This window comes from Streptococcus sanguinis, from assembly GCF_019928825.1.
GTDB classification, from domain to species: domain Bacteria; phylum Bacillota; class Bacilli; order Lactobacillales; family Streptococcaceae; genus Streptococcus; species Streptococcus sanguinis_L.
On the sequence record NZ_JAHZOP010000004.1, the window covers coordinates 115,344 to 173,014 of the forward strand.

Sequence of the window (57,671 nt, forward strand, 5' to 3'; positions counted from 1 at the left end):
TGATACGGAAAACAGCTCTAGTAAATGCACTTCGTGAAGCATTCCCAGAAGACCTTGGCAATATGTATACCGAAGATGACGGCGGGGAGACTTTTGACCGTATTAAAGATGTCACACCGCAAGAAAGCCGCGAAGAAGTGCTAGCTCGCAAGCAGCAGCAAATCGAACAGATGAAACAGGAAGTTGCAGAGCGAGAAGCAAAGCAGCAAGCAGAAGCTACACCATCAGTCGATCCTGAAACTAGCGAAGTGCTAGGCCAAGAAATGGATCTGTTGGAGGGAGAGGAGTTTTAGATGGCCACAAAAACAAAAGATGTGACAGATAGCTTGGAGCTGATTCCGGTGACTGACTTAAATTTTGACTTTAAACTGACGCCGGCCAAAATTGAAATTGAAGGCAAGGAAGTTCTGGAGCAGGCCCTGGCAGCCTACCAGAAGAAATATGCAGGCTATGTCGTAACTGAAGATACCATTGTCGGCGACACTGCTGTCAAGAACGAGCTAGGACGAGTAGAGCGCCAACTCACAGCAGCAGTCAAGGAAAAGCTAGACGAATACAGCAATCCGCTTGACGAGGTTAAGGCATGGGTCAAAGACATTCTTGGCCCGGTAAAAGCGCTAAAGGAAGATATTGCAGAGCAAATCAAGAACTTTGAAGCTAAAGAAACCGAAAATCGCAAACAGACAGTCAAGGAAGCTTTTGAGGCTGCAATCGCAGAGAAAGAGACGGACCTTGATATCAACCTCTTTGCCATCCACTTTGACGACCTGGCTAAGAAAAAATGCTTTATGGCCGACAACGTGCGCATTAATCAAGCGACGCTTAAGATTATCAGCGACCTGGTAGCAGAAGAAGCGACTAAAAAGCAGCAACGCGAGACTGGTCTTATACAAATCTCAGAAGCAGCCGGAAAGGCTGGCTTTGGCCCGGCTGTCTATATCAGACGTTACGAGCAAGGCGCGGCATTAGGAGATGTTCTGCAGGCCATTCTTGATGATAAGGAACTAGCTGACCGATCTAAGGAAAAGGCAGAACTAGCAAAGCGCATTGAGGAAATAACGTCTATTGCAGAAGCTAAGAACCTAGCTCCCCAGAAATACGTTGACATGCTCAAGGCTGGCAAGTCTGCCCTGGATGTCATCAACATCCTGCATGCAGACGCAGCGGAAATGAGGCGGGCTCAAGCTGAAACTAGGCGAAATACGCAATCAGAAGCGGATGAATTACTTTACAATCAATTTTATGGCGCCTCAGAAGCTACTGACAGCGATTTAAACCAAGAAGACGTCGGTAAAAAATATGGTTTTAAATTTACCGTTGATTTGATTTTCCCAGCGGAGAACGCAAAGGAAACCAAAGATCAATTTAAAGAATGGCTCAACGATCACGGAGTGCAGTTTGAACCAAAATCAAAATCAGTAAAGGTGGAAATGTGAAATGATTAAATTTATCAAAGAAGCAGGAATGGCTCTGCTATGGGTATTTTTAGGATACCTAGTCGGAGAACGCAATAGCAAAAAGTAATAAAACAAGTCGGGCATCCTTGTAAAACTGCGAACTAGAAAGCGTCAATCGGTTATGTGACCAATGGACGAGCGACTGCCCGTATTTAGCCAAACTCACACAAAGGCAGTCGCATTTTTTTAGAAATGATATGACTGAAATCAAAGAAAAAGCCCTAGCGAAGATGCTGGAGGAGTTAAACAAACCGCATGATATCGCAATGGACCGCATTCATAACTGGATATGCGACCAAGAAGACGAGAATTTGTTCCAGGGGATCTTGAAAGATGGGTACTCAATTAAATGCTCTCTTGACTACGCAAAGAACAAGGCACGCAAGTTTGCAGAGAATGGTGTCGCCTGCATTGATGACGAAACGGTCTATGGCTGGGTCAAGGAATACTTCCTGAGCAATTCCAGTGTATCTACACTGCGCCAAGTACCGGTCGAAGCTAGGAAGAAACAAGTTAACACTAATCCTAAACCACAACAAACAGCTGTCAAGGTTCAAGAGCCTGAGCAACTCAAGAAGAAGATTAAGAAAGAGAAAGGAGTAGTCGAAGGGCAGTTGGACCTTTTCGCAGATTTGGCATGAGCAAGATCAACGAACAATGCAAGCGAGAAGCTGACAGACGATTGAAACCACCTGCAGACTTCTGGAGCTGGTGCTACTCGCAAATCACAACATACAAGTGGAGTAATAAGGACAAGACCATAATCGCTTCAGATTTGGGCCTTGGCTATTGTATCGAAAAGCGACTCACAAAGTCGTCTCGGCTTACTTTTTACGATAAGACCTACTTTTTCTCTATCATTCTCAGCACCTCGAAGCGCATCGAGATCCAATCTTATGAATTTCGATCAAAATTAGTCGACGGAAAGCAGTTCATTGATTGGAATTTTACAAATTTAGAGCGATTTGAAAATGATAAGCATGTGAAAATCGGCCAAGATTACACCGGACAATATTATCCGTATCTATTTGCCAATTATTTTGGAGGCGGATATTATACAGGCAATAAATTCTATCCGAACAACTGGATTGAAAAGCTGAAAAAAGTATCCGAACTTAAATATTTGAAATTTGGGGATATTGCCTACTGGGAAATCGAACGTCTCTACAAATACAAATTTGAAATTGAATTTGTCCAGAAAATTCATGCTTACAAATTAGCCAATGAAATCATGGGTTATGTGTACAACTGGTCACCATCTACCGGTTATACAAAAGGCGTGGATATGCGAACCTTAAACCGCAGATGGCTCCAGAAGAATAAACAATTTTTCAAAAATTCAAATCGCAGTTTCACTGAGTTCGAGCTTAGTCGCCGGATTAAAGAACGAAACGGCAAACTTGCGCCAGGTATTGAGTCTTATCTTACTTACCATGATATCAAGCATATACCGAAAGGTGTCGGGATCAATAAATTCCAAAATTGGGTCATTAAGCAAAAACTTGATTTTAAAGAGTATATGGACTACTTAAAAATGCTGGACGCAATGGGAATTGAGCCTGAGGGTGATGCCATGCTTGTTCCTAAAGACTTTAATGCTATGCACCAACACACAGTAGAGCTTTATAATCAATTCTTAGAGGACGAGCGCAAGCGGAAGAAAGCCGAGGAAGACAAGAAGCTGGAGACTGAGTTTAAACGACGTAAGAAACTGGACAAGGTCGTCAGTGGGTACAGGTTCCATGTGCCGGACAAGGTCGCAGAGCTTATCTACGAAGGCAAGAAACTTCACCACTGCGTCAGCTCATATACCGATAAGCACTTTAAAGGCCAGACAACAATCGTTTTTGTCAGGGCTGAGAACGCCCCAGAATGCCCACTATACACTCTAGAAGTAAAAGCGGGTCATATAGTCCAGTTCAGAGGGAAATATAACCACAGCGTCCCTGACGAGGTCTGGGATATAGCCAGAGACTGGATGCAGCAAGTCAAATTAATTAAAACCACTACAGCAGCGTAAGGAGAAAATATGCACAAGATAAAAGTTACAGAAAATATTGAAGCGCTGATTGAGCGTCAAAATCGCACAATCGAAGTTACTACAAGCCTGCCTTGGGATATTGGAGTGGAATTTGCACATCAAGACCAAGACGTTAGCCTTGACGAGAGCGGTGACATCTTTGAGCCTGTCTTTGAACTGGCATTATATGCAAAACCTAAGCAAAAATTGTCTCTTACATCATCTGGCCAAGCAAACACGCACAAAAAAGAAGTTGCAGAAATCATGAAGTTTTTTGACTTCGTAAATGACAACAAGAAAAACCTGTTTGAAATGACAGGTGTGATGGGAGTTGTGGAATGAGTCTAATACTATCCATTGACGCAAGCACGAGCGCTACAGGTTGGGCCGTTTTTGACGGCTCACAGCTTGTAGAAAGCGGGGTGATCAAGGCCAAGGGCAGCTTTTTAGAGCGAGCTCTAGTTATGGCCTCAGAGTTGCGAAAAGTCCAGCTGCGGACAATTAAAGAGCGAGGAAAACCCTTTGAGTCAATTGCCATTGAAAAGAACAATGTCGGAGGTGTCAATCAGCAATCAGTCATTAAGATTGGTATTGCAACAGGAATCATTCTAGGGAAACTGATAGCTGATGATGTTTATTTTGTCAATGTCTCAACCTGGCGCAAGTACAGTGCTATCAAGGGCCGAGGGAAGAAAGAGCTGAAACAGCAGGCCATCAGCTTAGTTAGCCAACTCTATCAGAAACAAGTCAAGGACGACGAAGCAGACGCAATCATGATTGGTCGCTACTTCGTTGAAATGATTGATTTTAAGGACGGACTAGAAAGTCATAGATTGAGCAGGTGACAGTATGACGAAGTCAGATTTAGAGGCTTACAAAATAAGTCTTGAGCGCTGCAGAAATCGACTAGCAGACAAACAGGCGGAAAAAGAAGTTATATCCTCTTTTGGCCATGGAGCAGCAACTAGACGCAGGGAACGGATGCGTGAGAATATCCGCAATTTAGAAGAGAAAATCAAGGAGTTGGAACATGCAGCAATCAAGAATTGAGAGACTTGAGCACGAAGTGGCCAGGCTGCGGATATTGACAACGTTGGCCATGGCAGTTCTCATTGCAACACTACTAGTCTTTGTTTATGCGGCTCAAGGACAACTTAATCAAATCAAAGAACTAACAACAAGGCTGGAGCAAGTGGAAGGAGCGATAAGGAAATGATAGATAAACTTCACGAAATGATTGACGCAATTTATGGCTGGTCTGTAGAAAACGAGGAAATCAAGGCGCCTGAACCGGACTTGCCAAAAGCAGTTACGGAACGTGTGGATTATTTTTTGGAAATGATAGACGACGGATTGACATTTCTCGGATTGCTTGATTTCATCTTTTCCGATAAAAAGCCCGCAGATTATGACTTTGGAGCTTCCAAAGATTGGCTGCCGAAATCAAAAGAATTTGATGAATGGGTAGGAATTTTTCCAAGCTTAGCTCAGATGGCTATTGCAACCTATATCATTTTCAGGAACGCAAAAAAGGAGAAAACAGATGACACCAAAATTACTTAAATAAAAAAGGCCGACACACTGCAGCCCTTCGGTATATTTTCGATAAACCTATTATACCACAAAAGGGAGGCAAAAAGTGAGTAAGGCTAAAGAATTATTAAACGAGCTGCAAAGTCTAGATTTAGATATTCAGAGCAGGATAGATGAAATCAACGAGCTTGAAGCTGGTTTGCTTTCGAGCCCTAAGTTTAAGTCTGATAAAATCAAAGGAGGGCCAACTCGGAAAATTGATGATGTCTACTGCCAGCTTATCGTGATGAAGGAAGCCATAGAACAGGACACAAGCAAAATCATCATGCGAAAGATTGAACTTGGACGAATGATCAATAAGCTGAAAAATCCAAGACATAGGACGGTGCTTAGGATGACTTATATCATCAAGCAAGATGTCTTCGATATATGCGATAAGCTAGACATTAGTCAGAGTTCTTACTATTCGCAGCGGAAGACTGCCATTGAAGAACTGGATAAAATTCTGGAATAATTTGGAATAACTTAGATAAATCTAGTGTGCACTGTGGCTCTGATGTGCTAGAATGGTAGTATCAAGATTTGAAGTTAAGACACCTTAGGTAAAAAGCCTAGAAAAGCTTCGACAAAAACTGCCAGCTTGGGTTACTGGTGGCGATAGAGTAGGATGTTTTAATATCGCAAGGCAAGGCATTTATTGCCTTGCTTTTTTATTCCACAAGAAAGCGAGGTAGTCCAGTGAGTGGGTAATCTTACGGTTAAGCAAGAGAAGTTCGTCCAAGGTATAATCTCCGGACTATCTCAGAGACAGGCATATAGAGAGGCTTATCCATCAGCCAAAAAGTGGTTAGATAGTAGCGTGGATAGCAAGGCAGTAGTCCTCTTGCAAAATGCAAAGGTTATGAAAAGGTATAGAGAGCTTCTAAAGGAGTTCTCTAACATGTCCTTGTGGTCCAGGGAGCAAGCTTTCAATGAATATGAGTGGTTAAAAAACAAAGCTCGAGCAAGCATTGAACAAGACGGAATCAGACAAGCCAATTCCAATGCTTTTCTCTCTGCTCTGGATGGCATGAATGAAATGGCATGGAAGGATCTAGAGCTGACAGACGAGAAGCTGAGGAAAGAAATCGAGCTGCTTAAGATTAAGATTGAGAGTGGCCAAGGCTCTAAGTCTGATACAAGTCTCATGACGGCCCTTTTGGAAGCCGTGAAAGGCGGTGACTAGCTTTGGATATAACCTTTTCTAAGAAGCAGCTAGATATCATCAAGCGGCCTTTTAATTATGAGCTAGAGGTCAACGAAGGCACCCCCCGAAGTGGCAAGACTACGGCTGGCCACTTTCGATACGCCAGGTACCTGATTGAGTCTCCGGACGAAAATCACCTTATAGCAGCCTATAACCAAGAGCAAGCTTACCGTCTATTTATCGATGGTGATGGCACAGGTCTAATGCACATCTTCGACGGCGCTTGTAAAATCAAGCACGACGAGCATGGCGATCACTTGCTTATCGACACGCCAAACGGGCAGAAACGGGTCTATTACAAAGGCGGCGGCAAGGTAAACAGCGTTGGAGCTATTACTGGTATGTCACTAGGATCTGTGGTTTTTTGTGAGATCAATCTCTTGCACATGGATTTTATTCAGGAAGCGCTGCGGCGTACCTGGGCGGCTAAGCTACGCTATCATCTAGCAGACCTCAACCCTCCAGCACCTCAGCACCCGGTCATCAAGGATGTTTTCGACGTGCAAAACACACGCTGGACGCATTGGACTATGGATGACAATCCTATTCTTTCTGATGAGCGGAAGCAGTCCATCATTCAATCGCTGAAGAAAAACCCTTATCTCTATAAGCGGGATGTACTCGGCCAACGTGTCATGCCTCAAGGCGTCATATATGGCCTGTTTGACCTCGAGAAGAATATCAGCGATATATTGACCGGACAGCCTGTAGAGATGTATTTCTGCGGTGATGGTGGCCAATCAGATGCGACATCCATGAGCTGCAATATCGTAACAAGACACAGAGAAGATGACAAGACTTTCTTCCGTCTCAACCGTGTTGCTCATTACTACCATAGCGGAGCGGATACAGGACAGGTTAAAGCAATGTCCACTTATGCAGTCGAGCTCAAAGCATTTATTCAGTGGTGTGTTAGCAAGTACCAGATGCGCTATACAGATGTCTGGATTGACCCGGCTTGTAGGTCTCTGAGAGAAGAGCTACATAAACTTGGAATACAGACCAGAGGAGCCATGAACAACGCTCATGACGTCAGCAGCAAAGCGAAAGGTATTGAGGTAGGGATTGAACGTGGTCAAAATATTATCTCATCTGGCCAGTTCTTGCTTATCAATCACTCTGAAGAGGAGTACGATCATTATCACTTTTTGAAAGAAATCGGTCTTTACAGCCGAGATGATAACGGCAGGCCCATTGATAAAGATAACCACGCAATGGATGAATGTAGATATAGCGTGAACGTGTTCTATACACGATACGCCAATTTTTAGCAACAAGGAGCCAGTAAATGGGCATCATACAGACTATTAGAAATCTATTTAAGAGAGGACAGTACGCAATGACGACAGACAGTCTGACAAGCATTACAGACCACCCAAAAATCGCTGTCACTAGCGCAGAATATCGACGCATTAACGATAATCTGAGGTATTTTCAAAGCAAGTGGCCTAAGGTTGAATATCTAAATACAGATGGAATCAGGAAGCGTAGGAAAGCCAATCATTTACCGATTGCACGAACAGCAGCTAAGAAGATTGCGAGCCTGGTATTTAACGAGCAGGCAGAAATCAAACTAGATGACGATATTGCTAACAAATTCGTCCAGAAGACACTGACAAATGACCGCTTTAACAAGAACTTTGAACGGTACCTTGAGAGTTGTTTAGCTCTTGGAGGTCTTGCTATGCGGCCTTATGTGGATAACGAACGAGTGCGGGTGTCATTCGTGCAAGCGCCGGTGTTCTTGCCTTTACAATCCAATACTCAGGATGTATCAAGCGCCGCTATCGTGACCAAGACGGTAAAGTCTGAAGACAAGAGAAATGTGTATTACACGTTGATTGAGTTTCACGAATGGGCAAAGGATGGAAAGTATATTGTCACGAACGAACTTTACAAGTCAAAGGATGTTGATAAGGTTGGCGATCGTGTGGCTTTGGCCGAACTTTACGAGGACCTTGAAGAAACGGTAGAACTTGACGGGTTATCTCGCCCGCTCTTTACTTACCTAAAACCACCAGGGATGAATAACAAGGACATCAATTCGCCCCTCGGTCTGTCTATCTTTGACAATGCTAAGAGCACCATCGACTTTATCAATACCACTTACGATGAATTTAAATGGGAAGTCAAGATGGGGCAACGCAGGGTAGCAGTGCCTGAAAATCTAACTGAGACAAGGATGGTTTCAACAGATGGTGACGTTCGTACTGTCCAAAGATTTGACAGCGAACAGAATGTCTATCTGAGACTTTCGACAAGCGATATGGATGGAGGTCAGCTCACAGATCTAACGACTCCTATCAGAGCTGAAGACTATATCAAGACTATTAACGAGGGGCTGAGCCTTTTTGAGATGCTTCTAGGAGTATCTGCAGGGATGTTTACCTTTGACGGCCAGAGCTTGAAGACGGCCACAGAAGTAGTCTCAGAGAACTCGGATACTTATCAAATGCGCAACAGTATTGTGAGCCTGGTAGAGCAATCAATCAAAGAGTTAATCATCTCAATATGTGAAATAGGCAAGCTTTATAACCTCTATCATGGAGAAGTCCCGGAGATGGCCAATATTACAGTCAATCTTGACGACGGCGTATTTACGGACAAAAACAATGAGCTGGAATACTACACCAAGGCGCTGGCAAGCGGACTTGTAAGCCGTGAATATGCTATCCAGAAAGCGCTGGGAGTATCGGAAGAAGAAGCTAAGAAGATGATTGTAGCTATCCAAAACGAAGCTCTGGCGGCCAGTAGTCAGGCCAGAACTCAAGAAGACATTGACATTTACGGAGAATAAACAACATGGCCAAAAGCAAGAAGAAGCCAATCAAACTGAATGATGAACAGCTCTTGCTAGAGGCTAGTCAAGCAGCGGACATCTACCACCAGCTAACCTTAGACCTCTTTGACCAGGTCATTGATCGATTAAAAGAGAGGGGGACGGTCAGTCTTGAGGAGAACCCCTACATCTGGCAGCTTGAGAAGATGTCAGAGATGGGCTTGCTCAATGATGACAATGTCAAGCTCATTGCTGAGCGGTCAGGGATAGCTGAGCAACAGCTTAGACATGTCATAGAGGGCGAGGGATACAGGGTCTACCAAGACACCAAGCAACAACTCTTAGATACGCTGGGAAAGTCAGGGAGTGTTGTAAATAGTGAACTTCAAGATCTCCTTGCTTCGTATGTCAGCCAGACCATGAGCGACATCAGCAACCTTACAAATTCAACCCTGCCGGCCAGTGTCCGAAGTGTCTATCAATCCATAGTTGAGGAGTCCGCGGCGGCTGTTATAACAGGTTTAAAGACCGCTGACAAGGCCATATCAGACACTGTCATGAAATGGGCTGACAAAGGCTTTTATGGCTTTACAGATAGCTCAGGGAAACGCTGGAAAGCAGATACTTATGCCAGGAACCTGATTAAATCCACCGCCTGGAGGACATACAACGAGGCCAGAACAGCACCAGCTGAGGAACTCGGGATAGATACTTTTTACTACTCACAAAAGCCAGCGGCCCGAGAAATGTGTGCTCCTCTACAGCACAGGATAGTTACCACTGGAAAAGCTCGGACGGAGCATGGTGAGAAAATTTTGGCTCTGGATGACTACGGTTACGGAAGTCCAGGAGGATGCCGAGGCGTCAACTGTAGCCATGTCATGACACCTTTTGTAGTTGGAGCTAACTACAAGCCTGAACTTGGGCCAGATGTAAAGGATATCACGCCTGAGCAGGCGATAGAAAACGCCAATGCAGAAGCAAAGCAGAGAGCCCTAGAGCGTTCTATTCGGAACAACAAGGAAAAGCTGCACGTCGCCGAAAAGCTGGGTGACCCGGAGCTTATAAATCGCTACAAAAACAAAGTACAAATCCAGCAGGGAGCCATGAGGCAATACCTGAAAGATAAGCCATTCTTACATCGGGATTACAGTCGGGAAAAGTACTACAGCGACCCCTACACACAGGCCAAGAAAGAGGTTAAGCTTAGGGAAAATCTAGCCAAGCTCGAAAAGCGCAGATCAGAGCAAAAAGAAATGCAGAAAAAGTTCAATTTTGCTGTTGAAAGTGGTATAATTAAGACAGAAATTAACAACGAGCATTTTGAGCGGCATGTTAAAGGGACTAGAGGGTATGAAGATTATCTAAATTCTAACCTGGCCAAAGGAAAGAACATGCCAAGTTATCTGACAATCACAAAAGAAGAATGCCAGAAATTAGTGGATCGCTATGCTGGAACTGGACAATTTAAGTACAATCCAAAAACAGATAAAATGCAGGAAATCATCTCACAAAACAAACCTATCGGAACTTATATAGACCCTAAAACTGGGCAAGTTATCGAAGATGTTACTGATTTCCGCATTCATTACAGTAAAACCGGTGCGCATATCGTACCAACTATCAAAGGGAAAGGGAAACGAAAATGAGTAAGAAGTTATGGAATTATCTACGCTCAAAAGTTCGCGTAGTTGATATTAATGGCAATGTCATTAGCGGACTTGTTACGGATTTTGTCGATGAAATAGATAACGACGAGCAAGATGAAATCACTATCCTCATTGACGGATTAAATCCTGACAGCCCGACCGAGGTTTCTCTATATGAGAGAGATATCTCGTCAATCCAAGTAATAACTGGCGCATAGTTAAATCTAGGCGCTTTTCTAACGTTTAAAAATTAAGACTGGCTTTGCCGGTCTTTTTTCTTGCCCTGGAGCATGGCGTAAAACTGTCTGAATTCGTCCATGTGACGTAAAAAAGGAGGAGTTTTAGACATGAGTTTAAAACGAGAAATGTTAGTCGAAGCCGGTATTGAGGACAAAGAGCAGCTTGATAAAATCATGGCAGCGTACGGGTCAGGGATTGAGTCAGCGAAGTCCGGATTGCAGGCAGAGATTGACAGTTACAAACAGCAACTTGAGCAACGAGACCAAGCTATCAAGGACTTACAGGACAAAGAGGGAGCGAGTGAGGAAGCTAAGAAGCAGCTAGCAGACCTACAGGCTCAATTTGAAACCTACAAGACGGACAGCGAGGCTAATCTTGCACAGTTGCAAAAGACCAATGCTGTAGCCCTTGCTTTGAAAGATGTAGGAGCTTACAACTCTGAGGACCTCATGAAGTTTATTGACCTAGACAAGATTGAACTAGGCGAGGACGGGAAACCAGTCCTAGAAGAAACTATCAACGGTCTTAAAGAGTCTAGCCCTTACTTGTTCCAACAAGGACAAGAGCAAGCAAAGCCGCAACCGCGCTTTTCAGCTGGTGGAAATCCACCTGCAGATCCTGGCGCAGAATTATCGGCAGAAGATAAAGCCTTATTCGCTGGCTTCGATAGCGTATAAAACCAAAATAAAGAAAAGAGGAAAAACTAAATGGCAGTAAATTATGCAGCTAAATTTGACAGCAAAGTTGATGAGCGCTTTGCTAAAGAAGCCCTATCTACAGGTATCATCAACCAAGATTTTGAATTCACAGGGGTTGATACGGTAAAAGTATACTCAGTACCAACATCTAAGATGAACGATTACAAGACAACTGGTCAAAATCGTTACGGAGAAGCCGAAGAACTTGGTAACACAGTACAAACAATGGTGTTGACAAAAGACCGTTCATTCACTTTCACTATCGACAAGAAATCAGAGCAGGATACAAATGGCGTAATGGAAGCCGGCAAGGCTCTAGCTCGTCAGTTGTCAGAAGTTGTGATCCCTGAAATCGATACTTACCGATTTGCAACTATCGTGGCTGGAGCTGACGCTGAACATGTTGCAACTGGAGCGGTGACCAAGACTAATGCCTATGAACTCGTTCTTGATGGACAAGTGAAATTGACAGATGCTTTCATCCCAACAGCTGGACGCGTTCTTCATGTCTCTCCTAAATTCTACAAGCTAATCAAACTCGACCCAACTTTTGTGAAAAATTCTGACCTTGGTCAAGAAATCACAATCAAGGGCCAAGTTGGTATGATTGACGGTTTGCCAGTAGTCTTGACGCCTACATCACGTTTGCCTCAAAATGTAGAGTTTGTTATCGCTCACCCTGTGGCCACTACATCTCCTGTTAAGTTAGAAGACTACAAGATCCACGACAACCCGCCAGGAATTAACGGCAAGCTCGTCGAGGGTCGTATCCGTTACGACGCTTTCGTTCTTGACAACAAGAAGAAAGCTATCTATGTTCACAAAACTGCTTAAAGGAGATAGGTAATGGCTAATACCGAAATCGATAAAACTGTATTGGAAGAGTCTAAAGACGCCAATGCCATTTCCGAAAGAGTCAACGTCACTTTAACTAAAGACGGGGTATCTTTTACTCTGTCTGATCCTTTTGTGATTTCGGCTTTTGAAAAACAAGGCTACAAAAAGGAGGTTTGACTAAATGGCTAGTTATATAGCAACTAAGAACTTCTACATGGAAAAGTCTGACCGTCAATTTGACGAAGGAAAGGTCTATGACCTGCAGACATACGAAGCGGACGAAATCAACAAGCAAATCACAGCTGTTTATGGCGAGGAATGGCTGAAATATCGTGAAGAAAGAATCGGAGAGGTTGAATCAACCTCTTAAGGAGGTGTTAAATGCCCTATTTGACCAAACAAGAGTATAAAGACCTCGGTTTTGGCGAGACGACAGACTTTGATAGTTTGCTTAAGCGTGCTGAAATGGCTGTAGATCTCTACACTCGGGATTTCTACTCTTACAATGACTTTGAGCGTGATTTTGAGCCAAGGCGGCGGGCTGTAAAGCGAGCCACGGCCTTTCAGGTTGCTTATCTGGATAGCACGGGCATCATGACGGCCGAGGACAAGCAGGCAGTGGCCAGCATGTCAGTAGGTCGAACATCTGTAAGCTATCAAAACAGTTCTCAGAGCTCATCTCAGGGGCTTTCTTTAGCTGCTCGCTATAATCTATCTCGGGATGCAGAAAACTGGTTGAAATCGGCCGGATTTGGATTTGTGAGGGTAGAATATGATAGATAAGAGAATGCTTCCTGACTCTGTTAAAATCCAGAAACCAGCAGGAAAGGATGACTGGGGCAAAGAAACCTATTCAGAGCCCTTGTTACTATCCCCTTGCAAGTTTGACCGAGTCTTATCTCACACAGGAGCCGGAAGCAACAGAAGCGAGACGAAACCATCAACGGTGATTGTTTACCCTCAATTCTGTCCGGTTGAATTGGACAAGTCTTACTTGGGTGGTGTCATCGATGATGACGGCACCCTTTATCTTGTACGCAGTATCATCCCGCAGTATCATCCGCTAACCAGAAAGCTTCTAGCTTATGAAATCGAGGTGATTTGATGTCTGGAGGTGTCAAGGTGTCTTTTAATCTCAATGGGATTGAGAGAAAGGTTTCTCCTCAGGCTCTGGCTAAAGGAAAGCTAGCCATAGCTAACCAGATGCTCTTGGATATGGATCAATTTGTCCCTCGTAAAGGAGGAGACTTGAGAGGGAGCGGAAGCGTCCAGAGAGACCGAATCACTTACTCAAAGCCATATGCTAGAGCTCAATACTATGGCAGTTCTTACAACAAGAACAGAAGCTTTAAATTTAGGAGGTATTCAACTCCAGGAACTGGCCCAAGGTGGGACAAGAAGGCATCAGCTATCCATGCGAAAGACTGGTCCAAGGTCGGCCTTAGAGCCATGGGAGTACGAACATGATCAATAACAACGACTTTTCGACGGTTCTGCTAAATCATATCAAGAAACTGAATCTGGCTATACCAGCTAGACTTGACTACTTGGGAGAACATGAGGACTTGGTTATCTATCCGCTGCCAGGTGGCAAGGTAGAGGCAGAAGATATGGCAGGCACGCAGACAGTGAGCCTGCCTTTTGAAATTGCTATCAAGTCGCAGGATCAGTCACTAACCAACGCCACATTGTGGCTTATTAATACTTCTCTATCGCAGCTTGATTTGGACTTACCTAGTCTGAATCAGTCATACGAATTTTTAGGTCTTGAAGTAGCTAAGCCGTTTTTGAATGACTTAGACGAACAAGGCTTCTACATTTATCAGCTGGATATCACAGCCAGCCTCGAAATAGAAAGGAAATAACAAAAACATGGCAAAACGCAAAAACGCCCTACGGAAACACTACATCGCTCCGTTTGATCCGGCAACACAAGATACAGAGCCAGCTAAAGAAAAATACAAATGGCTTGCAAAGGACATCACATCGTCTTCTCCGGAAGTTGACGAACAGACAGACGACTCTGCAGACTTCGCAGGTGATGGAACGCCTGTAGAAACAATCACATCAGTCAAGCGCGGACGCTCTTTTGAAGGCAAGCGTAATGACACTGACGAAGCTCAGAATATGATTGCAGATATGCAGGACGAAGTGGGAGACGGCCGTAAAGTATGGTACAAGGAAGTGGATGCTGACGGCAAAAACCAGCGGGTAGGAGTAGCCACTGTCTCTGAAATTGAAATTGGAGATGGCGAAGCGACTGAACATGAAGGCTTTAAAGCTAAAATCATGTGGGATCAGAAACCGAAAAAATCTGCTGTAGTCCCTGGTTAAATTTGAGTGAGGGCGTACAATATGCGCCCTCTTATTTTGTGTAAAGGAGAAAAAATCAAATGGTAGTAATCAATTTACGGAACAAGGTAATCCCGATCGACTTTGGAGAGTTTCAGTTTGAATTTTCAAAGAGTGACGAAAACATCGAGAAGATGCAGTCATTTGCTCAAGATCTGCAGTTAGAGGCTCAGAAAATTGTGGACGAGGACGGCAAAGGAGATGTAACCAAAGCAAGAGAAATTCTTAAACTTGCCTACAATGGTATCTTTGGCGATGGTTCTTTTGACAAGGTCTATAATCTCTCTGGACAGTCCACTGTCGACTGTATTAATTATTTCATTGAGATTATGCAGGGTGTTGAACAGGAGCAAATCTCGAAAGAAAGTCAAGAATTGCTTGATCGATATCTTGGTAAGTAGCCATGTTTGATTTATCAAGGAGATTTAGAGATGAACTAGTCCTTGATGATAAGAGCTACCCGCTTGACCTGTCTTTTGACAATGTTTTGAGGCTCTTCGACATGATACATGATGACTACATCCCTGTTATAGCCAAGCCTATCTTTGCCTTGAAAATATTGCTGAAGACCAGCACTGATAGCGAGAAGCGGGCGGCTGATAGTCTTTTGGAACACCTGGATATTGAAACGACCTTAGAAATCTATAAACGGATTTCCGAGGAACACGTCGTCATCAAAAGTTCCAGAGGCGAGGTTAAAGAGTATGACTTGGCTGGCAACCTTATTGAACGTACACCAATAGATGATGACGAGGAAGAAGATGAAAAAGAACCGCTTTTTTCTTTGAAATATGACGGTGTTTACATCTATTCCTCATTTCTGCAGGCGTACAATATAGATTTAATTGAGGTCCAGGGTAAACTTCACTGGCAGAAGTTTAATGCTCTTTTAAATGGACTTCCAAGCAATACGAAGTTCGCAGAAGTCCTGAAAATACGCTCGTGGGAGCCTCAAAAAGACGACACTCAGGAATACATCAGCAGCATGCGAAAGCTACAAACAGAATATGCATTGCCAGAAGAAATTGATTACTAACGAAAGGAGGAACTAAATGGCGGACGGAAGAGTCGTTATTCAAGTTGATATGGACGGCGACAGAGCGCAGAGCGGCATTAGTAAGCTAAGGGGCTTGCTAGGCGGATTGAGCGATACCGGAACAAAGGTCGGATCAGTTTTCAAGTCTGTCTTAGGAGCGAATCTAATAAGTGGAGCTCTAATGAGTGGTATCGAAGCTTTGACTGGCTCCATAAAGGGTGCTTTTTCAACAGTCATTTCAGAAGGCGCTGCCCTTCAACAATCGCTGGGAGGAGTCGAGACGCTTTTTAAGGGTTCAGCAGATAAAGTCAAAGCATATGCTGACGAGGCTTTCAGGACTGCTGGGTTATCCGCTAATGCCTACATGGAAAACGTGACAAGCTTTTCTGCTAGTTTGTTGCAGTCTTTGGGCGGTGACACAGAGAAAGCTGCAGATGTAGCTAACAGAGCCATGATTGACATGTCCGACAACGCAAACAAGATGGGTACTAACATGGAATTGATCCAAAACGCCTATCAAGGTTTTGCAAAAGACAATTTCACTATGTTGGACAATCTCAAATTGGGCTATGGTGGCACCAAGACGGAAATGCAGCGATTGATTAAAGATGCGGCGGCGATGAAAGACATCCAAGACGAGTTGAATGTCTCTGTAGAAGATGGCAATATGTCCTTTGGGAATATCGTGAACGCTATTTCAGTTATGCAGAAGAAACTTGAAATAACAGGGACGACAGCTAAGGAAGCTAGCTCAACCCTGAGTGGTTCTTTTGCATCAATGAAAGCTGCTTGGCAAAGCTTGGCCGGGAAGTTAGCTCTGGGTATGGATATAGGTCCATCGCTCAAAAACTTAGTTTCTACAACGTCCACTTTCTTGCTTGGGAATTTTATTCCTATGGTCGGTAATATTATGCGGCAACTTCCTGGTGCTATTTCCAGTGCAATATCTGAAGCAGGGCCACAGATACAGCAGGCTTTTAAAACCATGATGTCTGGGTTTGGGATAGATGCAAACTTAACAATAGCTAAGCTATCGATTGCTATAGATAATGTAAAAGCGGCTATTTCTGCAGTCGGAAACGCATTCGCAAGTGCCGGAAGCAAGACAGCGTGGCTAAATACTATCAGTAACATCGTAGGTGCTGTTATCAACACATTTTCAGCGGGAGCGAAAATTGTAGAGAACTTCGTCAACGCATTTGCGCAGACTGGAGCAATAAAGGCAGCAAAAGGAGCCATAGACAGCTTAATTTATGCTTACAACAATGTAATCACTAGCATAGGAGATGCATCTATCTGGTCGACGCTTGGGTCTGTTATCGGGAATGTGGTAACAGTCATATCAAACGTTGTAAAAGCCATCGGAGACTTCATTGCAGGGTTAGATCCGTCTATCGTTCAAGGGATAACAACAGCTCTAGTTGGTCTTGTCGTAGGTTTTAAAGCATTCAACTTCCTAAAATCATTCAATCCGTTTAGTATTTTCAGACGGAATGCAGCAGATGCATCTAACGGGGCAGCTGAAGCTGTGACACAAGGGAAATCTAAAATCTCTCAAATATTGAATAGCCTAAGTTCAGTTATCAAATCTATCGGCGGTGCGATTAAATCTGCTGCAGTTGGTATCGGAGTAGGTATTAAAGCAGCTTTAGGCGGTGTATCACAAGTTATCATGGCTTTTGGTGCAGCGCTTAAAACAGCAGGAGTGGCTAACATCCTAGCCTTTGGTGCTGCGGTTGGTATTGCTGCAGTCGGTATTGGAGCAGGAGTAGCTATTATCGCCGCTGGCTTTGCTCTTTTGGCAACTCAAAGCCAAGGAATAAGCGCAATCATTGGAGCGGTAGGCCAAGCCTTTTCTGCCTTTGCAACAGCTATTATCGGCGCATTCGCACAAGCGATTGTAACGGTAGCGGGAGTACTTCCGACAGTTACATCGGCACTTGCTGGGCTATCTCCGTTAGTCGTAGCAGTAGGGCAAGCAATAGCGGCAGCATCTCCATTCGTTACAGCCCTAGGAGAAGCATTTACATCTATCATCTCTGTGCTTCCGCCAGTTATCACAGCTTTGACTGAGGGCGCAGCGGCTATCGTAACAGCATTAACACCTATCGTTGAGATTGTAGGGAATGTGTTTACTAATATAGCTCAAATCGTAGCAGACGCTATCGTTAAGATTGTTCAAGCTTTAGCGCCGTTTATGCCCGCTGTTTCGGAAATGGTACAAGCATTAGCTCCTGTACTGCAGTCAATTGTCGAAGCATTTACGACGCTAGTTAGTCAGATAAGCCCAATCATCGACAGTATAGCTAACCTCTTTAAGAGCTTAGGAGAGTCTATCAAGACTGTTCTTGACGGCGCTAAAGGCGTGATTGAAAGCTTTGGCGGAGCGGTAAGAAATATACTAGACGGAATTTCTGGGATATTCGACGCAATCGGAAACGCTGCTTTAAATGCCGGAAAAGGCTTTAAACTGATGGCCGAGGGCGTGGTCATGATTACCAAGACAAACCTTGGCGATATGGCCGCTAGTCTAGCCGCAGTAGCCACTGGGATTGGTGCGATTGCTGCAAATGGCGCAGGAATAGCAACTGCAGGGAATGGCATGAAAGCACTAGGCCAAGGAATGGCAATGGTACAAGCATATAGCGCAAGCGCTTCTGCTTCGCTTATGTCAGTATCAGCAGCGCTTCCTGCTTTAGCTTCTGGATTTTCAGCATTAGCACCAGTTATTGCCAGTGCTATGGCTAGAGCTGTAACAAGCGTACAGTCTGGCATGACCTTGATAGTGACGGTCATTGTTTCAAGCGCAGCTCGTATGACTGCAGCAGGACTACAAGCAGGCCAAGGTGTATCTCGTGGAGTTACCAATGGTATCCGGTCTGGTGTAGGTCAAGCTACAAGCGCCATGAATACTCTTATATTGTCTGTCCAACGTGTCGGAAATATCGGCGCCAGGAACATGGTTAATATCGGCACTCAAATCGGAAACGGCCTAGCTCGTGGCATGATTGCCGCTTTGCCAGCGGTCACATCAGCGGCTAATGCGCTCGTGGACCAGGCAGAGAGAGCGGCAAAAGCTAGAGCAGATATCCATTCGCCATCCAGGCTCTTTAGAGACCAAGTTGGTCGGTATATCGCTCAAGGTATAGCTGTAGGTATTGAGCAGAATACCTCAGATGTGGTAGACAGTCTTGACAAAGTCCAGAGAGAAATGATGCGCTACAGCTTCCATCCAGAGAAAATGATCAGTCAATCTGCAGGATCTATCACAAGTCAAGTGCAGCTTAAATCAGCCAGTGATCGATTGCAGGGTGGCCAAAATAAGAGCGTCAAGGATAAAGCGGATGAATTTCTTCGCAAGGCGTTAGAAGTGGCAGAGGAAGCCGTGAAGAGACCTGTCTATACTGTTCTGGATGACGGCACACTAGTAGCTAAGACAGGAGAAAAATTCAAAAACTGGCAGGATAATCAAAACTTTATTCGCAACAGGATGAGAGGGGTGGAAATTTGACAAAAATCATGACTTTCAACGGAGTTGATATGTCCAAGTATTTTAAGGTCTTGGATGTTATTATCCCGATAGGAAACACAAGGAGTATCGCAACAAGCGACGCTCCTTTTTTGGGCGTAAACGTTCAAAATGTCAAAATCGGACCCAAGAGAATTAAAGTTAAGATCAAGATGCAAACCAGGACTCCGGAAGAGATGGAAGAGCTGAAAGATGAACTTGCTGGTGTACTGAATGTATCTGAAGCAAAGCGTATCACTTTCAACTTCAAGCCAGGTAAGTACTACATGGGCTTTGCTTACGATGACATTACTCCAGACAATATTACTCGCTGGCTACAAAAAGCAGAAATTGATTTTTTGATCCCAGACGGCGTGGCACACTCTACAACTTACAAGCGTGTAGTGGACTACGAGGAGCGCCAAGGCAAGATGGTCTTTGCGATTGATAACAAGGGAACGGCAGACGCTTATCCGATTATCACGTTTAAGGCTAACGACGAGAACGGCTATTATGGCCTTGTAAGCGACCGATTTGCTTTTGAAGCAGGAAGTATCGAGGAAGCCGATATCGTGCCATATAAGCATTCTGAAATCCTCTGGGACTATGTTTCAGACAATGGCATCATCAAAGGGCTTGCTGACGGCCAGAAGAACGTGGCAATCTTGAATGATAACTCTCAAAATTTGAACGGCACATTGGCCATTCAAAGCGCTTGGGGAAGACCTCACTTGTTCCTTGCCAATCCTGGAGGTGGCCCTCTTGGAAATCACGCTGGATCAGTCACTTGGGAAATTCCCGCTGATAGCGTAGGAGAAAAGGGAGCGCTTCATGAGTATATCTGGTGGAGACAGATTTTCTGGGTAAATCCTGCTAATCAGTACGGTTTCATCAAGATTTCATTCACTGGCGAAAATGGTGAGTTCCTCTATGGAGTTGAAACTATTAAGCGAGGAAACGGCCTAAATACAGAGTATAACTTCCTAGCTGCTAATGGAAGTGGAAGCTATAAATTGGTAAAACAATGGACGTTCTGGCCGACTCACAATCCAAACGAAAATCCGTTCAACAAAGATAGCGGTCAATCCGACATCTTACGCAGAGATGACGAAGTACAACTGTTTTGGAATGGTTCGTATCAGAAATTCACTGTCCCTGAAATCAAAGGCAAGAAGTCTATCAAAGTCCATGTTGCTATGGGAGCTTTTGGCGACAAACCCATACCAACACGCATGTATCTTGATAGCATTGTCTACCGAAAAGACTTTGTCAACGGTACAAAGGATATCCCTAATCGCTATGCTGCAGGGAGTACGCTTATCATCAATAGCGAAAATGACACTGTTTTTCTGAATAATCTCCCAGACCTTGACCAAGTAGTGGACGGTTCTTTATGGCCAGTTATTCCTCCAGGGAAATCAGAAATCGAAATCTTGCAGTCAAATTGGGCGAAGAAAAAACCGACTGTATCTATCGAATTTGAAGAAAGGTGGCTCTAATGCTTTTAACAATTCACGATAGCGCCTTGAAAAAGGTTGCTTTTATCGATAATAACAAGCAGACCACCTTGAACTTCTTCAATGATAAGTGGACACGCTCGCTTGAAAGTGCGACATCAGTCTTTGAGTTCTCAGTCTTTAAGAAGAAAATTCGGTCTGACACATACGTTCAACAAGCCTATAAGCACCTCAACGAACGTGCTTTTGTAAGCTTTAAGTACAAAGGCCGGTCTTATCTCTTTAACGTGATGAAGACTGAAGAAAACGAGCAAATTATCAAGTGTTACTGCGAAAACCTCAGTCTCGAGTTGTTGCTCGAATATAACGAAGCATATAAAGCACCAAAAGCAATGAGTTTTGAAGAATACCTCAAAACTTGGGGGACTTTAGGAGTATCTAAGCTAGAGATAGGCATCAATGAGATAGCAGACCAGCGCAGAGCGTTGCAGTGGGAGGGGCAAGAGACAATGCTTGCACGTTTAATCTCTCTTGCTCGCAACTTTGACGCAGAAATTGAGTTTGAAACTCACTTGAAATCCAATAGTCAGCTCGACCGCTTTGTAATGAATGTCTACAAGGCACATGGTGCTGAAAATCAAGGCGTCGGACGCAAGCGAAATGATGTTGTCTTAAAGTACGGCAAGAATGTGCGTAGTATCAAACGAAGCGTTGACAAGACGCAACTATACAACGCTATCAAGCCAGTTGGGCGCAAGGAAGAAACCAAAGAGACATCAACAAAGGTTGCCAATCCGTCAGCTACACAGGCTGCAAGTGGTAAGAAATACACTGGTGGCGGATTAAACTATGCAGGACACACTATGAGTGCAGGGATAGTCCAAACTATTTTAAATCTCTGTGTGCAATACAACATTTTGCCGTCCGGTATGATTTGTCAGCTATACCTAGAAAGCTTCTGGGGGGCTTCTAACGTTGCCAGAGTTGATAATAACTGGTCTGGTATGTCTGGCTCTGCTCAGACTCGCCCAAGTGGCGTCAAGGTCACGACAGGGAGCGCTAGACCTGCTAACGAGGGCGGAACATACTTCCACTATGCTAGCGTAGACGACTTTATGAAAGACTATGCTTATCTGCTGGCTGAACAGACTAGCGGAGGGCGGAAATTCTACGGTGTCAAAGGCAAGCAGAACATTGAAGACTACACTCGTGGCCTTTTTCGTATTGGCGGTGCGCTGTATGACTATGCAGCTGCTGGATATGGCCACTATATCGCTCTAATGAGGGATATAAGGGGCGGCGTTAATCGCTCTAATGGGAACATCCTGGACAAGCTAGACGACCTTTGGAGACAGCCTAACAATCAATTAAGCAGCCCTAGCCAGCCGGTAACAAGAGTAGTCAAAGCCGACAAGGTGATAGCAGTTATTAACGAGATGAAAGGCTTACAAGGTCGGACGGTCGGAAGTGGTCAATGTTACGGTTTAGCGGCTTGGTACTCTATGAAATTAGGCGGCCCTGGTCTTGGCGGTGGTGTAACTGGCTTTTCTGGAAAAGTCGGCGCCGGCATGGCTGCTGCCTACATCGGAACTGACTACGCTTGGGCTAATTTTGGTTGGTCTGTAGTGCGACCAAGAGGAACGAATGAGCTGAAAGCTGGAGCTTTAGCAAATATTAAAGCTCATAATGGCTATCAAGGAACAGGGCCTTATGGTCACGTCTCTATCATCATCGCTAATAATGGCAGTACCGTGACGGTACTTGAGCAGAACTATGCAGGCCGACAGTATGTGACACTTGGAACATATAATGCTCAAGCATATCTAGGAGCGATTGAGACGCTTTGCTATCCACCAGAACTAAAAGCAGGTAAGACCGTAGAGGGTAGCACAGTGACCGGAGGAACGGTGGATGTTTCAGTTCCAGACATCGACCTTAAAGAAATATCTGTCAGCACTACAGAAGTGGTCATTGATCCAAAGAAGAAACAAGAATGGAAAAACGAAAAGGGCGAGGTTGAGTTTTATCTCAAAGACAGTTTGCTATTCGCACCATTATCGAAGCAACTTTATCCGTCAGTTTTGACTGGTACTGAGACAAGCGATAACTGGATACGAAAGGACATGGAAGTCGATACAGATAGCGAAGAAGTGCTTATCTCCACAGCCTTGCGGAATCTTAGGAAATATTGCTATCCAGCTATCACATACGAAGCAGACGGATATTTTGATTTGGATATTGGTGACACTGTCAAAATCCAAGACACAGGCTTTAGTCCTATGTTGGTGCTGGAAGCTCGTGTCAGTGAGCAACAAATCAGCTTTACTAATCCAAGCGAAAACAAGACGGTCTTTGCAAACTTTCAAGCTCTTCAAAACAAGGTATCAGATAGCTTGCTAACTCGCATGGCTAAACTTGCAGAGCAGGCTATACCGTACGAGCTAAAACTATCTACAGACCAAGGAACGACCTTTAAGAACAGCACGGGGCAGAGCCTGCTCATGGCTACACTAGAAAAGAATGGCAAGGTATATGAGCCTATCATCTTTTACAAAAAAGGTGATTCGATTATCGGCAGCGGTAGCCAAATGCTAGTCCGTGCGACAGACTTTGAGGGAACTCTGCAAGTGACTGTAGAAGCCTATCTCAACGACGAGAAAGTGGCAACCGCAGAGGTGACTTTCAGCAACGTGGCTGACGGTCAAGCTGGGGCGAAAGGTGACAAAGGCGATCCAGGCGCACAAGGTCCTCCAGGACCTAAAGGCGATAAAGGTGCGCTCGACGAGGAGCAACTAAAACAAGTTAATGACAAGATTGATAGCAAGGCTGACCAAAAGCTGACAGCAGAGCAGCTGAACGCTTTAACGGAAGCTATGCAGCTAGCCAAGGCTGAACTTGAAGCCAAAGCCAGCATTGATACAGTCAATGAATGGGTTAAATCCTATCAAGACTATGTAAAAGCAGATGAAGCTGGACGAGCTGCAGCAGAAGCTAAGCTTGTATCGGCAAGTCAGAGATTAACCAAGGTCGAAAATAATATAGGCGACATGGCTGAAAGATGGAGTTTCCTAGACCTCTACATGAGCGCCAGCAATGACGGTTTGAATATCGGTAAGAAAGATGGGTCATCTTCTGTCCGTATTGACCACGACCGTATCAGCTTTTACTCCGCCGGCTCTGAGGTGGCCTATATCTCTCAAGGTGTCCTCAAGATTGAAAACGGGGTGTTTACACGGACGCTTCAAATTGGGCGTTTCCGTGAGGAACAGTATCAGCTCAATCCAGACATGAACGTCATCAGATATGTGGGAGGTATTTAATGGTCAGAGCTAATTTTAGTGGCGCATACGGGCACAATCTACAACTCGAAGTTGTTTCAGAGGGATACAGACAAGATATTGCTGGTAATTTTTCGGTCATCAACGTGCAAGTAAGGCTCATATCGAACGGCTATGCAGCAATTTATGACGGAGCAAACAAATCACTGGCTATTACTGTCGGCGGAGAGACCCGGAACATCACAGCGGACGCAACTATCGGTCAAAATCAAAACAAGCTGATTTTCGACAACGAATTTAGAGTCCCACACGACCAGAACGGAACAAAGACCGTCAATATCAATGCGCGACTAGATATCAATGTCAGTGGTTACGGAAGCGCCTCTGTCGGGTTTAATAGACGATTACCAGACATACCAAGAGCAAGCTCTGGGAATGGTGTGACAGCCGTTATCGGTCAACCAGTGACGATTAACATCAATCGCAAGAATGACGCCTTTAAACACGCTATATGGGCGACATACGGCAGTTTTAATAAGCAGATAACGACTGCTAATGTTGATACCAGCTTTTCTTGGACGCCCCCCCTAGAACTCTGCGAACAGACGCCAAATAGCGCTAGTGGTTTCGGAAATATAACCATTATCACTTATGACGGGAGCAGAGAGATTGGCCGTGATGTTAAAAGGCTTAATCTCTCTATACCGGATAGCGTCAAGCCGACTTTGACAGGCTTTACCCTAACAGACGGCAATGCGATAGCTGCTAACATCGTTTCTGGCGGCGAGCACTTCATCAAGATTTTATCTGACATCAGAGTTAATTTTGGGGCTGCGTCAGGAGCTTATGGCTCGACTATCACAGGCTACTATGCGGAAATCGTTGGCAAGAACCAGTCCACGATAACCAACGGCGGTGGCCTTGGACTGATGAACTATGATGGCCAAGTAGTAATCAGAGCGAGAGTGACAGACAGTCGAGGGCGAACGAGCAACGCCATAGAACGTACAGTAACTATTCTTGACTACTTCCCGCCAATCCTAAAATTCGATGTCGCAAGAACTGGTTTGAACGGTGGAACGCTGACCATTACAAGGACGGCAAAAGTCGCCCCTCTCGTGGTCAATGGATCGCAAAAGAACAAGATGACGTTGACATTTAAGGTCAAACCTCTTGCGGATAAAAGCTACACATCGGACACTGGTCCTGCTGCCGGCTCTTGGACAAGCATATCAGAGCTTGTTAATAGCCCAGCAAACCTATCCGGACAGTATCCGGCTGATAAGACTTGGGAGGTTGTTGGCAGACTTGAGGATAAAGTCACAAGCGCAGAATTTGTCGCAATCATTACGACAGAGGGCGCAGTCATTTCTTACAGTCGTTTCGGGGTTGGCATTAATAAAATATGGGAACGTGGGGCGCTTGATGTTAAAGGCGACATCTACGCCAACGACAAGCTTATCCAGATGCACGCTTTGACGCAGAAGAACGGCACTGCCATCTATGCCTACGGAAAAGACTTTGACCAGGAACGGACGACTGGTGTCTATTTCAAAAATGGTACGGAAAACAACAATCCAGCTCGTCAGTATGGCTGGCTGTTGGTTCTCAATAGTAACAATGAGTGCTTTCAGATGTTCTTTCCGTCAATAGCAACCGCAGAGCCAGCTAAGCGTGTTCTGCTCGCCGGTAAATGGAGCGCATGGTCAACCAATGCAAGGAGCGACCACGCCAACCTAAAACGCACTGAGTGGACATCAACGGGTGTTTCAGGCGTACGATACAAGCGACAGGGAGACATCGTTACACTTGAAATAAGAATCAAAGGAACAAGGGGAGATATCTTCCTTGGACGTATCCCTGATGAATTAGTTCCGCATCGGGAGGGAGCGATGTTCAATGTGCCTACTTTCGAAACCCAATCAACCAATGACCGACATTTGCAAATAAATGGCAATGGCAGCATGACCTTGCTTGCTACGACCGATGCATATATTGGAACACAAGTCACTTGGTCTATTTAATAAACAGAAAGGACACATATGTCTAAACTAAATTTTAATCGCAAGAGTTGGATTTACTCTTCATCCAACAACGAAGTAGAGGGTACTCATGTCATTCTGACGAATGCAGAGGGCGCTTTCTATCCAGTATTGCTTCCAAAAGAAGCCATTGACCTACCAGTCGAGGAACTGGAAAAGAAAGCCCTAGAAGTCGTCTATCAAGAGAATTTCCCAGACCGTGCTAAGAAAGAGCAGGACGAGGAAATCAAGAAGAAATTCCAGGAAGCAGACAAGAAAGAGCAAGAAGCTACTCTGCAGCGTGCAGAGCTTAAAGAACTGCTCGAGCTTGTCACTTACATCGCTCTTGGTATTTCTGGTGGGCTTGACATCAATAGTTACACAGCACTAGCGCAGAAGATTGATGCACCAGTCAACGGCAAGAGATACACAGGGCCAACGTTTGTCACTATTAACTATCCTTACGATACCAATCCAAAGTGGCAAAAGGGAACACGGACGATTGTCAAATATACTGGCATGACCGGCTACAACTACACAGGCCAGTCTGCAGAGGACATGCTGAAATCTGGGGCATGGACTATCGTACTGCCAAATATCAGCAATTAGCTAGAAAGGGGGTGATTATTATTTGAAACCAGAGTACCAGCTGTTAATGACCGTGGGCGGTTTTATCATCACAGTCTACGGTTTTTATAATATTCTGCGTGCTAAAGGCATTGAGCAAGCAACCAAAATCAACTCACTGGAATTGCGCTTAGGCTTTTTGGAGCAGCAGACGAAAGACCACACTCGGCGCTTGGACGACCACGACAAGCAGAACCAAGCTCTTGTCGCCATGACAGAGCAAATCAAGAATTTGACAGAAGATGTCAAAGAACTAAAAATCATGATCGAAAAGAAAGGAAGTTAAATCATGAACAAAATCAACTGGAAAGTACGGTTTAATTCTAAAAACCGTCAATTTTACCTACGTCTTATCCTAGCTTTGGCACTGCCTGTATTGGCGTATTTCGGCATCAAGTTTGAAGATTTGACAAGTTGGAACGCTGTAGGCTCTCTGCTTGTAAAATTCGTCAATAACCCTTACCTTGTAGGGCTGACTATCGTTAATATCCTAAACATCATTCCAGACCCTACAACTAAAGGTTTTGGTGACAGTGCTGATGCGCTGAACTATACAGAACCTAAACAAGACTAATAAGGGGGTGGTCTTTTGACGACTCAAAAACAACTGCTTGATAAGCTGGAAAGTGTAGTCAATCAGCGCATGGAAGCTCCTACAAATCCATACGGAGGGCAATGCGTTAGTCTTATTGACAACATTTTGCAATATCAAGGGCTATACAAGCTTAATTTTAGCTATGTCAACGCTATTGATTGCTTAGACCGGGCTGCAAATCTCGGTCTTAAAGTAACACGCTTTAACGGCTCTAATAACCCGCCTGTAGGCGCTGTGTTTGTATCAAACTGCTTGCCATATCACGAGTTCGGACATATCGGATTCGTGGTGGCAAACAATCCGGACGGCACAATCACGACGATTGAGCAGAACATCGATAGTAATGCCGATGCTCTTTACAATGGCGGATGGACACGCAAGGTTATTCGCAATCTATCTAGCGACGGCACATTTAGCTATGTCAACTGGCAAGCACCAGCACAGCAAATGCTCGGCTGGTTTGAATTGCCATTTGATGCGCCAAAAGCAGATATCGTAATCAAAAATTTGGAGGATTTAAAACTAATGAAAGAATTTATCGTAACTAGCAAAAAATATGGATACGGAGTTTTCGTAGGCGGGAAATACGTTGGATTGTCCGACATCAAGTCAGTAAACAGCATGAAAGATAGATTAGGTTTCGCTATCGTTGAGCTGGGAGATGATGACTTCCTTCGCTTTTCAAAAGCTCACGGATAAGAACAGAAAGGAGTTAGCTCCTTTATAAGACACTTTTAAATAATACACTGCCCTGGCCGATTGGTCGGGGCTTTTTTGTTTGCTCAAGGGGCAAAAAGGGGGCATAAGTTTAAAACTTTTGTATTTTTATGACAAAAAACATAGATAGTTTTATCTCTTTATACGCTTATTTAATGCGTTTTAACGCTATTCTATCTTTTTAGGCGAATAGCGAGACACACCCGTACAGTACGTTAATCTAAGATAATAAAAAAGAACCGTTGATTGAAAAATCATCGGTTTTTTCTCTTGTCGAAGTGATGATCATTATCTTGTGTGGGAAGAAGGACACGTCAGCGTTTTGATTTTTGAAATAAGATTGTCCCTTTGTCTATTTTGTCTAAAAATGATATAATGGTATAAAAGAGATGGGAGAGACAGATGTTAAAGAGAGATTTATTAAGAAATGTCATTATTTTTTCAGTTCTAGCAGCTATCATTATAGGGTTGAGAGTTTTTATTTATACGCCTTATCGGGTGACTGAACAAGACAGCAATGCTTATGTGGCAAAGAATGACTTGGTCTTGGCGACGAGAAAGCAAGACATCAAGCGTGGAGACTTTGTCCTCTATGAAGTGGACGGTAAAGACTATGTCGGCCGGGTCATTGCCCAAGAAAAAGATCAGGTAACCTATATGGATGATCTCCTTTACCTGAACGGCCAGGTCATGTCGGAAGAATACATTGAGAAAATGCGCGAGAAATATTTGGCTTCAGCAGGAAGTTCGGGTTACTATACTCATGATTTCTCTATTATGGATTTAAAAGACTCAAAGTCTGATAAAATTACTAAAGATTCTTATCTGATTCTTAATGACCGACGTGAAAATACCAAGGACAGCCGAGAATTTGGACTCATCAAAGCCAGTCAAATCAAGGGAGTGGTGGAGTTCCGACTCTCACCTCTTAATGAATTTGGTTTTATTAAAAATAAGTAAATTGAAGTCTATTTTCAACCAAGGCAGGGCAAGTCTTGGTTTTTTTCTTTGAAAATCAACTTTAAAGTTACAAGTAAACATAAAGATACTTGTCCTGATGTGGTATACTAATATCAAAAGACCGTTAAAGGAGACTGCTCTTGAAGTCAAGAAAGAAAAAATTATTATTTTTGGCTATACTTGCACTGATTTTTCTGACTGCATGTAGCAGCATAATAAATAGAGATGGTGAAAAAATATGGATGTCAGATACAGAAATGACTGAGCTTCATAAGAAAGAGCAAAAGCTTGCACTTTATATCATTAATCATTATGAAGATGTTCAAAAAATTGAATTTGATGAATTTTCCAAGGGAAATTTATGGAAAGAGGATTCCGTTAGTCTCATAGTAAATGACACCAGTTATATCCCACATGTTTCTTTGGACTCAAAAGATGAAAACTATAATATAAATGATAGCTCTCACACTGATTCGACAGAATTGACTTTTCGTCTGAAAAAGAAAGAGAAGGTCACAAATTTTAAAGATACGGGTGAGACGGATGTTATTTATTCTGGAGAAAATGCTTGGCTGACGACTGAGGAAGAAGTAAAGGTGCGCAATCAGGAAGAGGGTCTGGCTTTATTTTTACTGAATCACTATGAAAATGTTGAAAAAATTGAATTTACAAAGATTTCAAGAAAGCCTTTTGGACAGGCAAGATATGCTGCTTTACTTGTTAATGATAAGATAAAGATTTATACCGACCTAGATGATATCTATGACAACTATTATTTGTCTGACAATCCTGAAAAAGACGGCCTGAAAGCTAAAGAGAAACCAACAAATTTGCAAAGTCTAGATTGCATTACTGTTATTTATTATACGGGGAAATGAAGGATGTGTTGCAAAGAAAAAGCCAGACTGACTTAATCATCAGACTGGTTTTTTCGTGTCTCTTGGTGAAAGATGTTTTGCCATACTTCGTGGCGGCGCCAGAGGCTGGTATGGATAACACCGTCCATTTCATAGCGGATGAGTTTGGTTTTCTGGCTGACAGAGAGGAGTTCAAAGTTTTTGATAGGTGTTTTTGAGGCTCTTTCTACCTGAAATTCAGCCTTGTTCAGCTGTCGGCCATCTTGGGAAATATAGAGAAATTCTGCTGACAGAAGTGTATCCAGTTGGCTGCCTTGCTCCACGAGCTGCTCACGCATGAGCAAGGTTGGGTAAAGATTGTCCAACATCTCATCTTCGGGAATAGGAGCAGGCTCAATATGAATGTCAATGTCAAAGACTCCGAAGCGCTCCATAAGCATATCCTCAACTTGATCCGCAATCTCATGGCTTTCAAAAACAGATAAATCTGGGTTCATTTCCAAGATAATATCTAAATAGATATTACTGCCATAGGTCCGGCCGCGCTGTGACTTGACCTGAGTGATTTTAGGAATTTCCAGGATAGCTTGCTTATAGTCTTGGAGCAGGCTTTCATCAAATCCGTCGGACAGGCTGAAGGAAGATTCCATAAAGATATCATAGGCTGTCTTGAGAATGAAGAAGGTAATGACAATGGCTGCCAGCTTATCAACGATTGGGAATTTAAAGGCGCTGGCAATGATAGCGATTGAAGTCCCGATAGAAGTTACAGCGTCTGACAGGTTGTCCTTGGCTGCAGCATCCAGAGCCTTGGAGTGAGCTTTTTTAGCCAGTGTTTTATTGTAAAAATAAACAACCAACATAATGATTGCCGAGATGATTCCGACCACGGCACCAACTGGGTCAATCTTGGCTTCTTGGTTGGAGATGATCTTCTGAATGGTTTCTATCAAGACATCAAATCCAACGAAAAACATGATGAAAGATGTGATGAGACTGGCCAGATCTTCTATTTTCCAGTGGCCGAAGCGATGGTCACGGTCGGCTGGTTTTCTGGCCATACGCAGGCCGATTAGAACGGCGATATTAGCCACGATATCAGAGACATTATTGAAGCCATCGGCCGTCAGACTGGAGGACTGGAGGGTCGAGCCTGCGATAATCTTGACCGCTGAGAGAATCAGATAAGTAGCGATGGACAGGATGGCTCCTCTCTCCGCTAGTTTCAGATTGTTACTAGGATTTTTCATGACAGCCTTTCTTTCTAAGTGGGGCAGCAGAATGGAAAAGAGACTTGAGAAAAAATGTCATCTATGGACAGATGCTTTAAGTCTCATATGGGCATATTATAGCAAAAATAGACCTGGTTTTCAATTTCCGTCGGGCTTAGGGCGACTTAAATGACTTTGCCTAAAATCTAATCTAAAATCAGAAATTCCTCTTCTTTCTGGTTTAGCTTCATCAGGATTTTTGGTATAATAGTAGCATTGACTTTGAAAGAGGAAGAAAAATGCATCCTTTATTAAACGGTATGAATGACCGTCAGGCTGAGGCGGTTCAGACAACAGAAGGACCTTTGCTGATAATGGCGGGAGCTGGTTCGGGTAAGACCCGTGTCCTGACCCACCGTATTGCCTATTTGATTGATGAGAAGATGGTTAATCCTTGGAATATCCTTGCCATTACCTTTACCAATAAGGCGGCGCGGGAGATGAGAGAACGGGCTGAAAAACTTAAAACGGAAGCTCAAGATTGCTTAATTGCTACCTTCCACTCCATGTGTGTGCGAATCCTGCGGAGAGAAGCAGATCATATTGGCTACAACCGCAACTTCACCATCGTTGATCCGGGTGAGCAGCGGACTCTGATGAAGCGAATTCTTAAAAATCTCAATCTGGACCCTAAAAAGTGGAATGAGCGCGCCATTCTGGGGACCATTTCCAATGCTAAAAATGACCTGATTGATGAGGTGGCCTATGCGAATCTAGCTGGTGATATGTATACAGAGATTGTGGCCAAGTGCTACACGGCTTATCAAAAGGAATTGCGCCAGTCCGAGGCCATGGACTTTGACGATTTGATTATGCTGACCTTGCGCCTTTTTGACCAAAATCCAGATGTCCTGACCTACTACCAGAAGCGTTATCAATATATCCATGTAGACGAGTATCAGGATACCAACCATGCCCAGTACCAGCTAGTCAAGCTCTTGGCTTCGCGCTTTAAGAATATCTGCGTGGTCGGAGATGCTGACCAGTCTATCTATGGCTGGCGGGGAGCAGATATGCAGAATATCCTGGACTTTGAAAAGGATTATCCAGAAGCTAAGGTAGTCCTGCTTGAGGAAAACTATCGCTCGACTAAGACCATTCTTCAGGCGGCTAATGAAGTCATCCGAAACAACCGCAACCGCCGTCCTAAAAATCTCTGGACTCAAAACGAAGACGGTGAGGAAATTGTCTACTATCGGGCTAATGATGAGCAGGACGAAGCTCTCTTTGTCGCTCGAACTATTGATCAGTTGAGCCGAGAAGGCTATAGCCATAAGGATTTTGCAGTTCTTTACCGGACCAATGCCCAGTCCCGGACGGTGGAGGAAGCCCTGCTCAAGTCCAATATTCCCTATACCATGGTCGGTGGAACCAAGTTCTACAGCCGCAAGGAAATCCGGGATGTTATTTCTTATCTCAATCTCATCGCCAATCCTAGCGACAATATCAGCTATGAGCGCGTGGTCAATGAGCCCAAGCGTGGTGTCGGACCAGGAACAGTGGAGAAAATTCGGGATTTTGCGTCCAGTCAGGAAATCTCTTTACTGGATGCATCGGCCAATATCCTGCTGTCACCGGTCAAGGGCAAGGCGGCTCAGGCGGTCTATGATTTTGCCAATATGCTTCTCGATTTGCGGGAGCGCCTGGATGATTATACAGTGACTGAGCTAGTAGAAGCCGTATTGGAAAAGACAGGCTATTCTGCGGCCTTGGCAGCCCAGGCAACCTTGGAAAGCCAAGCACGGATTGAAAATATCGAAGAATTCCTGTCTGTAACCAAGAACTTTGACGAAAGTCCAGACAATCCTGCTGATGAGTCTGGTCTTGACAAGCTCAGCCGTTTTCTTAATGACTTAGCCTTGATTGCAGACACAGATGACGGAGATCAGGAGAGTTCCGAAGTGACTCTGATGACCCTCCATGCAGCCAAGGGATTGGAATTTCCGGTCGTCTTTCTGGTTGGTATGGAGGAAAATGTCTTCCCTCTAAGTCGGGCATCTGAAGATGAGGATGAGTTAGAAGAAGAGCGGCGTCTGGCCTATGTCGGCATTACCCGAGCAGAAAAGGTTCTCTATCTGACTAATGCCAATTCCCGTATGCTTTATGGTAAAACCAACTATAATCAGCCGACCCGCTTCTTGAGAGAAATCAGCTCAGACTTGCTTGACTATCAGGGACTGGCTCGACCGGCAAATAGCTCCTTTAAGGTCAGCTATACCAATAGCGATACTAGCAAATTCGGTCAGGGCATGAGTCTGGCTCAAGCCCTGCAGGAGCGGAAGCGTCAGGCGGCTCCCAGTTCGATTTCTACAGGCAGTCTGCCTTTTGGAAAGGGCGGTCAAAGCCAGCCATCTAAGCCAGAAGTTGCTTGGGCTATCGGAGATATTGCCCACCATAAGAAATGGGGCGATGGGACGGTTCTGGCAGTCTCTGGCAGCGGAAATAGTCAAGAGCTTAAGATCAATTTCCCAGAAGTTGGTCTGAAGAAAGTGCTGGCCAGCATAGCGCCGATTGAGAAAAAATCATGATAAGACAGTCAATTGAAGCCTGGATCTATCATCCAGAGGAACGAGAAATCTTGCTCTTGAAAGTTGAGAATGAGAAAGTTTCCTTTTGGCAGCCCATTACTGGTGGGATTGAGAGTGGTGAGAGCCCAGAAGAGGCCTGCCTTCGTGAAATAAAAGAAGAGACCGGCTTGGTCTTAGCTTGTTCAAGTCTGACAGGTCTTGGAAATTTCACAGTAAAGATTGATGAACATCTGACCATCCACAAAAATCTCTTTCTAGTTCTGACAGAACAGAAGGAAATCCAGATTTCTGATGAGCATGTAGGAGCTCAGTGGGTAGCTTTAGACAAAGTTTCGTCGCAGCTGTACTGGCCCAGCAATCAAGCGACTTTTGAGATTATAACCGAGAAGCTATAAGATATAGCTTCTCTTTATTTCTTTTGATAAGGAAATTCTATTAGTCAAGCGGGGCGTTTAGTGGTAGACTTATCACATAACTATAGTGAGGTGACCTTATGACACGTGAATTTAAATTTGAAACTCTGCAGCTTCATGCTGGACAGACAGTGGACCCGACAACCAAGTCGCGGGCTCTGCCTATTTACCAGACAACTTCCTATGTGTTTGACGATACTCAGGAGGGAGAAGATCTTTTTGCCCTACGCAAGCCTGGCAATATCTACACTCGGATTACCAATCCGACCCTGTCTGCTTTTGAGGAGCGGATTGCGGCTTTGGAGGGTGGAGTCGGAGCTCTAGCAACAGCTTCTGGTATGGCAGCCCTTACCTATACAATTTTAGCTTTGGCGCATGCTGGCGACCATGTAGTGGCAGCCTCTACCATCTACGGTGGTACTTTTAATCTGCTCAAGGAAACCCTGCCTCGCTATGGCATTACCACGACTTTTGTTGATATTGAAAATCTGGCTGAAGTAGAAGCAGCCATTCAGGACAATACCAAACTGGTTCTGATTGAAAGTTTGGGCAATCCTCTGATTAATATTCCTGACTTTGAAGCTTTGGCAGAGCTGGTTCATGCTCATAAGATTCCGCTGATTTCCGACAATACTTTTGCCACTCCTTATCTGATCAATGTTTTTTCTCATGGAGTGGACATTGCGGTACATTCTGCGACCAAGTTTATCGGAGGTCACGGAACCAGCATCGGTGGTGTAATTGTGGATAGCGGTCGTTTCGACTGGGAAGCTTCTGGCAAGTTTCCACAGTTTGTGGATCCAGATCCTAGCTATCATGATATCAGTTATACGCGCGATGTCGGAGCAGCAGCCTTTGTTACTGCTGTCCGGACTCAGCTCTTGCGAGATACGGGCGCAGCCATGTCCCCCTTCAATGCCTTTCTCTTCTTGCAGGGCTTGGAAACTCTCTCTTTGCGCGTAGAGCGCCATGTGTCCAATGCGGAGAAGATTGTAGATTTCCTAGCAGGGCATCCTAAGGTCGAGCAGGTCAATTATCCCAAGCTTGCTGACAGTCCATATCATGCTTTGGCAGAAAAATATTTCCCTAAAGGCGTGGGCTCTATCTTCACCTTTAATGTCAAAGGTGGGGAGAAAGAAGCTCGTAAGGTTATTGACAGCCTGGAGATTTTCTCTGACTTGGCCAATGTAGCAGATGCTAAGTCCTTGGTTGTCCATCCAGCTACGACGACTCATGGTCAGATGTCGCCAGAAGATCAGCTGGCAGCAGGCATTACACCAAATCAAATCCGTCTCTCTATCGGTCTTGAAAATGTGGATGACTTGATAGAAGATTTGAGAATCGCCTTGGAATCTATATAATTTTCAAGGCCTCTAGACTAAGCAATAAGAATAAAACTAGGTTGGAAATAAGCTGCACCCCCAAAAGCTAGATTTTTTTGTGTCTAACTTTTGGGGTGCAGTGCATTTCGCCTAGTTTTTTGTTATAATAGGATGAAATATATAAAATAGTAGGAGATTAAAATGACAATTTCGGTGATTGTTCCGTGTTTCAATGAAGAAGAGTCTATTCCTCTGTTTCATAAAGCCATGGAAGCGGTCAAATATCAAATCCGTGACCAGTTCGAATATATTTTTGTCAATGACGGATCGACGGACCGGACCTTGGCTGTTTTGCGAGAGCTCAGTAGTCGCTGTCCAGATGTGCACTATCTGTCCTTTTCTCGTAATTTCGGGAAAGAAGCAGCCCTCTATGCTGGTTTGCAAGAGGCGAGTGGGGATTTTGTGACGGTCATGGATGTAGACTTGCAGGATCCGCCAGAGCTCCTGATTGAGATGAAGGCTTTGCTGGACTCGAATCCTGAGTTGGACTGTGTGGGGACTCGTCGGACTACTCGCGAGGGAGAGCCGCCTATACGAAGCTTTTTTGCCAATTTGTTCTATAAGCTGATTAACAAGATTAGTCAGGTAGAGATGGTAGATGGTGCGCGTGACTTTCGACTGATGCGACGCCAGATGGTAGAAGCCATTCTGGAAGTTTCAGAGTACAATCGCTTTTCCAAGGGAATTTTTGCCTGGGTTGGCTTCAATACCGAGTACTTGGAATACAGAAATGTCGAACGAGTAGCTGGCAAGACCTCTTGGAATTTCTGGTCTCTTTTCAACTATTCTTTGGAAGGCATCGTCAATTTCTCTGATGCGCCGCTCAATATCGCCTTTTTAGGAGGTATCCTGTCTTGGATTTTAGCCTTCATCCTGATGGCAGTGATTATTATTCGCACCTTGGTTTTTGGTGACCCGACATCGGGTTGGCCGTCCCTTATGACTGTCATTCTCCTTATCGGCGGCTTCCAGCTGCTGACCATCGGTATCCTAGGCAAATACATTGGTAAAATCTTTATGGAAACCAAGCATCGGCCGATTTATGTGATTAAGGAGAAGAGTAAATGATTTTCCAGAAACGTTTTTCTGATTTTAAAAACTATCTTCTTTTAAATAAATCGTCTGCCCTAGTTATTTTTATTATTTATTCAGTAGTCAATATTAATATCGGTTTAGCTGAGTATCCCTATATTGATGATATTGGAAGACAATTACAAGGCTATTCAAAATTCTCTGAACATTATTCAAGATATTTAAGTGAGTATTCCGCTCGTTTAATACAAGGTGGGGATCATCTGACAGAATTGGGTTTGACTTCAAATATTCTGTCAGCTTGTTTTTTAACTTTAGCGAGCTTAATTTTATTATTTGTCTTATATCCCAATAAAAAGATTTCTTTTATAACAGCATCTGTTTCAACTATTATAGGGATTAATCCGTGGTTTTTAGAGCCATTAAGTTTTAGATTTGACAATCCTTTTATGACTTTAAGTATATTAGTTTCTATCATTCCATTTATTTTCTGGGATAATAAAAAAATATTTGGAGTTATGTCAGTTGTTGGTATATTCTTAATGTGCAATTCATACCAAGCTTCTTCAGGAGTGTACATTATTGTAACCATGACGCTAGTATTTTTAGAATTATTGCAAGGAAGTTATTTTAAAGATAAAATTCCTAAAATTGTTATTTCTATCTTGTCTTATGTAGTTGGTTTGCTTTTATATCGTATACAACTTTTTATAAAGCCTCCTATTTTTGCTGATCAAGCTGATATTCCAAAGGGATTAGAGATAATTAAAATAATTGGGGTGAATGCTACAGGATATTTGAACAATATATTTTTTCAAAGTTCAACTATCTGGGTTTTATTAACGATAATTGCTATATTTCTCTTAACTATCAGTGTGATTCGCTTATCCAGTACTAAATTCCTTTTAAACTTTATTTACATGCTGATTTGGCTAAGTTTAGGAAGTGTATTTAGTTATGGAACTTATTTGATTTTGTCTAATCCTTATTATCTTATGAGACCAAGATATGAATATGGTTTCGGAATTTTTTTAGCGATTATCTTAATTGTTAGCTTAGAGTGCGTTGAAAAGAGTAAAATTCTACGTAGAGGGAAGTCCTTCGTCTCGGGATTATTAGTTTTTTATTTCTTATCTTTCTCTTTTACTTATGTAAGCAGTTTAAAACAACAAAATGAAATGTTCAAAGCGCAGAGCATATTGCTAGCTTCCTCTCTAAACAAGTACATTACACCCGAAAAAACAGTTATTAATGTGAATCGCTTTCTTTCTGATTCGCCAGTATTTAGCAATACAGCTTCTGTTTATCCAATGTTAAAAAGTTTGATTATGCCAAATACAAATGTTTCTTGGGATATGACATTGAGATTTAATAGCATAACGAATTTAAACGTCGATTTCAAATTAATCGATATTGCTAATATAGATTTTAGTAGTGAAAACTATACATTACTTGAAGAAACAAAGTTATATAATATTTATCTTAAAAATAATGAATTATTTGTTATCATGAAGTAGAATCTTTCTAAGAGAGAAATAAAGAAAAGATTCATTTTAATATGATTATGCATTGTTAAAGTTTATACAGTCAATTTAAAATGATGCTAAGTTTTCTGATTATCACTTGCATAATGTTGCATCATTTATATATGGAGTGTAAAAAGTATGAGATTTTATTTCCTAAAAAAGACTAGAGGTATGATTCGACCAAGCAGATTTTTTCTGCTTTTTTTGTTATAATAAACTTATTGAATGTTTATGATGTGAAAGGAAAGACAAATGATTTTAATTACAGGTGCAAATGGACAGCTGGGTACAGAGCTCCGCTATCTTTTGGATGAGCGCAATGAGGAGTATGTGGCTGTTGATGTGGCAGAAATGGATATTACCAATGCCCAAATGGTGGACAAGGTTTTTGCGGAAGTCAAGCCAAGCTTGGTCTATCACTGCGCAGCCTATACAGCTGTTGATGCTGCTGAGGACGAAGGAAAAGAGCTGGACTATGCCATCAATGTGACCGGTACAGAAAATGTGGCAAAAGCAGCAGAAGCACACGGAGCAACCTTGGTCTACATCTCGACAGACTATGTCTTTGACGGCCAAAAGCCTGTCGGTGAGGAGTGGGAAGTAGATGACCGTCCAGATCCGCAGACTGAGTATGGCCGTACCAAGCGTATGGGTGAGGAGCTGGTTGAGAAATATTCCAGCCGTTTCTATATTATCCGTGCTGCCTGGGTCTTTGGTAACTACGGTAAAAACTTTGTTTTTACCATGCAAAATCTTGCCAAGACGCACAAAGCTTTGACTGTAGTCAATGACCAGCATGGCCGTCCGACTTGGACTCGTACGCTGGCTGAGTTTATGACTCATCTGGCTGAAAATCAAAAGGAATTTGGTTACTACCATCTGTCTAATGACGCTGCAGAGGACACCACTTGGTATGACTTTGCAGTGGAAATTCTTAAAGATACAGATGTGGAAGTCCAACCGGTTGATTCCAGCAAGTTCCCAGCCAAGGCTAAGCGGCCTTTCAACTCAACTATGAGTCTGACCAAGGCTAAAGCGACAGGCTTTGTCATTCCGACTTGGCAGGATGCCTTAAAAGAGTTTTACAAACAAGAGAAGAAACAGTGATTCTCTTTGAAGTTGATAAAAGCGACAGAACTTAGTCTCAGACTAGGTTCTGTTTTTTTTTTCTAGCAGACTGAAGAAGTGATTTTCAGGTGCATGCTCTGGTGGAGAAAGAGCTGGCTTGAAGATCCGAATGGAAAATGATAATAATGAGAAAAATTTTCCACAGATCTTATCCCTTAAAATAAAGATGTTTCAATTTGATGAAATTCTGTGGATAACCTTTATTATTTCATGCAACTGTGTTACAATGTTACTATAAATAAAATAGAAGAGGTGTGTGAATATGTCACGTAAACCATTTATTGCTGGTAACTGGAAAATGAACAAAAATCCTGAAGAAGCAAAGGCTTTTGTAGAAGCAGTTGCTGCTAAGCTACCTTCTTCAGATTTAGTAGAAGCTGGTATCGCTGCTCCAGCACTTGATTTGACAACTGTTTTGGCAGCAGCTAAAGGAAGCAATCTTAAGGTTGCAGCGCAAAATGCTTACTTTGAAGATGCAGGTGCTTTCACTGGTGAAAACAGCCCTAAAGTTCTTGCAGAAGTTGGAGTTGACTACATTGTTATCGGTCACTCAGAACGCCGCGATTATTTCCATGAAACAGACCAAGACATCAACAAAAAAGCGCATGCTATCTTCCGCAATGGTCTGGTGCCAATCATCTGCTGTGGTGAGTCGCTAGAAACTTACGAAGCTGGTAAAGCAGTAGATTTCGTTGGTGCTCAAGTATCAGCTGCTTTGAAAGACTTGACAGCTGAGCAAGTTGCATCATTGGTTATCGCGTATGAGCCAATCTGGGCTATTGGTACTGGTAAGTCAGCAACTCAAGACGACGCTCAAAAGATGTGTAAAGCAGTTCGTGATGTTGTTGCAGCTGACTTTGGTCAAGAAGTAGCAGACAAGGTTCGCGTTCAGTACGGTGGTTCTGTAAAACCTGAAAATGTTGCGTCTTACATGGCTTGTCCAGATGTTGACGGTGCTCTTGTTGGTGGTGCATCACTTGAAGCTGAAAGCTTCTTGGCATTGCTTGATTTTGTAAAATAAAAAAATGTTGAAAAAAGACTTGTCCTCCCAAAGGTGACAAGTTTTTTAAAAGTTGGAGAGAAAAGTTGAAATCGAAAGAATTAGTTTATTTAGCGAGTACGGCTATTTTGCTGGCAGCGACTGCCAATGTTGCAAAAGCTGAGGAACATACGATCGCTGAGTCAGAAGTTTTAAAAACAGAAAGGTCTGTTAGTTCCCAGAATCAAGCAGTCAATGCGGCTGCATCACAAGTGTCTAATCAGCCGACTGTAGCAGTATCATCTGCAGAACAGTCAGTTCAAGCGGTTAAGCAAGAGGAGCAAGCAACGAATGCTGTAGGAACAGCTGTTGAGTCTGTAGGAGGAGCTCAATCAGCCACTGTAGAAACCCAGGTGGCACCTGCTAAGCCAGAAGGGCAAACTCAGTCGGAAGCAAATGCTTCTAGTCAGAATGAAACTGCAGCTGATCAGTCAGCAAAAGCAAGCTCTTCTGTTGCAGATTCTGCTACTTCCTCAGAGCCCAAGGCCAGTCCTGCGGTAGCATCAGCACCAAAAGCTAATAATGCTGGAAAAAATGTATTTTATAATGCTGGGTCAAAGGCTCAGGCAGCCCGTGGGAATTCCCAAGCGGAGATTAAAGGTACTTCCTTTGTAGATGTCAGCAGCCACAATGGCCATATCAGCGTAGACGACTATCGTAAATTAGCCCAGCAAGGGGTTGGAGGTGTCGTTGTCAAACTGACAGAAGGAACCCATTACACCAATCCATTTGCCGAGTCTCAAGTGAGAAATGCGCAGGGTGCTGGTTTACAAGTATCGACCTATGCCTTCTCGCACTATACTAACGATGAAGAAGCGAGAGCTGAAGCTCGTTATTACGCTGCCTTTGCTAATAGACTAGGTCTGCCTAAAAATACAGTCATGGTGAATGACATGGAAGATCCTAAAATGCAAAATGGGATCAACCAGCATACCCAAGCTTGGGCGGATGAGATGCGCAGACAGGGTTATTCTAACCTAATGTATTATACTAGCGCCAGCTGGCTGGATCAAAATAATCTTCGCAGCAAGGGACCGGTTAATACATCGCAATTTGGCTATAGCAACTTCTGGGTGGCCCAGTATCCGTCTTCTAATTTAAATCTTGATGGAGCTAAATCTCTCAAATACAACAGTGGCGCTGGAGCATGGCAGTTTACAGCTCAGGCTCAGCTGTTAGCTGGCAAGCATGTATTTGACCATAGCGTTGATTACACTGGGAGATTTACCCAGCAGTCTGCTCTTGCTAATCAGCCTTTAAAGGGTAACATAAGTATTCAGAATAAGAATAATATCAACGGAAGCTTTGATGTTGTGATTTCAAACGTTTCTGCTCCTTATGGAGTGTCTGTTGTTAGTGTTCCAGTGTGGTCTGAAGCTAATGGTCAAGACGATATTATCTGGTACACAGCCACTCAGCAGGCCAATGGTACTTATAAAGTTTCTGTTGATTCTAGCAGACATAAGGATTCAGTTGGCAAGTACAATGTCCATCTCTACTATGTCCGCAACGACGGTCAATTAGTCGGTGTCGGCGGTACTACAACCAATGTATCTGTCATCAAGCCACAGGGTAAAATTAGCATTCAGAATCGCAACAGCGAAACTGGTGATTTCGATATTGTAGTTTCAGGTATCTCATCTCCGGGCGGTCTCAAGACTGTTTCTCTGCCGACTTGGTCAGAGGCCAACGGCCAAGATGATATCAAATGGTATACTGCTGAACGTCAGGCTGACGGCACCTATCGGAAGCGGGTGCGCATAAGCGATCACAATAATGTGCAGGGCGAGTACAATGTCCATCTCTACTATGTTCAAAATGACGGCCGCTTGGTTGGTGTAAGCGGCACTAAAACGACCGTTTCTCTTGGTAAACCTAAGGGCACCATCAGTATTCAAAATCTAAACAAAGAAACTGGCGATTTTGATATTGTGGTTTCAGGTATTTCATCTCCGGACGGTCTGAAGGAAGTTTCCCTGCCAACTTGGTCTGAGGCTAACGGCCAAGATGATATCAAATGGTACAACGCTGAGCGTCAAGCTGATGGCACCTATCGTAAGCGTGTCCGTCTGAGCGATCACAAAAATGTTGAGGGTGAGTACAATGTGCACCTTTACTATGTGCAGAATGATGGCCGCTTGGTCGGTGTGGGCGGCACTAAAACGACTATTTCTATAGAAAAACCAAAAGTTCAAGGCAAAATCAGTATTCAGAATCGCAATAGCGAAACTGGCGATTTTGATATTGTGGTTTCAGGAATCGTCTCTCCAGGCGGTCTCAAAAGCGTATCATTGCCAACTTGGTCAGAGGCCAATGGCCAAGATGACATCAAATGGTATGACGCAGAACATCAGGCTGATGGCACTTATCGTAAACGAGTTCGTCTGAGCGACCATAACAATGTCCAAGGCGAATATAATGTGCATCTCTACTATGTGCAAAATGATGGCAAACTAGTAGGAGCAGGCGGCATCAAGACCAATTCGACTATCAGTAAGCCGCAGGGGAAAATCAGCATCCAGAATCGCAACAGCGAAACTGGCGATTTTGATATTGTAGTTTCAGATATCGTATCGCCAGGCGGTCTTAAGAATGTTTCCTTGCCAACCTGGTCAGAGGTCAATGGTCAAGATGATATCAAGTGGTACAACGCAGAACGTCAGCCGGATGGTACCTATCGTAAGCGAGTCCGTGTGAGTGATCACAAAGATGTTGAGGGCGAGTACAATATTCATCTCTACTATGTGCAAAATGATGGCAAGCTGGTTGGTGCTGGCGGCATCAAGACTAATGTTTCTCTAGGCAAGCCGAAGGGCAACATCAGTATTCAAAATAAGAATAATGTCAACGGCAGTTTTGATGTTGTGATTTCAAACGTTTCTGCCCCTTATGAAGTGTCTGCTGTCAGTGTTCCGGTTTGGTCTGAAGCTAACGGTCAAGATGATATTATTTGGTATACAGCTACTCAGCAGGCTAATGGTACCTATAAAGTTACTGTTGAATCTAGTAAACATAAAGACTCAGTTGGTAAGTATCATATCCATCTTTACTATGTCCGTAACGACGGGCAGTTAGTCGGTGTTGGTGGTACTACAACCAATGTGTCAGCAGTTAAACCACAGGGCAAAATCAGTATCCAAAATCGTAACAGCGAAACTGGCGATTTTGATATTGTGGTTTCAGATATTGTATCTCCAGGCGGTCTCAAGACTGTTTCCCTGCCAACTTGGTCAGAGGCCAATGGTCAGGATGATATCAAGTGGTACAACGCAGAACGTCAGCCGGATGGTACCTATAAGAAGCGAGTTCGTGCGAGCGACCATAACAACGTTCAGGGCGAATATAATGTACATCTCTACTATGTCCAAAATGATGGCAAGCTAGCAGGAGCAGGTGGCATCAAGACCAATGTGTCAATCAGTAAGCCACAGGGTAAAATCAGTATTCAAAATAAGAATAGTGACACTGGAGATTTTGATATTGTAGTATCAGGCATTGTGGCACCAGAAGGTCTCAAGACAGTTTACCTGCCGACTTGGTCAGAAGCGAATGGCCAAGATGATGTCCAATGGTACACAGCGGATCGTCAGGCTGACGGTACTTATCGTAAGCATGTATATGCGCGTGACCATAAGAATAATGCAGGTGAGTACAATGTTCACTTGTATTACTTAAATAATCAAAATCAGCTGCAGGGAGCTGGTGGAGAAAAGACCTCTATCTCTGTAAACCGTCCTCAGGCAGCTAGTCAGCGAGACCGTGTTCTTGCAGCGGCAGCTGCTATGGTAGGTGTCAGGGGAGGCAGTGCTGAGCATCAGCGCTTGGTCAACGATTATAACAGTGTCAGACCGCTGCCAGTTGGCTATGCTGTGAAGAACACGGATGACTGGTGCGACATTTTTACTACAGTTATTTTCCAAAGAGAGGGCTTGAGCGATCTTATCGGCCGCGAGTGTGGCGTAGAGCGTCATATTCATATTTTCCAAAGACTAGGTATCTGGAATGAAGATGGCAATTCGACTCCTAGCGCAGGCGATATTATCACCTTTAACTGGGACAAAGATACCCAGCAAAATGATGGCTGGGCTGATCATATCGGTATTGTCGAAAAAGTAGAAAATGGCATCATTCACACGATTGAAGGCAACAGCAATAACGTAGTTAAACGCAATACTTACCGCATCGGTCATGGAAATATCCGTGGTTTTGCGACACCTCGTTATAAATAAACATACAAAAGAGGCTGGGACAAAAGTCCTAGCCTCTCAATTGTCTTTGGATTGTCAAGCAAGACGCAGTGGTTTAGTGGGCTCTACTACGCTGATTTCATCAGCTTTTACAGCCCTACTCAACTGTGCGGAGGTGGGACGACGAAATCGAATTCTAACGAATTACCGATTTCTGTCCCACTCTCTTTTAACGTCTTAGAATTTTCTTTATGAGCTGAAGTAGCTTAAATTTGAGAGGGTTAGGATAATAACGGAAAGTTCCCATTTTTCGGACGATGAAGCCGTTGAAGTTCTGTTTGAAGCGCAGAACACCGTCAGAACCGTCGAAAATTCCCATAATGCCGAGGAAATTGTAAAATGGAATGCCTCTCTTGATGCTTTCGGTCATAACGTATTCCTGCAGCAGGGCAGGGGCGTAGAATTTATTAAACTCAGGATAGGAGCCACTGAAAAGATAGGTTGCTTCCTGAGGAGTATAGATAAAGAGGCTGGCAGCCAGAATTTGGTCTTGGTCGCCGTACTTGTCAATCAATTCTTGGGCTTCAGCTTTGCGGGTTTCAAAGCTATCAAACTGACTGGAAAGCTCTCGCAGCTGGTTTTGCTTCTTTTCAGATTGAGGATTTTTTTCCAAGTCCGCCTGCAGTTTCTGGATTTTCTGGCCCAGTTTCTCTTGGTCTTTTTGTAAGTTCTGAAGATAGTCCTTGAAGTTGAGACTGGCTGTCATAAAGTCTGCTTGCTGACCAAAGCTATCATAAAAATCTTGATAGTAGTCTAGTGGCTTGTCATCATATTCCCGCCGGTCAGAAGTAGCAGCTGTGATGTCTTTGAAAACGCTGAGTTGGTCACGTTCTAGCCTTTTTAGCTTGATGCCAAAGGTATTCGCCTTTTTGACGGTCGCCTTGCCATTTTTACTGAAGGATTTGAGCAAGTCTTTCTCTGTCAGATCAGTTAGGTCTTTGACATAATGCCAATCAGGCTCCCCGCCTGGATAGCCTGTCTGTAAGCCGTCAAAGTCAAAGCCCAAATCAGTCAGTTGCTGGATAAGCTCGACTTTTTCATCAGATGTGGGCTGGCCATTGCTGTCAAAGGTCTGATAAGTCTCGTAGGGCTTGATGATGAGCTCTAGAGCGCCTTCTTTTTTAGCGTAAGCCTGCAAAGCTTGATAGAAGGGAGTCAAGTATTGAGCATCGGTAGAGACAGGGCCGCAGTTGATTTCCATATGAAGGCCGCCAGTCATAGGCATACTATAGAGGACAGCTGACACCACGACCTGTCCCTGCGGGTCAGTGTAGCCGACATACTGGGTGCTGAAGCCACGCTTGCTCAGAAGCTCTGCCATTTCCACAGTCTGCATAAAAGAGCGTTGGGAGCTAGCTGAGGTATGCTGGATGAATTCTTCTTGGTTGAGAAGTTTAAAGGTCATAGGCTTCCTTTCTTTTAATGCTTGCTGCGCAGTTTCTTTCTGAGAGTGTAGGCCAAATTGGAGAGATGGTAGAGGGGATTAGTTGGCAGATTAAACTCACCAGCGAATTCCTCAATGGTCGGATTGAACTTGGATTTAAAGCTGTAGAGACCGCCCTTGAGATCGTTTTCGATTCCGCCCATATTTTGCCAATCAGCTCCGCGCTCAAAAGCATGTTTGGCCGTTTCGTACCAAGTGATGATGGCTGGCTGATAACGGCGGTACTCCTCGTCCATTCCGGCATAGATATTTTCAGAGGTTTTGCCGTATTCCAAGACCAGTGTGCCAGACAGGGGAACGACAGTAGCACCTTGGCTGATTTTGTCCTGCAGAAAGTCAATCTCTTCTTGGAGGCGCTTCTGTTCTTGCTGGTTATTCTCAATCTTGCCGGGCTTGGTTTTCTCGGTAAATTTCTCTGCTTCCTTAAGTGTCTTGGTCAGCTGAGTATGCAAGTCTTCCAATCGTGCCTTTAGATCAATGCTGGATAAGGTGACATAGGAATGCTCAGGATAAGTATCCAAGAGTTTTTGGTAATAGTCTTTGCCGCGCAGGTGGATATTTTTTCTGTTTTCCGTTTTCTTCATCAGGCCTGAAAAGTCATCCAGTAATTCTGCTCCGCCAAATTGGATTTGAATGCCTTTGTTACGGGCAGTGCGAATAGCCTGTCGGGTACTCTTAGAAAGCAGCTCCTCGCTGAAGTCTTCTTTATGAATATTGGCCTGCAAGCGAGGCTGGATGGTTTCGTCCAGAGACTCGGTCCGTCCGACCCAGACAGCTCCTGCTTCCTGTAGCTCTTGAATTAGCTCAATTGTTTCTGCCTTGTCTTGCAATTCGCCGCCCATCTTGCTTTCTGCCAGAAAGAGGCTGGGGTCAAACTTGACAAAGAGCGCTTTTTTCTCCTTGGCAAATTTCTTGAGCGAGGCCAAAACAAAGGTCAGCAGCTCCTTGTCACTATAGTCCATGATGGGACCGCGCGGGATATAAAGCATGGTCATCCCCAAGGGTAGTGGTTTGATCAGGACACTGGCTGCAGCAACCAAGTGGTCGTCTTTATAGAAGCCCAAGCGCTCATTAGCCCAGTTATCTTTGATCTGAGCCCAGGCTGAACTCTGCAGGAGATTGGCCTGCGGATGAGCTGTGACAAAATCGTCGTGTTCCTGAGCTGAAATTCCAATTTTGTAACTAAACATTATTTTAAAACCCACTCTCTAATAGCGTGCGCTACGCCAGATTCGTCGTTCGATTTGGTGATATATTTGGCGATTTTCTTGAGTTCTTCCTTGCCGTTTTCCATGACAACAGGAGAGCCGACGGCTTCCAGCATGGCGCGGTCGTTTTCTTCATCACCGATAGCCATGGTCTGCTCCTTGCTTAAGCCAAGTTTTTCAGCCAGATGAAGGATAGCAGCTCCTTTATTGACAGTTTTTTTGACAATTTCCAGATAGAAAGGAGCTGACTTAACCAGTGTATATTTTTCGGCTAATTCTGGTGGCAGCTTAGCAATGGCCGCATCCAAAATTTCCGGCTCATCAATATACATGCACTTGACGATTTCTTTATTGGCCATTTCTTCAGGTGTGCGGTAAAAGATTGGCATGCTGACCAGATTGGACTCATAAACAGTGTACTTGCCGATGTTGCGATTAGCTGTATAAATTCCGTCCTTAGTGATGGCATGCATGTGAACGCCTAATTTTCGCCCGAGCAGTTCGATATCCAGATAGTCGTCATAGGTCAGTGTTTCTTTGATTAATTCTTGACCTGTGACAGTATCCTGCACCAGTCCGCCGTTGAAAGTAACGACATAGTTGTCTGGCTGATTAAGCTCTAGCTCCTCGAGAAGCTTTTGAACACCCGCAATAGGACGGCCGGTTGCAATGACGATTTTAACGCCAGCAGCCTTGGCATCCTGAACAGCGCTGAAGACTTCAGGAGTGATTTCTTTTTGGTTATTTAAAAGGGTACCGTCAATATCAACGGCAACTAATTTGATAGACATATTATTCTCCGTAGGTAAATTGGTCGTTTTTGATATAGTGCATAAAGGTCTGGTTTTTTTCGCTGAAAAGTCCTGTATCTGCTAGCATTTCCTTAGGGAAGTAGAAGCGATTATCGCCCTGTCTGGTCCCTGCTAGCGAATGGACGATAGGTGACAGGCTGGACAGTTCTGCTAAGCTGCCATCTTTTTGCAGAATTTCGATCTGGGTCCGAGGTTTTTCAACGTCAGGCCGGTAGAAATCATAAGGCAAATCAAAATTACGATGGATAGCAGTATAGTAATCAGGGTCAAAACCAACCTGTCCAACTAGGTCTCGCATGATATCCAAATGCGCTTCGTTTTCCTGAGAGAAGACGATAGACTTAAAGACTTTGCGGTTGATAAAACGCTGAGCCAAGTCAGATAAAATCTTGTCTGGACTAGCCATCCAAACTTGGAAATAGGTATTCATAACACCATCATCCAAGGCCAGATAATCCTGCAGGGTCACTCTATTTTCAAAGAATGGAATGAGATTGGGAGATGATAGGGCAAAATAATCCTTCTGAGCTGGATAGAGAAACTTGGCCCGCTTGAGCAGATTTTGCAGCAGAACTTCCATAGCTCGGCTGGCCGGGTGGAAATAGACCTGCATGTACATCTGGTAGCGGCTGACTACGTAGTCTTCTACCGCATGCATGCCATTGCGCTTGAAGGCGATGCCCTTTTCTACAGGACAAATCACTCGTAAAATTCTAGTCAAGTCAAATTGCCCATAGGAAGCGCCAGTAAAGAAGGAATCTCGCAAGAGATAATCCATCCGGTCCACATCAATCTGGCTGGAAATCAGCTGGACCACCTGCTTATTGGGATAGGTATGGTTGATGACGCTAGCTACCTTTTCTGGAAAATCTGGTGAAACCTGCACCAGGGCCTGATGAATCTCTGTCTCTGGACTGGTGATGATTTGCCGCGTAATGTCCTCGTGATTAGTATCAAAGAGGCGCTCGAAAGTGTGTGAATAAGCTCCGTGTCCTAAGTCATGAAGGAGAGCAGCTGTCATGGTCAGCAGGCTTTCGTGGCTGTCCCAGTTGGCTTGGTATTTTTCATTGAAAATCTTGGTGATGCGCCGAGCAATCTCATAAGCTCCCAGACAATGCGAAAAACGGCTGTGCTCGCCGCCATGGAAGGTATAGCCGGACGTACCCAGCTGTTTGATGCGGCGCAGCCGTTGAAATTCTTTGGTATTGATTAAATCATAAATAACCTGATGGTCCACATGGACATAATTATGAACCGGGTCCCGAAATACTTTTTCAATCATGTTACCATTATACCATAAAAGACAGTAGGAAAAAAATCAAAGCTGCAAGGGAAAGAAGAGCAATTTTGTCATTTTTTTGATAGAATAGGGAAAGAAAAAGAGAAACGAGATAAAGATGCAAATCAGAATAAAAAATCACATCCAGCTGGACGGACATACCGAGCTAATTGATCAGGTCTACGATACGGACTGGACGCAAAAAGGAGACTTTCATTATCTGCTATACAAAAATGAAGAAGGGGAGAAAGTAGTTCTGAAGTTTCACGATAAAGAGCTGGTTATGACCCGCTTTTCTGAGCCTAAGTCCATCATGCGCTTCATCAGTCAAGGGCAGGCGCTGGTTGGCATCCATACACCTGTGGGCTTGCAGCAGTTTGTGACCGATACTCCTTTCTATAAGGTTGACTTGACCAAGCAGGTTCTGCAACTTCATTATCAGCTAAAAACTGTTGATGGGGAGCAGATTTTTGCCAGCTATGAAATGGAGATTAGCTGGGGCTAGCTACTATTCTCCGAGAAAACTCTTGAAAATCATGATGTTTCCCCTTGCAAAAGCTTGAAAATTTGGTATAATAGTTTCTAACTCAAGGGAGTAGCTAACGGAATAACCGTTACAAGGTCGTCAATACGAAAGAAATTTCCGGCCTTGTATGAAATAGCGAGACTTGTTAATAAACAGGTCTCTTTTTTGTTTCTGACTTTTTGGATATGACTGATGTGGCTCAAGATGATGAGTCGTAGTGGTCAGAAAAGTTTAGAAATAAAAGAGGCCAAGAGGAGGAATACATTGTCAAAAGAACAAAAGCGCCAAGCTTTTTACACCCAGAGTCCTGAGGAAATTTTCAAAACTTTGGACGCTTCAGAGCAAGGTTTGTCCAGTCAAGAAGCAGCCAAGCGTTTAGCTGATTATGGCCGCAATGAACTGGATGAAGGGGAGAAAAAATCTCTCTTAATGAAGTTTTTGGAGCAGTTTAAGGATTTGATGATTATCATCTTGTTGGTAGCAGCGGTCTTGTCTGTTGTCACATCAGGTGGTGAAGACATTGCAGATGCTTTAATCATCTTAGCTGTAGTAATCATCAATGCCATCTTTGGTGTCTATCAGGAAGGCAAGGCTGAAGAAGCAATTGCGGCTCTCAAATCTATGTCCAGCCCAGCTGCGCGTGTCCTGCGTGATGGCCATGTCACAGAAGTAGATTCTAAGGAGTTGGTACCTGGCGATATCGTTAGACTGGAAGCCGGGGACGTTGTCCCGGCAGATATGCGACTTTTGGAAGCTAATTCACTGAAAATCGAAGAAGCGGCTCTGACAGGTGAGTCTGTTCCGGTTGAGAAAGATTTGACTATCGAGGTAGCTGCAGATGCTGGTATTGGCGACCGTGTGAATATGGCCTTCCAAAACTCAAATGTGACCTATGGTCGTGGGGTTGGATTAGTTGTTAATACAGGGATGTATACGGAAGTAGGCCATATCGCAGGTATGTTACAGGATGCGGATGAAACGGACACACCGCTCAAGCAAAATCTTAATAGTCTGTCTAAGGTTCTGACCTATGCTATCTTGGTGATTGCTGCAGTGACTTTTGTAGTCGGTGTCTTCATTCAAGGGAAAAATCCACTGGATGAGCTGATGACTTCTGTAGCTTTGGCAGTTGCGGCTATTCCAGAAGGTCTGCCTGCTATCGTTACTATCGTGCTGGCTTTGGGAACTCAGGTTTTGGCTAAGCGGAATTCAATTGTCCGTAAGCTTCCAGCTGTTGAGACTTTGGGATCAACTGAGATTATCGCTTCAGATAAGACTGGTACCCTGACCATGAATAAGATGACGGTCGAAAAAGTCTTTTACGACGGAGTCCTGAATGAAGCTGGACAAGATATTGAACTTGGACTTGAGCTGCCGCTCTTACGTTCGGTTGTCTTAGCCAATGATACCAAGATTGACCAGGAAGGGAAGCTAATTGGTGACCCAACAGAAACAGCCTTTATCCAATATGCTCTGGACAAGGGCTATGATGTGAAGGCCTTTTTAGAGAAATATCCTCGAGTAGCTGAGCTGCCCTTTGATTCAGATCGTAAGCTCATGTCTACTGTCCATCCATTGCCAGATGGGAAATTCCTTGTGGCAGTAAAGGGAGCGCCAGATCAACTCTTGAAACGCTGTGTTGCCCGTGATAAGGCTGGAGATGTTGCAGAAATTGATGATGCTACTTCACAGCTGATTAAGTCGAACAACTCAGACATGGCTCACCAAGCTCTGCGTGTGCTGGCTGGCGCCTACAAGATTATTGATGCAGTTCCGACTGACCTGACATCTGAAAATCTAGAAAATGATTTAATCTTTACTGGTTTAATCGGTATGATTGACCCAGAACGTGCAGAAGCTGCAGAAGCCGTTCGTGTAGCCAAGGAAGCAGGTATTCGTCCAATTATGATTACCGGTGACCATCAGGATACAGCTGAAGCTATCGCTAAGCGCTTGGGTATCATCGAAGAAGGAGATACTGAAGACCATGTCCTGACTGGTGCAGAGCTCAATGAGCTTTCTGATGCAGAATTCGAAAAGGTTGTTGGCCAATACTCTGTCTATGCCCGAGTTTCGCCTGAGCATAAGGTACGGATTGTCAAAGCTTGGCAAAACCAAGGTAAGGTCGTAGCCATGACAGGTGATGGTGTCAATGACGCACCAGCTCTGAAGACTGCGGATATTGGTATCGGTATGGGCATTACAGGTACAGAAGTATCTAAGGGTGCCTCTGACATGATTCTGGCAGATGATAACTTTGCGACCATCATTGTAGCCGTGGAAGAAGGACGCAAGGTCTTCTCTAATATTCAAAAGACCATCCAGTATCTCCTTTCAGCTAATACAGCTGAGGTGCTGACTATTTTCTTGGCAACCCTCTTTGGTTGGGATGTGCTGCAGCCAGTTCATCTGCTTTGGATTAACCTAGTAACGGATACCTTCCCTGCCATCGCTCTGGGAGTTGAGCCTGCTGAGCCAGGTGTCATGAGTCATAAGCCTCGCGGCCGTAAGTCTAGCTTCTTCTCAGGTGGAGTGATGAGCTCTATCATCTATCAGGGGGTCCTGCAAGGGGCTTTGGTTCTGGCGGTTTATGGTTATGCTATCTCTAATCCCGTTCATGCCGGTGATATCAAGGCTATCCATGCGGATGCTCTGACAATGGCCTTTGCAACGCTTGGCCTCATCCAGCTCTTCCATGCTTATAATGTAAAATCTGTTTATCAGTCTATCTTTACAGTTGGTCCATTCAAGTCTAAGACTTTTAACTGGTCTATTCTGGTTTCTTTCATCCTATTGATTTCGACTATTGTAATTGATCCACTGGAAAAGATTTTCCATGTGACCAAGCTGGACTTATCACAATGGACAGTTGTTCTGATTGGTAGCTTTGCCATGATTGTCATTGTTGAAATTGTTAAGTTCATCCAACGTAAATTAGGTATGGATAAAAATGCTATTTAAGAGCAAAAAGTCATCTTCGGATGGCTTTTTTTATAGCAATCAGGACTTCATTGCTTTTTCCAATTTTCGCTCCTGCTTATTAGAAGTCTATGTGCAGTTGGACAGCAAAAAACAGCTCTCAGATGAGCTGAGAGCTGCAATTCAATATTTCCATTACTGAACTTCAATTACTGTTAAAGCATCTCGCAGTTCAGCTGCCAGGTGTTTTTTCTTATAGTCTCGAAATTCGGCTAAATCTTTAACAGCATTATAACGCTTGTGTAGGCGGTACATCTGGGGAATCTTATACTGAGGAAAGTCATTAAAAAAATTCCGAGTCAGTTCCCATTCACGGATGTAGCCCAGAGGACGCATATGGTAGCGGACACCTTCGATAACACGGCTTTGGTGGCGGTGATGTAGATGACCAAAAATCACTTCTTTCACCTTGTATTTGACAAAGATCCGATGAAAAGCTTTGCTTCCTAGGAAGGCGTTGAAGCGCTGGAAATAGGGATGGTCGTATAGAAAGTCTTGATGGGGGACAAAATGCAGAGCAACAATAATGGGACCATCTAAAGTTATCAGCAGTTTTTTTAACTCTTGCAGCGTCTGAGCTGTAATGCTAGGGTCGTCGAGTTGACGCTCCAATCTGCGGTCAAACCAGAAATTTGTCTTAGTTCTCAGATGCTCTTCCTTGCTTTTTTCTGGAACAAAGCTGTAGTCGTACCAGCCAGAAAAGCTGACGAGCTTGGTCTGGCCGAACTGTTGGACCTGAAAATCATAGTTTGAAATTTCTTGCTCAGAAAGTCCCAGCATATCGTGATTTCCCAGATTAAAAGAAAGGGGAATCTCTTGCTTCAAAGTTTCAATAAAGGGCAAACTGATCTTGGTCAGGTCGTTGGACAAATCCCCCGCGATGTGTAGGTGGTCAATCCCTTCCTCTTTTAAAAGCTGGCGAAGAGCTTGGCGCTCAAACTCTCCAAACTGGTTTGAGTCCAGATGGAGGTCGCTCATAAATCCGATTTTTGTCATGGTTTTAGTCTAGCATATTTTTCAAAACTTGAAAATGCTTGAACACCTATTGAGTGTCTCCCTTTTATCTGAATATCTCATAAATTTTTGTAATTTTGTATTTCGTTTATCCATGAATGGAGTCTAGGAAGGCTTGAAATAATTCTTCCAGGCCCATGTCATTATATTACTTTTCTAACAATTAGGTGACAAGGAGTCGCTTGTCTTGCCTAGCTAGGGAAAATCCGATAAAATGTAAGCTGCTGAATGTGAGATTAGGCAAACTGTTTAATTTATGTTATAATTAAACGATATGTGAAAAGAGGTATTTATGGACATTTCAGAAATTCGTCAAAAGATTGACGCAAATCGTGAAAAATTAGCTTCTTTCAGGGGGTCTCTTTGACTTAGAAGGTCTGGAAGAAGAAATTGCCATCTTAGAAAATAAGATGACAGAACCCGACTTTTGGGATGACAACATTGCAGCTCAGAAGACATCTCAAGAGCTGAATGAACTCAAGCAAACCTATGAAAATTTCCATCAGATGACTGAGCTTTTTGATGAATCGGAAATCTTGCTTGATTTTCTGGCCGAGGATGAGTCGGTTCAGGGAGAGTTGGAAGAAAAGCTGGACGAACTCGAGAAAATGATGACCAGCTATGAAATGACCCTGCTTCTATCTGAGCCTTACGACAATAACAATGCTATCCTTGAAATTCACCCGGGCTCTGGTGGTACAGAGGCCCAGGATTGGGGAGATATGCTGTTGCGTATGTATACACGCTTTGGCAATGCCAAGGGCTTCAAAGTAGAGGTCCTGGACTATCAAGCAGGAGATGAAGCGGGAATTAAGTCAGTGACTCTTTCATTTGAAGGGCCGCACGCTTATGGTCTGCTCAAGTCAGAAATGGGAGTCCACCGTTTGGTCCGGATTTCACCATTTGACTCAGCTAAACGTCGCCATACTTCCTTTACCTCAGTAGAGGTCATGCCAGAGCTGGATGACACCATTGAGGTGGAAATTCGCGATGACGATATTAAGATGGACACTTTCCGCTCGGGAGGAGCCGGCGGGCAGAACGTCAATAAAGTTTCGACTGGTGTGCGACTGACCCATATTCCTACGGGAATTGTAGTGCAGTCTACGGTTGACCGGACCCAGTATGGAAACCGTGATCGGGCGATGAAGATGCTTCAGGCCAAGCTTTATCAGCTAGAGCAAGAGAAACAAGCAGCCGAAGTCGATTCACTCAAGGGAGATAAGAAGGAGATTTCCTGGGGCAGCCAAATCCGCTCCTATGTCTTTACGCCTTACACCATGGTCAAAGACCATCGGACCAGTTACGAAGTAGCACAGGTGGACAAGGTTATGGACGGAGATTTGGATGGTTTCATCGACGCTTATTTGAAATGGCGTTTGAACTAGGAAATGTAAGAGATTAGAATTAGATTGAAAGGAAATTTCAATAGATGTCAATAATTGAAATGAAAGATGTTGTCAAGAAGTATGGCAACGGGACCACTGCTCTGCGTAGTGTGTCTATTAATGTAGAACCTGGGGAGTTTGCCTATATTGTAGGTCCTTCAGGAGCAGGAAAGTCAACCTTTATTCGTTTGCTTTACAGGGAGATAAAGCTGGATAAGGGAAGTCTGAAAGTAGCTGATTTCGACTTAGCTAAGATTAAGAAGCGCGATGTTCCAATGCTGCGCCGTCAGGTTGGAGTCGTCTTTCAGGACTATAAACTTCTTCCTAAAAAGACGGTGTATGAGAATATTGCTTACGCCATGGAAGTTATCGGTGAGCGCCGCCGCAATATTAAAAAGCGGGTTATGGAAGTGCTGGACCTAGTTGGTCTTAAGCACAAGGTCCGCTCATTCCCTAACGAGCTTTCTGGTGGTGAGCAGCAGCGGATTGCCATTGCTCGTGCTATTGCTAACAACCCTAAAGTCCTGATTGCGGATGAGCCGACAGGAAACTTGGACCCAGATAATTCTTGGGAGATTATGAACCTGCTGGAGCGGATTAACCTTCAGGGAACAACTGTCCTGATGGCAACCCACAACAGCCAGATTGTAAATACTCTGCGTCACCGCGTTATTGCTATTGAAAATGGCCGTGTGGTACGTGATGAAGCGGAAGGAGAATACGGATACGATGATTAGAAGATTTTTTCGTCATTTGATTGAGTCGCTTAAGAGTCTTACGCGGAATGGCTGGATGACTGTAGCGGCTGTCAGCTCGGTTATGATTACCTTGAGCTTAGTGGCTGTTTTTGCTTCAGTAATTTTAAATACAGCCAAGTTGGCAAATGATATTTCAAATAATGTCCGCGTTATGGTCTACATGCGTAAGGATGTTGCCGATAATAGCGAAACGATTGTAAAAGAAGGTCAAACAGTTCAGAATGAGGACTACCACAAGGTATATGATGCTCTGACTTCTATGAAAAATGTAGATAAGGTTACTTTTTCTAGTAAGGAAGAGCAGTATGAGCAGCTGACAGAAACCATGGGTAGCGAGTGGAAGATTTTTGACGGTGATGCTAACCCACTTTACGATGCTTATATTGTTGAGACCAAGGCGCCTAAGTATGTAGAATCTGTTACAAAAGATGCTCGGAAGATTGATGGTGTTTCTGAGGTTCAAAATGGTGGTACCAATACCAAAAAGCTCTTTGCGCTTTCTAATTTTATCCAAACGTGGGGCCTGATTGGTGCAGCGCTTCTGATTTTTGTTGCTGTCCTTCTCATTTCCAATACTATTCGGATTACCATTATTTCCCGCAGTCGCGAGATTCAAATCATGCGCTTGGTTGGTGCCAAGAATAGCTATATCCGTGGACCATTCCTGTTTGAAGGGGCATGGATTGGCTTGCTAGGGGCAACAATTCCGTCAGTGGCAGTGTATTTTATATACAAAATAGCCTTCCAGACTATGAATAAGAGCCTAGTCGGTCAAGGGCTTTCTATGATTGATCCGAAACTCTTTAGTCCGATTATGATAGCAATACTCTTCGTATTGGGTATTCTTATCGGATCATTGGGATCTGTCTTCTCTATGAGACGCTTCTTGAAGATTTAATAATACATAAAAAACCAGAGTTTGAAGAATTTCAAACTCTGGTTTTGTTATAGATAACTATAGGTAATTGCTTAAATGTCTACTAAGCTAAAAATGGATTAAAGACTTTTTCATGTGAAATAGTGGTGTCATGCCCATGACCGGGATAAACAGCGTAGTCTTTGGGAAGAACCAGAAGTTTCTCACGAATGGACGTCAGCAATTGCTCCATGTTTCCTGTCGGCAGATCCGTTCGTCCGATGGATTCTCGAAAGAGAGCGTCGCCCGTCAAAACAAGGCGGTCATCAGGAAAGACTAGAGAGACACCACCGATAGAGTGGCCAGGTGTTGCAAGCACATAGAAGTGAAAGCCTCCAAGATCATAGTCTGTTTTGTAGGAGAAAAACTCTTCTGCTGGTCGACAGATAATATCATCCATATCAGCATGGCGCGCCAGACCAGATAGGTTATCTGTCGGTGTGTAGAGCCAGCTGCTTTCGCTATCGGCCACATAGACAGGCGGGGTAGCATAGTGCTCTCGAACCTTTTCTAAACTCATAATGTGATCATAATGGGTGTGGGTTAGGAGAATAGCAATCACAGGCTTGGCTAGTTCCTCTAGCTTGCGATTAATCTTTTTCCAGTCGCTGCCTGGATCGACGACTAGGAGGCTCTGGTCGTTTTCCAGTATATAGGTGTTTTCAAATGCTACAAGGTTGATAATTTTATGAATTTTCATATGATTTCCTCGGAAAATGTATTCTGCTATTGAGTGTAACAGAAAAGCGGTTTTTTTGCACAGAATTGCTTTCTAGGCTAGAGCTGAAAATTTTCAGATGTCTCAGAATGGCTTTTATGATATAATCATAGCAGTATGACACAAAATGATTATAAGTATGCCGTTGTGGACTTGGAGGCTACAGGAACGGGCAGCAGTGCAAAGATTATCCAGA

The 57,671-nt window shown here is 43.9% G+C and carries 57 protein-coding genes (2 of these 57 cut by a window edge); 50 read left to right on the forward strand and 7 right to left on the reverse strand.

All coding sequences use genetic code 11. The features are described from left to right. The 36 genes from bet to K1J09_RS08890 form a co-directional block, all read left to right on the forward strand. On the forward strand, window positions 1–293 hold the 3' portion of the coding sequence (gene bet / locus K1J09_RS08715; protein ID WP_223324047.1) for a phage recombination protein Bet. The gene continues 484 nt to the left of window position 1, outside the view; only the last 293 of its 777 coding nucleotides appear in the window; its start codon lies off the left edge, out of view; its stop codon occupies window positions 291–293. Further along, on the forward strand, window positions 294–1,436 hold the full coding sequence (locus K1J09_RS08720) for a DUF1351 domain-containing protein (RefSeq protein ID WP_223324046.1): 1,143 nt from the start codon (window positions 294–296) through the stop codon (window positions 1,434–1,436). A 218-nt stretch (window positions 1,437–1,654) separates the two neighbouring features. Beyond that, entirely contained in the window at window positions 1,655–2,098 is a 444-nt protein-coding gene (locus K1J09_RS08725; protein ID WP_223324045.1) for a Cas9 inhibitor AcrIIA9 family protein, read from the forward strand. Continuing rightward, entirely contained in the window at window positions 2,095–3,477 is a 1,383-nt protein-coding gene (locus tag K1J09_RS08730; RefSeq protein ID WP_223324044.1) for a PcfJ domain-containing protein, read from the forward strand. Before K1J09_RS08725 ends, K1J09_RS08730 begins: the two co-directional genes overlap by 4 nt. Before the next feature lie 9 nt (window positions 3,478–3,486). Next, complete coding sequence (locus K1J09_RS08735; protein ID WP_223324043.1) at window positions 3,487–3,819, forward strand: hypothetical protein; 333 nt, start codon at window positions 3,487–3,489, stop codon at window positions 3,817–3,819. Continuing rightward, a complete protein-coding gene (locus K1J09_RS08740; protein ID WP_223324042.1) occupies window positions 3,816–4,322 on the forward strand; it encodes a crossover junction endodeoxyribonuclease RuvC in 507 nt (168 codons plus the stop codon). Before K1J09_RS08735 ends, K1J09_RS08740 begins: the two co-directional genes overlap by 4 nt. A 4-nt stretch (window positions 4,323–4,326) precedes the next feature. Further along, window positions 4,327–4,527, forward strand: a complete 201-nt coding sequence (locus K1J09_RS08745) for a hypothetical protein (RefSeq protein WP_223324041.1) — start codon at window positions 4,327–4,329, stop codon at window positions 4,525–4,527. Further along, a complete protein-coding gene (locus tag K1J09_RS08750; RefSeq protein WP_223324040.1) occupies window positions 4,508–4,693 on the forward strand; it encodes a hypothetical protein in 186 nt (61 codons plus the stop codon). Before K1J09_RS08745 ends, K1J09_RS08750 begins: the two co-directional genes overlap by 20 nt. Then, window positions 4,690–5,040 carry a hypothetical protein gene (locus K1J09_RS08755; RefSeq protein WP_223324039.1) on the forward strand — a complete coding sequence of 117 codons (351 nt, stop codon included), beginning with the start codon at window positions 4,690–4,692 and terminating at the stop codon, window positions 5,038–5,040. Before K1J09_RS08750 ends, K1J09_RS08755 begins: the two co-directional genes overlap by 4 nt. 76 nt (window positions 5,041–5,116) lie before the next feature. Beyond that, window positions 5,117–5,524 carry a DUF1492 domain-containing protein gene (locus K1J09_RS08760; RefSeq protein WP_223324038.1) on the forward strand — a complete coding sequence of 136 codons (408 nt, stop codon included), beginning with the start codon at window positions 5,117–5,119 and terminating at the stop codon, window positions 5,522–5,524. A 228-nt stretch (window positions 5,525–5,752) separates the two neighbouring features. Continuing rightward, window positions 5,753–6,235, forward strand: coding sequence for a terminase small subunit (locus K1J09_RS08765; protein WP_223324037.1), 483 nt, complete (start codon window positions 5,753–5,755; stop codon window positions 6,233–6,235). A gap of 2 nt (window positions 6,236–6,237) precedes the next feature. Beyond that, on the forward strand, window positions 6,238–7,527 hold the full coding sequence (locus K1J09_RS08770) for a PBSX family phage terminase large subunit (RefSeq protein WP_223324815.1): 1,290 nt from the start codon (window positions 6,238–6,240) through the stop codon (window positions 7,525–7,527). Window positions 7,528–7,544: 17 nt separating this feature from the next. Beyond that, window positions 7,545–9,053, forward strand: a complete 1,509-nt coding sequence (locus tag K1J09_RS08775) for a phage portal protein (RefSeq protein ID WP_223324036.1) — start codon at window positions 7,545–7,547, stop codon at window positions 9,051–9,053. 5 nt (window positions 9,054–9,058) lie between these two features. Then, window positions 9,059–10,684: a phage minor capsid protein gene (locus K1J09_RS08780; protein ID WP_223324035.1), complete on the forward strand. Its 1,626-nt coding sequence runs from the start codon at window positions 9,059–9,061 to the stop codon at window positions 10,682–10,684. Then, window positions 10,681–10,902: a hypothetical protein gene (locus K1J09_RS08785; protein ID WP_223324034.1), complete on the forward strand. Its 222-nt coding sequence runs from the start codon at window positions 10,681–10,683 to the stop codon at window positions 10,900–10,902. Before K1J09_RS08780 ends, K1J09_RS08785 begins: the two co-directional genes overlap by 4 nt. 129 nt (window positions 10,903–11,031) lie before the next feature. Then, window positions 11,032–11,601, forward strand: a complete 570-nt coding sequence (locus K1J09_RS08790) for a phage scaffolding protein (protein ID WP_223324033.1) — start codon at window positions 11,032–11,034, stop codon at window positions 11,599–11,601. Window positions 11,602–11,631: 30 nt separating this feature from the next. Beyond that, window positions 11,632–12,456, forward strand: a complete 825-nt coding sequence (locus K1J09_RS08795; RefSeq protein ID WP_223324032.1) for a N4-gp56 family major capsid protein — start codon at window positions 11,632–11,634, stop codon at window positions 12,454–12,456. Between the two features lie 12 nt (window positions 12,457–12,468). Then, window positions 12,469–12,636: a hypothetical protein gene (locus tag K1J09_RS08800; protein ID WP_223324031.1), complete on the forward strand. Its 168-nt coding sequence runs from the start codon at window positions 12,469–12,471 to the stop codon at window positions 12,634–12,636. 4 nt (window positions 12,637–12,640) lie between these two features. Continuing rightward, window positions 12,641–12,829, forward strand: a complete 189-nt coding sequence (locus K1J09_RS08805) for a hypothetical protein (protein WP_223324030.1) — start codon at window positions 12,641–12,643, stop codon at window positions 12,827–12,829. An 11-nt stretch (window positions 12,830–12,840) separates the two neighbouring features. Then, entirely contained in the window at window positions 12,841–13,242 is a 402-nt protein-coding gene (locus K1J09_RS08810; protein ID WP_223324029.1) for a hypothetical protein, read from the forward strand. Then, on the forward strand, window positions 13,232–13,564 hold the full coding sequence (locus K1J09_RS08815; RefSeq protein WP_223324028.1) for a putative minor capsid protein: 333 nt from the start codon (window positions 13,232–13,234) through the stop codon (window positions 13,562–13,564). The genes K1J09_RS08810 and K1J09_RS08815 overlap by 11 nt, the downstream gene beginning before the upstream one ends. After that, the gene (locus K1J09_RS08820) at window positions 13,564–13,926 is read left to right on the forward strand and encodes a minor capsid protein (RefSeq protein WP_223324027.1); all 363 of its coding nucleotides are present in this window, start codon (window positions 13,564–13,566) and stop codon (window positions 13,924–13,926) included. Before K1J09_RS08815 ends, K1J09_RS08820 begins: the two co-directional genes overlap by 1 nt. Beyond that, window positions 13,923–14,324: a minor capsid protein gene (locus K1J09_RS08825; protein ID WP_223324026.1), complete on the forward strand. Its 402-nt coding sequence runs from the start codon at window positions 13,923–13,925 to the stop codon at window positions 14,322–14,324. Before K1J09_RS08820 ends, K1J09_RS08825 begins: the two co-directional genes overlap by 4 nt. Window positions 14,325–14,331: 7 nt before the next feature. Next, window positions 14,332–14,793, forward strand: a complete 462-nt coding sequence (locus K1J09_RS08830) for a phage tail tube protein (RefSeq protein WP_223324025.1) — start codon at window positions 14,332–14,334, stop codon at window positions 14,791–14,793. Between the two features lie 59 nt (window positions 14,794–14,852). Further along, complete coding sequence (locus K1J09_RS08835) at window positions 14,853–15,212, forward strand: hypothetical protein (RefSeq protein WP_223324024.1); 360 nt, start codon at window positions 14,853–14,855, stop codon at window positions 15,210–15,212. A 2-nt stretch (window positions 15,213–15,214) separates the two neighbouring features. Further along, window positions 15,215–15,847: a Gp15 family bacteriophage protein gene (locus K1J09_RS08840; protein WP_223324023.1), complete on the forward strand. Its 633-nt coding sequence runs from the start codon at window positions 15,215–15,217 to the stop codon at window positions 15,845–15,847. Window positions 15,848–15,863: 16 nt separating this feature from the next. After that, window positions 15,864–19,358, forward strand: coding sequence for a phage tail protein (locus K1J09_RS08845; protein WP_223324022.1), 3,495 nt, complete (start codon window positions 15,864–15,866; stop codon window positions 19,356–19,358). Next, window positions 19,355–20,854 carry a distal tail protein Dit gene (locus K1J09_RS08850; protein ID WP_223324021.1) on the forward strand — a complete coding sequence of 500 codons (1,500 nt, stop codon included), beginning with the start codon at window positions 19,355–19,357 and terminating at the stop codon, window positions 20,852–20,854. Before K1J09_RS08845 ends, K1J09_RS08850 begins: the two co-directional genes overlap by 4 nt. After that, window positions 20,854–24,132 (forward strand): phage tail spike protein, encoded by a 3,279-nt coding sequence (locus tag K1J09_RS08855; protein ID WP_223324020.1) that lies wholly within the window; start codon window positions 20,854–20,856, stop codon window positions 24,130–24,132. Before K1J09_RS08850 ends, K1J09_RS08855 begins: the two co-directional genes overlap by 1 nt. Next, on the forward strand, window positions 24,132–26,114 hold the full coding sequence (locus K1J09_RS08860; RefSeq protein ID WP_223324019.1) for a DUF859 family phage minor structural protein: 1,983 nt from the start codon (window positions 24,132–24,134) through the stop codon (window positions 26,112–26,114). The genes K1J09_RS08855 and K1J09_RS08860 overlap by 1 nt, the downstream gene beginning before the upstream one ends. An 18-nt stretch (window positions 26,115–26,132) precedes the next feature. After that, window positions 26,133–26,720: a DUF1366 domain-containing protein gene (locus K1J09_RS08865; RefSeq protein WP_223324018.1), complete on the forward strand. Its 588-nt coding sequence runs from the start codon at window positions 26,133–26,135 to the stop codon at window positions 26,718–26,720. A 22-nt stretch (window positions 26,721–26,742) separates the two neighbouring features. Further along, complete coding sequence (locus K1J09_RS08870; protein ID WP_223324017.1) at window positions 26,743–27,024, forward strand: DUF7365 family protein; 282 nt, start codon at window positions 26,743–26,745, stop codon at window positions 27,022–27,024. A 3-nt stretch (window positions 27,025–27,027) separates the two neighbouring features. Then, a complete protein-coding gene (locus tag K1J09_RS08875) occupies window positions 27,028–27,312 on the forward strand; it encodes a phage holin (protein ID WP_223324016.1) in 285 nt (94 codons plus the stop codon). A 69-nt stretch (window positions 27,313–27,381) separates the two neighbouring features. Beyond that, window positions 27,382–28,032 carry a CHAP domain-containing protein gene (locus tag K1J09_RS08880; protein WP_223324061.1) on the forward strand — a complete coding sequence of 217 codons (651 nt, stop codon included), beginning with the start codon at window positions 27,382–27,384 and terminating at the stop codon, window positions 28,030–28,032. Between the two features lie 420 nt (window positions 28,033–28,452). Then, complete coding sequence (gene lepB, locus K1J09_RS08885) at window positions 28,453–29,010, forward strand: signal peptidase I (protein WP_125331455.1); 558 nt, start codon at window positions 28,453–28,455, stop codon at window positions 29,008–29,010. 140 nt (window positions 29,011–29,150) lie between these two features. Further along, window positions 29,151–29,888: a hydrolase gene (locus tag K1J09_RS08890; RefSeq protein WP_223323875.1), complete on the forward strand. Its 738-nt coding sequence runs from the start codon at window positions 29,151–29,153 to the stop codon at window positions 29,886–29,888. A 32-nt stretch (window positions 29,889–29,920) separates the two neighbouring features. Here the strand turns inward: K1J09_RS08890 and K1J09_RS08895 are convergent, their stop codons facing one another. Then, window positions 29,921–31,117 (reverse strand): cation diffusion facilitator family transporter, encoded by a 1,197-nt coding sequence (locus K1J09_RS08895; RefSeq protein ID WP_223323874.1) that lies wholly within the window; start codon window positions 31,115–31,117, stop codon window positions 29,921–29,923. 260 nt (window positions 31,118–31,377) lie between these two features. On the opposite strand from K1J09_RS08895, the gene pcrA reads away from it, so the two are divergent. The 8 genes from pcrA to K1J09_RS08935 all read left to right on the forward strand — a co-directional run bounded on the left by pcrA (window position 31,378) and on the right by K1J09_RS08935 (window position 44,415). After that, a complete protein-coding gene (gene pcrA, locus K1J09_RS08900) occupies window positions 31,378–33,666 on the forward strand; it encodes a DNA helicase PcrA (protein ID WP_223323873.1) in 2,289 nt (762 codons plus the stop codon). After that, entirely contained in the window at window positions 33,663–34,061 is a 399-nt protein-coding gene (locus tag K1J09_RS08905) for an NUDIX hydrolase (protein ID WP_223323872.1), read from the forward strand. The genes pcrA and K1J09_RS08905 overlap by 4 nt, the downstream gene beginning before the upstream one ends. 98 nt (window positions 34,062–34,159) lie before the next feature. Next, window positions 34,160–35,440, forward strand: a complete 1,281-nt coding sequence (locus tag K1J09_RS08910) for an O-acetylhomoserine aminocarboxypropyltransferase/cysteine synthase family protein (RefSeq protein ID WP_223323871.1) — start codon at window positions 34,160–34,162, stop codon at window positions 35,438–35,440. 162 nt (window positions 35,441–35,602) lie between these two features. After that, the gene (locus K1J09_RS08915; RefSeq protein ID WP_223323870.1) at window positions 35,603–36,529 is read left to right on the forward strand and encodes a glycosyltransferase family 2 protein; all 927 of its coding nucleotides are present in this window, start codon (window positions 35,603–35,605) and stop codon (window positions 36,527–36,529) included. Continuing rightward, entirely contained in the window at window positions 36,526–38,010 is a 1,485-nt protein-coding gene (locus K1J09_RS08920; protein WP_002895908.1) for a glucosyltransferase domain-containing protein, read from the forward strand. Before K1J09_RS08915 ends, K1J09_RS08920 begins: the two co-directional genes overlap by 4 nt. A gap of 261 nt (window positions 38,011–38,271) precedes the next feature. Continuing rightward, window positions 38,272–39,126, forward strand: a complete 855-nt coding sequence (gene rfbD / locus K1J09_RS08925) for a dTDP-4-dehydrorhamnose reductase (RefSeq protein ID WP_223323869.1) — start codon at window positions 38,272–38,274, stop codon at window positions 39,124–39,126. Window positions 39,127–39,409: 283 nt separating this feature from the next. Beyond that, entirely contained in the window at window positions 39,410–40,168 is a 759-nt protein-coding gene (tpiA, locus tag K1J09_RS08930; protein WP_002900651.1) for a triose-phosphate isomerase, read from the forward strand. Between the two features lie 65 nt (window positions 40,169–40,233). Next, window positions 40,234–44,415: a GBS Bsp-like repeat-containing protein gene (locus tag K1J09_RS08935; protein WP_223323868.1), complete on the forward strand. Its 4,182-nt coding sequence runs from the start codon at window positions 40,234–40,236 to the stop codon at window positions 44,413–44,415. A gap of 187 nt (window positions 44,416–44,602) precedes the next feature. Here the strand turns inward: K1J09_RS08935 and K1J09_RS08940 are convergent, their stop codons facing one another. From K1J09_RS08940 to K1J09_RS08955, 4 genes are read right to left on the reverse strand one after another with little or no spacing between them, the layout of a single operon-like run. Next, window positions 44,603–45,838, reverse strand: a complete 1,236-nt coding sequence (locus tag K1J09_RS08940; protein WP_223323867.1) for an aminoacyltransferase — start codon at window positions 45,836–45,838, stop codon at window positions 44,603–44,605. A gap of 14 nt (window positions 45,839–45,852) precedes the next feature. After that, entirely contained in the window at window positions 45,853–47,067 is a 1,215-nt protein-coding gene (locus K1J09_RS08945) for an aminoacyltransferase (protein ID WP_223323866.1), read from the reverse strand. Beyond that, on the reverse strand, window positions 47,067–47,876 hold the full coding sequence (gene yidA / locus K1J09_RS08950) for a sugar-phosphatase (protein WP_002912163.1): 810 nt from the start codon (window positions 47,874–47,876) through the stop codon (window positions 47,067–47,069). Before yidA ends, K1J09_RS08945 begins: the two co-directional genes overlap by 1 nt. A gap of 1 nt (window position 47,877) precedes the next feature. Then, a complete protein-coding gene (locus tag K1J09_RS08955; protein ID WP_002930024.1) occupies window positions 47,878–49,179 on the reverse strand; it encodes an HD domain-containing protein in 1,302 nt (433 codons plus the stop codon). Between the two features lie 115 nt (window positions 49,180–49,294). On the opposite strand from K1J09_RS08955, the gene K1J09_RS08960 reads away from it, so the two are divergent. Both K1J09_RS08960 and K1J09_RS08965 read left to right on the forward strand, forming a co-directional pair. After that, a complete protein-coding gene (locus K1J09_RS08960; protein WP_223323865.1) occupies window positions 49,295–49,681 on the forward strand; it encodes a DUF1934 domain-containing protein in 387 nt (128 codons plus the stop codon). 285 nt (window positions 49,682–49,966) lie between these two features. Beyond that, entirely contained in the window at window positions 49,967–52,663 is a 2,697-nt protein-coding gene (locus tag K1J09_RS08965) for a cation-translocating P-type ATPase (protein WP_223323864.1), read from the forward strand. 153 nt (window positions 52,664–52,816) lie between these two features. Here the strand turns inward: K1J09_RS08965 and K1J09_RS08970 are convergent, their stop codons facing one another. Further along, a complete protein-coding gene (locus tag K1J09_RS08970) occupies window positions 52,817–53,677 on the reverse strand; it encodes a metallophosphoesterase (RefSeq protein ID WP_223323863.1) in 861 nt (286 codons plus the stop codon). Between the two features lie 310 nt (window positions 53,678–53,987). Here K1J09_RS08970 and prfB point away from each other — a divergent pair. The 3 genes from prfB (at window position 53,988) to ftsX (ending at window position 56,739) form a co-directional block, all read left to right on the forward strand. Then, window positions 53,988–55,083, forward strand: a protein-coding gene (gene prfB, locus K1J09_RS08975) for a peptide chain release factor 2 (protein WP_125341648.1) whose coding sequence is annotated in 2 segments (ribosomal slippage) — window positions 53,988–54,059 and window positions 54,061–55,083 — 1,095 coding nt in all. Because the reading frame shifts where the segments join, the coding sequence is not laid out codon by codon here. Window positions 55,084–55,127: 44 nt separating this feature from the next. Next, entirely contained in the window at window positions 55,128–55,820 is a 693-nt protein-coding gene (gene ftsE / locus K1J09_RS08980) for a cell division ATP-binding protein FtsE (protein ID WP_002895890.1), read from the forward strand. Then, the gene (ftsX, locus tag K1J09_RS08985) at window positions 55,813–56,739 is read left to right on the forward strand and encodes a permease-like cell division protein FtsX (RefSeq protein ID WP_002930032.1); all 927 of its coding nucleotides are present in this window, start codon (window positions 55,813–55,815) and stop codon (window positions 56,737–56,739) included. The genes ftsE and ftsX overlap by 8 nt, the downstream gene beginning before the upstream one ends. An 82-nt stretch (window positions 56,740–56,821) precedes the next feature. On the opposite strand, the gene K1J09_RS08990 is transcribed toward ftsX, so the two are convergent. After that, on the reverse strand, window positions 56,822–57,457 hold the full coding sequence (locus K1J09_RS08990) for an MBL fold metallo-hydrolase (RefSeq protein WP_223323862.1): 636 nt from the start codon (window positions 57,455–57,457) through the stop codon (window positions 56,822–56,824). 135 nt (window positions 57,458–57,592) lie between these two features. Here K1J09_RS08990 and K1J09_RS08995 point away from each other — a divergent pair, with 135 nt between their 5' ends. Continuing rightward, window positions 57,593–57,671: the beginning of a bifunctional DnaQ family exonuclease/ATP-dependent helicase gene (locus tag K1J09_RS08995; RefSeq protein WP_223323861.1), read on the forward strand. The gene runs 2,366 nt beyond the window's last position; only the first 79 of its 2,445 coding nucleotides appear in the window; it begins with the start codon at window positions 57,593–57,595; its stop codon lies off the right edge, out of view.

Coding starts and splice junctions, on each gene's coding strand:
- K1J09_RS08860 (WP_223324019.1), top strand. CDS start 24,132: ATGGTCAGAGCTAATTTTAGTGGCGCATACGGGCACAATCTACAACTC.
- K1J09_RS08875 (WP_223324016.1), top strand. CDS start 27,028: ATGAACAAAATCAACTGGAAAGTACGGTTTAATTCTAAAAACCGTCAA.
- K1J09_RS08825 (WP_223324026.1), top strand. CDS start 13,923: ATGATCAATAACAACGACTTTTCGACGGTTCTGCTAAATCATATCAAG.
- lepB (WP_125331455.1), top strand. CDS start 28,453: ATGTTAAAGAGAGATTTATTAAGAAATGTCATTATTTTTTCAGTTCTA.
- K1J09_RS08945 (WP_223323866.1), bottom strand. CDS start 47,067: ATGTTTAGTTACAAAATTGGAATTTCAGCTCAGGAACACGACGATTTT.
- K1J09_RS08740 (WP_223324042.1), top strand. CDS start 3,816: ATGAGTCTAATACTATCCATTGACGCAAGCACGAGCGCTACAGGTTGG.
- pcrA (WP_223323873.1), top strand. CDS start 31,378: ATGCATCCTTTATTAAACGGTATGAATGACCGTCAGGCTGAGGCGGTT.
- ftsE (WP_002895890.1), top strand. CDS start 55,128: ATGTCAATAATTGAAATGAAAGATGTTGTCAAGAAGTATGGCAACGGG.
- rfbD (WP_223323869.1), top strand. CDS start 38,272: ATGATTTTAATTACAGGTGCAAATGGACAGCTGGGTACAGAGCTCCGC.
- tpiA (WP_002900651.1), top strand. CDS start 39,410: ATGTCACGTAAACCATTTATTGCTGGTAACTGGAAAATGAACAAAAAT.
- ftsX (WP_002930032.1), top strand. CDS start 55,813: ATGATTAGAAGATTTTTTCGTCATTTGATTGAGTCGCTTAAGAGTCTT.
- K1J09_RS08745 (WP_223324041.1), top strand. CDS start 4,327: ATGACGAAGTCAGATTTAGAGGCTTACAAAATAAGTCTTGAGCGCTGC.
- K1J09_RS08845 (WP_223324022.1), top strand. CDS start 15,864: ATGGCGGACGGAAGAGTCGTTATTCAAGTTGATATGGACGGCGACAGA.
- K1J09_RS08990 (WP_223323862.1), bottom strand. CDS start 57,457: ATGAAAATTCATAAAATTATCAACCTTGTAGCATTTGAAAACACCTAT.
- K1J09_RS08780 (WP_223324035.1), top strand. CDS start 9,059: ATGGCCAAAAGCAAGAAGAAGCCAATCAAACTGAATGATGAACAGCTC.
- K1J09_RS08730 (WP_223324044.1), top strand. CDS start 2,095: ATGAGCAAGATCAACGAACAATGCAAGCGAGAAGCTGACAGACGATTG.
- K1J09_RS08735 (WP_223324043.1), top strand. CDS start 3,487: ATGCACAAGATAAAAGTTACAGAAAATATTGAAGCGCTGATTGAGCGT.
- K1J09_RS08830 (WP_223324025.1), top strand. CDS start 14,332: ATGGCAAAACGCAAAAACGCCCTACGGAAACACTACATCGCTCCGTTT.
- K1J09_RS08720 (WP_223324046.1), top strand. CDS start 294: ATGGCCACAAAAACAAAAGATGTGACAGATAGCTTGGAGCTGATTCCG.
- K1J09_RS08820 (WP_223324027.1), top strand. CDS start 13,564: ATGTCTGGAGGTGTCAAGGTGTCTTTTAATCTCAATGGGATTGAGAGA.
- K1J09_RS08795 (WP_223324032.1), top strand. CDS start 11,632: ATGGCAGTAAATTATGCAGCTAAATTTGACAGCAAAGTTGATGAGCGC.
- K1J09_RS08790 (WP_223324033.1), top strand. CDS start 11,032: ATGAGTTTAAAACGAGAAATGTTAGTCGAAGCCGGTATTGAGGACAAA.
- K1J09_RS08815 (WP_223324028.1), top strand. CDS start 13,232: ATGATAGATAAGAGAATGCTTCCTGACTCTGTTAAAATCCAGAAACCA.
- K1J09_RS08880 (WP_223324061.1), top strand. CDS start 27,382: ATGGAAGCTCCTACAAATCCATACGGAGGGCAATGCGTTAGTCTTATT.
- K1J09_RS08865 (WP_223324018.1), top strand. CDS start 26,133: ATGTCTAAACTAAATTTTAATCGCAAGAGTTGGATTTACTCTTCATCC.
- K1J09_RS08835 (WP_223324024.1), top strand. CDS start 14,853: ATGGTAGTAATCAATTTACGGAACAAGGTAATCCCGATCGACTTTGGA.
- K1J09_RS08785 (WP_223324034.1), top strand. CDS start 10,681: ATGAGTAAGAAGTTATGGAATTATCTACGCTCAAAAGTTCGCGTAGTT.
- K1J09_RS08920 (WP_002895908.1), top strand. CDS start 36,526: ATGATTTTCCAGAAACGTTTTTCTGATTTTAAAAACTATCTTCTTTTA.
- K1J09_RS08775 (WP_223324036.1), top strand. CDS start 7,545: ATGGGCATCATACAGACTATTAGAAATCTATTTAAGAGAGGACAGTAC.
- K1J09_RS08855 (WP_223324020.1), top strand. CDS start 20,854: ATGCTTTTAACAATTCACGATAGCGCCTTGAAAAAGGTTGCTTTTATC.
- K1J09_RS08955 (WP_002930024.1), bottom strand. CDS start 49,179: ATGATTGAAAAAGTATTTCGGGACCCGGTTCATAATTATGTCCATGTG.
- K1J09_RS08970 (WP_223323863.1), bottom strand. CDS start 53,677: ATGACAAAAATCGGATTTATGAGCGACCTCCATCTGGACTCAAACCAG.
- K1J09_RS08960 (WP_223323865.1), top strand. CDS start 49,295: ATGCAAATCAGAATAAAAAATCACATCCAGCTGGACGGACATACCGAG.
- K1J09_RS08840 (WP_223324023.1), top strand. CDS start 15,215: ATGTTTGATTTATCAAGGAGATTTAGAGATGAACTAGTCCTTGATGAT.
- K1J09_RS08905 (WP_223323872.1), top strand. CDS start 33,663: ATGATAAGACAGTCAATTGAAGCCTGGATCTATCATCCAGAGGAACGA.
- K1J09_RS08800 (WP_223324031.1), top strand. CDS start 12,469: ATGGCTAATACCGAAATCGATAAAACTGTATTGGAAGAGTCTAAAGAC.
- K1J09_RS08940 (WP_223323867.1), bottom strand. CDS start 45,838: ATGACCTTTAAACTTCTCAACCAAGAAGAATTCATCCAGCATACCTCA.
- K1J09_RS08910 (WP_223323871.1), top strand. CDS start 34,160: ATGACACGTGAATTTAAATTTGAAACTCTGCAGCTTCATGCTGGACAG.
- K1J09_RS08895 (WP_223323874.1), bottom strand. CDS start 31,117: ATGAAAAATCCTAGTAACAATCTGAAACTAGCGGAGAGAGGAGCCATC.
- K1J09_RS08805 (WP_223324030.1), top strand. CDS start 12,641: ATGGCTAGTTATATAGCAACTAAGAACTTCTACATGGAAAAGTCTGAC.
- K1J09_RS08725 (WP_223324045.1), top strand. CDS start 1,655: ATGACTGAAATCAAAGAAAAAGCCCTAGCGAAGATGCTGGAGGAGTTA.
- K1J09_RS08750 (WP_223324040.1), top strand. CDS start 4,508: ATGCAGCAATCAAGAATTGAGAGACTTGAGCACGAAGTGGCCAGGCTG.
- yidA (WP_002912163.1), bottom strand. CDS start 47,876: ATGTCTATCAAATTAGTTGCCGTTGATATTGACGGTACCCTTTTAAAT.
- K1J09_RS08915 (WP_223323870.1), top strand. CDS start 35,603: ATGACAATTTCGGTGATTGTTCCGTGTTTCAATGAAGAAGAGTCTATT.
- K1J09_RS08810 (WP_223324029.1), top strand. CDS start 12,841: ATGCCCTATTTGACCAAACAAGAGTATAAAGACCTCGGTTTTGGCGAG.
- K1J09_RS08755 (WP_223324039.1), top strand. CDS start 4,690: ATGATAGATAAACTTCACGAAATGATTGACGCAATTTATGGCTGGTCT.